At 72.5% G+C, this 56,424-nt stretch carries 51 protein-coding genes and 6 tRNA genes; 12 read left to right on the top strand and 45 right to left on the bottom strand.

What is annotated here, in order from left to right; translation table 11 throughout:
* Positions 1-34 precede the first annotated feature (34 nt).
* Positions 35-616, top strand: coding sequence for a hypothetical protein (locus tag MNZ27_RS10865; protein WP_242394066.1), 582 nt, complete (start codon positions 35-37; stop codon positions 614-616).
* 77 nt (positions 617-693) lie between these two features.
* On the opposite strand, the gene MNZ27_RS10860 is transcribed toward MNZ27_RS10865, so the two are convergent.
* The 3 genes from MNZ27_RS10860 to MNZ27_RS10850 all read right to left on the bottom strand — a co-directional run bounded on the left by MNZ27_RS10860 (position 694) and on the right by MNZ27_RS10850 (position 3,088).
* Positions 694-1,104 carry a thioredoxin family protein gene (locus MNZ27_RS10860; protein WP_242394065.1) on the bottom strand — a complete coding sequence of 137 codons (411 nt, stop codon included), beginning with the start codon at positions 1,102-1,104 and terminating at the stop codon, positions 694-696.
* A 167-nt stretch (positions 1,105-1,271) separates the two neighbouring features.
* Positions 1,272-1,826: a response regulator transcription factor gene (locus MNZ27_RS10855; protein WP_242394064.1), complete on the bottom strand. Its 555-nt coding sequence runs from the start codon at positions 1,824-1,826 to the stop codon at positions 1,272-1,274.
* Positions 1,823-3,088: an ATP-binding protein gene (locus MNZ27_RS10850; protein WP_277957824.1), complete on the bottom strand. Its 1,266-nt coding sequence runs from the start codon at positions 3,086-3,088 to the stop codon at positions 1,823-1,825. Before MNZ27_RS10850 ends, MNZ27_RS10855 begins: the two co-directional genes overlap by 4 nt.
* Before the next feature lie 398 nt (positions 3,089-3,486).
* Here MNZ27_RS10850 and MNZ27_RS10845 point away from each other — a divergent pair, with 398 nt between their 5' ends.
* Together MNZ27_RS10845 and MNZ27_RS10840 are read left to right on the top strand one after the other, a co-directional pair.
* Positions 3,487-3,783: a DciA family protein gene (locus MNZ27_RS10845; protein ID WP_242394063.1), complete on the top strand. Its 297-nt coding sequence runs from the start codon at positions 3,487-3,489 to the stop codon at positions 3,781-3,783.
* Positions 3,780-5,405 (top strand): CAP domain-containing protein, encoded by a 1,626-nt coding sequence (locus tag MNZ27_RS10840; RefSeq protein ID WP_242394062.1) that lies wholly within the window; start codon positions 3,780-3,782, stop codon positions 5,403-5,405. Before MNZ27_RS10845 ends, MNZ27_RS10840 begins: the two co-directional genes overlap by 4 nt.
* Positions 5,406-5,454: 49 nt before the next feature.
* Here the strand turns inward: MNZ27_RS10840 and MNZ27_RS10835 are convergent, their stop codons facing one another.
* The gene (locus tag MNZ27_RS10835; protein ID WP_242394061.1) at positions 5,455-5,679 is read right to left on the bottom strand and encodes a hypothetical protein; all 225 of its coding nucleotides are present in this window, start codon (positions 5,677-5,679) and stop codon (positions 5,455-5,457) included.
* Positions 5,680-5,971: 292 nt separating this feature from the next.
* On the opposite strand from MNZ27_RS10835, the gene MNZ27_RS10830 reads away from it, so the two are divergent.
* A complete protein-coding gene (locus tag MNZ27_RS10830) occupies positions 5,972-8,155 on the top strand; it encodes a transglycosylase SLT domain-containing protein (RefSeq protein ID WP_242394060.1) in 2,184 nt (727 codons plus the stop codon).
* Positions 8,156-8,162: 7 nt separating this feature from the next.
* On the opposite strand, the gene MNZ27_RS10825 is transcribed toward MNZ27_RS10830, so the two are convergent.
* Complete coding sequence (locus MNZ27_RS10825; protein WP_242394059.1) at positions 8,163-9,059, bottom strand: ribonuclease D; 897 nt, start codon at positions 9,057-9,059, stop codon at positions 8,163-8,165.
* Positions 9,056-10,018, bottom strand: a complete 963-nt coding sequence (locus tag MNZ27_RS10820; RefSeq protein ID WP_242394058.1) for a pseudouridine-5'-phosphate glycosidase — start codon at positions 10,016-10,018, stop codon at positions 9,056-9,058. The genes MNZ27_RS10825 and MNZ27_RS10820 overlap by 4 nt, the downstream gene beginning before the upstream one ends.
* An 89-nt stretch (positions 10,019-10,107) precedes the next feature.
* On the opposite strand from MNZ27_RS10820, the gene MNZ27_RS10815 reads away from it, so the two are divergent.
* Together MNZ27_RS10815 and MNZ27_RS10810 are read left to right on the top strand one after the other, a co-directional pair.
* Positions 10,108-10,878 (top strand): lysophospholipid acyltransferase family protein, encoded by a 771-nt coding sequence (locus MNZ27_RS10815; RefSeq protein WP_242394057.1) that lies wholly within the window; start codon positions 10,108-10,110, stop codon positions 10,876-10,878.
* Positions 10,879-10,938: 60 nt separating this feature from the next.
* Positions 10,939-11,409, top strand: a complete 471-nt coding sequence (locus MNZ27_RS10810; protein ID WP_242394056.1) for a hypothetical protein — start codon at positions 10,939-10,941, stop codon at positions 11,407-11,409.
* 293 nt (positions 11,410-11,702) lie between these two features.
* On the opposite strand, the gene MNZ27_RS10805 is transcribed toward MNZ27_RS10810, so the two are convergent.
* The 23 genes from MNZ27_RS10805 to dnaK form a co-directional block, all read right to left on the bottom strand.
* Entirely contained in the window at positions 11,703-12,182 is a 480-nt protein-coding gene (locus tag MNZ27_RS10805; RefSeq protein ID WP_242394055.1) for a YscO family type III secretion system apparatus protein, read from the bottom strand.
* Entirely contained in the window at positions 12,179-13,486 is a 1,308-nt protein-coding gene (locus MNZ27_RS10800; RefSeq protein WP_242394054.1) for a FliI/YscN family ATPase, read from the bottom strand. Before MNZ27_RS10800 ends, MNZ27_RS10805 begins: the two co-directional genes overlap by 4 nt.
* On the bottom strand, positions 13,483-14,088 hold the full coding sequence (locus tag MNZ27_RS10795; protein WP_242394053.1) for a FliH/SctL family protein: 606 nt from the start codon (positions 14,086-14,088) through the stop codon (positions 13,483-13,485). The genes MNZ27_RS10800 and MNZ27_RS10795 overlap by 4 nt, the downstream gene beginning before the upstream one ends.
* 281 nt (positions 14,089-14,369) lie before the next feature.
* Positions 14,370-15,095 carry a sigma-70 family RNA polymerase sigma factor gene (locus tag MNZ27_RS10790; protein WP_242394052.1) on the bottom strand — a complete coding sequence of 242 codons (726 nt, stop codon included), beginning with the start codon at positions 15,093-15,095 and terminating at the stop codon, positions 14,370-14,372.
* A 419-nt stretch (positions 15,096-15,514) separates the two neighbouring features.
* The gene (gene rpoC / locus MNZ27_RS10785; protein WP_242394051.1) at positions 15,515-19,699 is read right to left on the bottom strand and encodes a DNA-directed RNA polymerase subunit beta'; all 4,185 of its coding nucleotides are present in this window, start codon (positions 19,697-19,699) and stop codon (positions 15,515-15,517) included.
* Positions 19,700-19,798: 99 nt separating this feature from the next.
* Complete coding sequence (gene rpoB, locus MNZ27_RS10780; protein ID WP_242394050.1) at positions 19,799-24,061, bottom strand: DNA-directed RNA polymerase subunit beta; 4,263 nt, start codon at positions 24,059-24,061, stop codon at positions 19,799-19,801.
* Between the two features lie 219 nt (positions 24,062-24,280).
* The gene (gene rplL, locus MNZ27_RS10775) at positions 24,281-24,655 is read right to left on the bottom strand and encodes a 50S ribosomal protein L7/L12 (protein ID WP_242394049.1); all 375 of its coding nucleotides are present in this window, start codon (positions 24,653-24,655) and stop codon (positions 24,281-24,283) included.
* A gap of 91 nt (positions 24,656-24,746) precedes the next feature.
* Positions 24,747-25,271: a 50S ribosomal protein L10 gene (rplJ, locus tag MNZ27_RS10770; RefSeq protein ID WP_242394048.1), complete on the bottom strand. Its 525-nt coding sequence runs from the start codon at positions 25,269-25,271 to the stop codon at positions 24,747-24,749.
* Positions 25,272-25,533: 262 nt separating this feature from the next.
* The gene (gene rplA, locus MNZ27_RS10765; RefSeq protein WP_242394047.1) at positions 25,534-26,235 is read right to left on the bottom strand and encodes a 50S ribosomal protein L1; all 702 of its coding nucleotides are present in this window, start codon (positions 26,233-26,235) and stop codon (positions 25,534-25,536) included.
* 22 nt (positions 26,236-26,257) lie between these two features.
* Positions 26,258-26,704, bottom strand: coding sequence for a 50S ribosomal protein L11 (gene rplK, locus MNZ27_RS10760; protein ID WP_242394046.1), 447 nt, complete (start codon positions 26,702-26,704; stop codon positions 26,258-26,260).
* 186 nt (positions 26,705-26,890) lie between these two features.
* Complete coding sequence (nusG, locus tag MNZ27_RS10755) at positions 26,891-27,430, bottom strand: transcription termination/antitermination protein NusG (protein WP_277957822.1); 540 nt, start codon at positions 27,428-27,430, stop codon at positions 26,891-26,893.
* Between the two features lie 109 nt (positions 27,431-27,539).
* Positions 27,540-27,932 (bottom strand): preprotein translocase subunit SecE, encoded by a 393-nt coding sequence (gene secE, locus MNZ27_RS10750; RefSeq protein WP_242394044.1) that lies wholly within the window; start codon positions 27,930-27,932, stop codon positions 27,540-27,542.
* 69 nt (positions 27,933-28,001) lie between these two features.
* Positions 28,002-28,078 (bottom strand) — tRNA-Trp (locus MNZ27_RS10745).
* A gap of 15 nt (positions 28,079-28,093) precedes the next feature.
* Entirely contained in the window at positions 28,094-28,252 is a 159-nt protein-coding gene (gene rpmG / locus MNZ27_RS10740; protein ID WP_242394043.1) for a 50S ribosomal protein L33, read from the bottom strand.
* Positions 28,253-28,267: 15 nt separating this feature from the next.
* The gene (tuf, locus tag MNZ27_RS10735) at positions 28,268-29,458 is read right to left on the bottom strand and encodes an elongation factor Tu (RefSeq protein WP_242394042.1); all 1,191 of its coding nucleotides are present in this window, start codon (positions 29,456-29,458) and stop codon (positions 28,268-28,270) included.
* 61 nt (positions 29,459-29,519) lie between these two features.
* Positions 29,520-29,595: transfer RNA gene (locus MNZ27_RS10730), tRNA-Thr, on the bottom strand.
* 23 nt (positions 29,596-29,618) lie between these two features.
* Positions 29,619-29,694: transfer RNA gene (locus MNZ27_RS10725), tRNA-Gly, on the bottom strand.
* A gap of 56 nt (positions 29,695-29,750) precedes the next feature.
* Positions 29,751-29,833: transfer RNA gene (locus MNZ27_RS10720), tRNA-Tyr, on the bottom strand.
* A 48-nt stretch (positions 29,834-29,881) separates the two neighbouring features.
* Positions 29,882-29,957: transfer RNA gene (locus MNZ27_RS10715), tRNA-Thr, on the bottom strand.
* A 146-nt stretch (positions 29,958-30,103) separates the two neighbouring features.
* Positions 30,104-30,841 carry a 23S rRNA (guanosine(2251)-2'-O)-methyltransferase RlmB gene (gene rlmB, locus MNZ27_RS10710; protein ID WP_242394041.1) on the bottom strand — a complete coding sequence of 246 codons (738 nt, stop codon included), beginning with the start codon at positions 30,839-30,841 and terminating at the stop codon, positions 30,104-30,106.
* A 4-nt stretch (positions 30,842-30,845) separates the two neighbouring features.
* Positions 30,846-31,304 (bottom strand): hypothetical protein, encoded by a 459-nt coding sequence (locus MNZ27_RS10705; RefSeq protein ID WP_242394040.1) that lies wholly within the window; start codon positions 31,302-31,304, stop codon positions 30,846-30,848.
* Positions 31,305-31,446: 142 nt separating this feature from the next.
* A complete protein-coding gene (locus MNZ27_RS10700; protein WP_242394039.1) occupies positions 31,447-32,373 on the bottom strand; it encodes an ATP-grasp domain-containing protein in 927 nt (308 codons plus the stop codon).
* Positions 32,374-32,507: 134 nt separating this feature from the next.
* Positions 32,508-34,400 (bottom strand): molecular chaperone DnaK, encoded by a 1,893-nt coding sequence (dnaK, locus tag MNZ27_RS10695; RefSeq protein ID WP_242394038.1) that lies wholly within the window; start codon positions 34,398-34,400, stop codon positions 32,508-32,510.
* A 264-nt stretch (positions 34,401-34,664) separates the two neighbouring features.
* Here dnaK and MNZ27_RS10690 point away from each other — a divergent pair, with 264 nt between their 5' ends.
* A complete protein-coding gene (locus MNZ27_RS10690) occupies positions 34,665-35,735 on the top strand; it encodes a diacylglycerol/lipid kinase family protein (RefSeq protein ID WP_242394037.1) in 1,071 nt (356 codons plus the stop codon).
* 25 nt (positions 35,736-35,760) lie between these two features.
* Here MNZ27_RS10690 and MNZ27_RS10685 read toward each other — a convergent pair whose 3' ends face one another.
* From MNZ27_RS10685 to MNZ27_RS10655, 7 genes are all read right to left on the bottom strand, one after another.
* A complete protein-coding gene (locus MNZ27_RS10685; protein WP_242394036.1) occupies positions 35,761-36,054 on the bottom strand; it encodes an HP0495 family protein in 294 nt (97 codons plus the stop codon).
* An 85-nt stretch (positions 36,055-36,139) separates the two neighbouring features.
* Entirely contained in the window at positions 36,140-37,462 is a 1,323-nt protein-coding gene (locus tag MNZ27_RS10680) for a PhoH family protein (RefSeq protein WP_242394035.1), read from the bottom strand.
* A gap of 98 nt (positions 37,463-37,560) precedes the next feature.
* Complete coding sequence (locus MNZ27_RS10675; RefSeq protein WP_242394034.1) at positions 37,561-39,852, bottom strand: sensor domain-containing diguanylate cyclase; 2,292 nt, start codon at positions 39,850-39,852, stop codon at positions 37,561-37,563.
* Complete coding sequence (locus MNZ27_RS10670) at positions 39,849-40,151, bottom strand: FtsB family cell division protein (RefSeq protein ID WP_242394033.1); 303 nt, start codon at positions 40,149-40,151, stop codon at positions 39,849-39,851. Before MNZ27_RS10670 ends, MNZ27_RS10675 begins: the two co-directional genes overlap by 4 nt.
* Before the next feature lie 68 nt (positions 40,152-40,219).
* A complete protein-coding gene (locus MNZ27_RS10665) occupies positions 40,220-41,290 on the bottom strand; it encodes an HlyD family secretion protein (RefSeq protein WP_242394032.1) in 1,071 nt (356 codons plus the stop codon).
* 2 nt (positions 41,291-41,292) lie between these two features.
* The gene (locus MNZ27_RS10660) at positions 41,293-42,909 is read right to left on the bottom strand and encodes a DHA2 family efflux MFS transporter permease subunit (RefSeq protein WP_242394031.1); all 1,617 of its coding nucleotides are present in this window, start codon (positions 42,907-42,909) and stop codon (positions 41,293-41,295) included.
* Positions 42,906-43,511, bottom strand: a complete 606-nt coding sequence (locus tag MNZ27_RS10655; RefSeq protein ID WP_242394030.1) for a TetR/AcrR family transcriptional regulator — start codon at positions 43,509-43,511, stop codon at positions 42,906-42,908. The genes MNZ27_RS10660 and MNZ27_RS10655 overlap by 4 nt, the downstream gene beginning before the upstream one ends.
* A gap of 134 nt (positions 43,512-43,645) precedes the next feature.
* Here MNZ27_RS10655 and MNZ27_RS10650 point away from each other — a divergent pair, with 134 nt between their 5' ends.
* Entirely contained in the window at positions 43,646-44,656 is a 1,011-nt protein-coding gene (locus MNZ27_RS10650) for an FAD:protein FMN transferase (RefSeq protein ID WP_242394029.1), read from the top strand.
* On the opposite strand, the gene MNZ27_RS10645 is transcribed toward MNZ27_RS10650, so the two are convergent.
* The 9 genes from MNZ27_RS10645 to MNZ27_RS10605 form a co-directional block, all read right to left on the bottom strand.
* Positions 44,586-45,155, bottom strand: coding sequence for a hypothetical protein (locus MNZ27_RS10645; RefSeq protein WP_242394028.1), 570 nt, complete (start codon positions 45,153-45,155; stop codon positions 44,586-44,588). The two genes, MNZ27_RS10650 and MNZ27_RS10645, sit on opposite strands and share 71 nt — an antisense overlap.
* The gene (locus MNZ27_RS10640; RefSeq protein ID WP_242394027.1) at positions 45,148-45,609 is read right to left on the bottom strand and encodes a hypothetical protein; all 462 of its coding nucleotides are present in this window, start codon (positions 45,607-45,609) and stop codon (positions 45,148-45,150) included. Before MNZ27_RS10640 ends, MNZ27_RS10645 begins: the two co-directional genes overlap by 8 nt.
* A gap of 8 nt (positions 45,610-45,617) precedes the next feature.
* A complete protein-coding gene (locus MNZ27_RS10635) occupies positions 45,618-46,169 on the bottom strand; it encodes an FMN-binding protein (RefSeq protein ID WP_242394026.1) in 552 nt (183 codons plus the stop codon).
* Between the two features lie 10 nt (positions 46,170-46,179).
* On the bottom strand, positions 46,180-47,655 hold the full coding sequence (locus MNZ27_RS10630) for a hypothetical protein (protein WP_242394025.1): 1,476 nt from the start codon (positions 47,653-47,655) through the stop codon (positions 46,180-46,182).
* Positions 47,656-47,745: 90 nt separating this feature from the next.
* The gene (locus MNZ27_RS10625; RefSeq protein ID WP_242394024.1) at positions 47,746-48,420 is read right to left on the bottom strand and encodes a metal-dependent transcriptional regulator; all 675 of its coding nucleotides are present in this window, start codon (positions 48,418-48,420) and stop codon (positions 47,746-47,748) included.
* Complete coding sequence (locus MNZ27_RS10620) at positions 48,417-48,632, bottom strand: hypothetical protein (protein WP_242394023.1); 216 nt, start codon at positions 48,630-48,632, stop codon at positions 48,417-48,419. The genes MNZ27_RS10625 and MNZ27_RS10620 overlap by 4 nt, the downstream gene beginning before the upstream one ends.
* A gap of 8 nt (positions 48,633-48,640) precedes the next feature.
* Positions 48,641-50,710 (bottom strand): ferrous iron transport protein B, encoded by a 2,070-nt coding sequence (feoB, locus tag MNZ27_RS10615; protein WP_242394022.1) that lies wholly within the window; start codon positions 50,708-50,710, stop codon positions 48,641-48,643.
* On the bottom strand, positions 50,707-51,198 hold the full coding sequence (locus tag MNZ27_RS10610; protein WP_242394068.1) for a Fur family transcriptional regulator: 492 nt from the start codon (positions 51,196-51,198) through the stop codon (positions 50,707-50,709). The genes feoB and MNZ27_RS10610 overlap by 4 nt, the downstream gene beginning before the upstream one ends.
* A 97-nt stretch (positions 51,199-51,295) precedes the next feature.
* A complete protein-coding gene (locus tag MNZ27_RS10605) occupies positions 51,296-51,910 on the bottom strand; it encodes a HEAT repeat domain-containing protein (protein WP_242394021.1) in 615 nt (204 codons plus the stop codon).
* A gap of 82 nt (positions 51,911-51,992) precedes the next feature.
* Between MNZ27_RS10605 and MNZ27_RS10600 the strand changes: the two genes are divergently transcribed.
* From MNZ27_RS10600 to MNZ27_RS10585, 4 genes are all read left to right on the top strand, one after another.
* Positions 51,993-53,432 (top strand): Fis family transcriptional regulator, encoded by a 1,440-nt coding sequence (locus MNZ27_RS10600; RefSeq protein WP_242394020.1) that lies wholly within the window; start codon positions 51,993-51,995, stop codon positions 53,430-53,432.
* 146 nt (positions 53,433-53,578) lie between these two features.
* A tRNA-Leu gene (locus MNZ27_RS10595) sits at positions 53,579-53,662 on the top strand.
* 88 nt (positions 53,663-53,750) lie between these two features.
* On the top strand, positions 53,751-54,479 hold the full coding sequence (locus MNZ27_RS10590) for a tetratricopeptide repeat protein (RefSeq protein WP_242394019.1): 729 nt from the start codon (positions 53,751-53,753) through the stop codon (positions 54,477-54,479).
* Between the two features lie 622 nt (positions 54,480-55,101).
* The coding region (locus tag MNZ27_RS10585) for a GGDEF domain-containing protein (RefSeq protein ID WP_242394018.1) at positions 55,102-56,424 on the top strand (1,323 nt) is incomplete at its 3' end.

Genomic DNA, 56,424 nt, shown 5'->3' with positions numbered 1-56,424 from the left:
TCCCGATGAACCGAACCAGGGAAGGGGAGGAGCGATGAGGCATTTCGGATGGGGTACGGTGACGGGGCTCGGGATGGCGGGGCTCCTCGCGGCGGCGCTCCCGGCGCTCGCGCAATACGGAGGCTCTTCGAGCAGCCCGCAGCAGCCGTCGGAGTCGAGCTCCTCGAGCAGCCAGCAGCAGCCGTCGGAGTCGAGCTCCTCGACCGGCCAGCAGCAGCCGTCGAGCACCGGCACGATGGGGGGCACCGGGTCGAGCGCGGCGACGACGCCTGGCGCGCCGAGCGCGGCGAACGAGCTCACCGGCACGGTCCAGAAGTTCGACCGCGACGCGAACCAGCTCACCCTCGCCAACTCGGACAAGAAGCTGAGGGTGAGCAGCGACACGCAAGTGATGAAGGACGGGCAGGTCGGCTCCCTCAGCGACATCCGCGAGGGCGACCAGGTCCGCGCGAGCTACTCGGGGACCGGCGACACCGTCCAGGTGCACCGGATCGAGGTGATGTCGGCGGGCTCCAAGTCGCAGACCGGCTCGTACGGCGCGCCCAGCACGCCCAGCACGCCCAGCACGCCCGCGCCGGAATCCGGGACCGGGACGGCGCCGGGCGGCGGGAAGTAGCGCCGGACGGTGATGCAGGGAGAGGGCGGGCGGCACGAAGCCCCCGCCCTCTCCGCATGTCTCCGGCGACGTACCGGTTACGACTCCTGCGGCGCCGTCTTGTCCTGCTGCGTCTTCTCCTGCGCCGCGATCTCGGCGCGCACCTTGTCCATGTCGAGCGCGCGCGTCTGGCGGATGAGGTCCTCGAGCGCGGCCTCCGGCAGCGCGCCGGGCTGGGCGAAGAGGAGCACGCGATCCCGCAGGATCATGAGCGTCGGGATCGACCGGATCTCGAAGGAGCCCGCGAGCCCCTGCTCCACCTCGGTGTTCACCTTGCCGAAGGTGATGTCCGGATGGTTCTTCGCGACCTTCTCGTACGTCGGTCCGAACGCCCGGCACGGGCCGCACCAGGGCGCCCACCAGTCGATGAGGACGATGCCGTCCTTCTCGGCGACCTGCTTGAAGTTCTGGTCGTTGATCTCGACCGTGGCCGTGGTGGCGTCACCCATTTTCTCTCGCTCCTCGGCGCCGCCGTCCATCGGCCGCCGCGCCCGCCCTTCGCATAGTCCGACCCGCGGCGGACGAAAAGGATTCGCGTCCGCCGCGGGTCGCGGCGACGGAGGCCGCGCCCCCTCGGCAGGGCGCGTGGCGGGCGGGGTGGTCGGCGCGGCGAGCGTCAGCGCGCCGGCGGGTACTTGTGGAGCTTCCGCTGGAGCGAGCGGCGGTGGATGCCGAGGCGGCGCGCCGCCTCGGAGATGTTGCCGCCACAGTCCGTGAGCACGCGCTGGATGTGCTCCCACTCGGCGCGCGCGAGCGAGGGCGTCTCGATGCCCTTCTCCTTCGCGGTGTTCGTCCCGTTGAGGGCCGCGAGGATCTCGTCCGCGTCGGCGGGCTTGGGCAGGTAGCCGACCGCCCCCTCGCGGACCGCCTCGACCGCGGTCGAGATGCTGCCGTAGCCCGTGAGCATCAGGACGCGCGTGGACGGGTCCTGGCGCCGCAGCTCCTTCAGGATCTCGAGGCCCGAGCCGCCCGGCATCCGCAGATCGAGCACCGCCATCTCCGGCGACTCGCGGGCGGCCTCGCGCAGCGCGTCGTCCGCGCTGCCGGCGGTGCGAACCTCGTAGCCCCGCGCCCGGATCGCCGTCGCGAGGCGCTCCCGCAGCACCTCGTCGTCATCCACGAGCAGGATGCTCGGCAAGGTCTCGTGGTTCGCTTCGGCCGTCGTCGTCATGCGCTCCTCCTGTCGCCGGCGCGGCTGGCCGGCAGGTCGATGCGTGCCTCCGTCCCCTCCCCTGGGGTGGAGGTGATGTGAAACGCGCCGCCGAGTTGCTCGGCCAGCGCCCGGGTGAGGAAGAGGCCCAGCCCCATGCCCTCCCCCGGGACCTTCGTGGTGAAGAACGGCTCGCCGACGCGCGAGAGCACGTCGGGGGTCATGCCCCGGCCCCGATCCACCACCGAGAGCCGGATCCTGTCGCCCGCAGGGGCGGCCCGGAACGCCACCTCCGCGCCGGGCGGCGAGGCCTGGATCGCGTTCTTGAGCAGGCCCCGGAGCGCGTCCGCGAGCCCGCGCGGCGGCCCGGAGAGCGCGGCCGCCCGCGCCTCCGGCGCGATCTCCACGAGCACGCGCTCGCGCCCGGAGAGCCCCTCCAGGGCGGCGGCGATCCAGTCGCCGACCGGGAGCACCGCCAGCCGCTCGCCGACGTTCTCCCCCGCGTGCGCCGCCATGCGGTCGAGGATCTCGCGGCAGCGCGCGACCTGCTCGCGCACCAGGGTGAGATCGTCCCGCGCGGCCTGCGACGACTCCACGGGGAGCGAGCGCTGCAGCTCGTTGGCGACGACGGCGATGGTGGAGAGCGGCGTCGAGAGCTCGTGCGCCGCGCCCGCCGCCAGGGTCGCGAGCGAGGCCAGCTTCTCGCGCCGCTCGCCGCGTGCGCGCGCCTCCTGCAGCTCCTTCTCGCGGTCGGCGAGCGCGCGGGTGACGCGCTGGACGAAGAACACCACGAACACCGCCGCGAGCGCGAAGGCGACCCACATCCCGCGCAGGTGGGCGGCCATCATCTGCGCGTAGTCCATCTTCGAGCTGATGTGGTGCCCCGCCCCGAAGAACCGTTCGTGCACGAAGAGCGAGCCGAAGCCCGCGAGGCTCGCGCCCATCAGGAGCCACGACCAGCGCGGCGGCAGGAGCACGGCGGCGAGCGCGATGTTCACGAGGTACAGCGTCGAGAACGGGTTCGAGGCGCCGCCGGTCAGGTCGAGCAGCACCGTGAGGACGACCGCGTCGAGCAGCATCACCACGGCGATCGCGCCGTCCGTCACGCGCGCGCGCTTCGCCCACTCGCCGAGGACCAGGTTCCCGGCCGCCTCCAGGACGAGGAGGACGACGAGCGTGGTGGCGGGCAGGCCGATGTCGGACCAGGCCGAAGCCCCGGAGATGACCACACCCTGTCCGAGGATCGCCCACCAGTGGAGCTGGACGATCCACGACAGGTTCAATCGTCCGCGGGATGCCGACGTGTGGGCGTGAGCGGGCTGTTCACCCGCTGTCTGGATCCTGGACACGAGCGTTTCCCCCGGAGCGGGTAGAAACGTTAGCACACGTGCCGCACCCCCTGTTGAAAGCGCGGCTCGTTGTCGCAGTCCTGTCGGCACCCTGCTCGCATCGAGCGTACCTTGACGGGCCCACGGTGTGCCTCATAGGGTCCCCTTTCCGTGATGGCGACACCCACTCGCATTGAGCTGCTGCGGCGCACGCTGCCTGCCTGCGCGGGGCAGACTCCTCCCTGCGCTGCTCGACGTGCCAACAGGCACGCCTGCGCTGCTCGGTCGTCGTGTGCCCCCGCTCGGCGACGGCATCGTGTGCCTCGCGACGCTCAACGCAAGCGGGTGGCGCCATGAGAGGCCGCCGTGTCACCGCCGCAGCAGCGCTCGCCGGGCTCCTCGCCCCTCGGCCGGAGGCCCGGGCCGCGGCGCTTGCGGCGGCGTTCGCGGAGGCCTGTGGCCCCAGGCTGGCGCGGGAGGCGTCCATGCGGGGTCTCATGCGCGACGGCCGCCTGCTGGTGCTCGTCCGGTCCGAGGCCTGGGCCACCCAGCTCTCCGCCAACGAGGCGATCGTGTGCGATCGGGTGAACGCGCGGCTCGGGCGGAAGATCGCCCAGGGGCTGGACGTCCGGGTGGACCCGGGGCGGTGATCGCGAGCGCCCTGCCGCTGCGACGGCTGGCCGGCGCGGCGCTCGCAGCCGCGCTGGGCGCGGGATGCGCCGCGAACACGCCCGCTCCCGCGCGAGCCTCATCCTCCACCGCTCCCGCCGCCCCGCTCGCGCCCCCCTCGCGCGGAGCGTCGCCGGCGCCGCGTTACGGCGCAGAGCCGGACGTCGCGCTCTCGCCCGTCGAGGCGGCGGCCCTGGCCGCGATCCGGGCCCAGGTGGGGACCGGTCCCCGTCCGCGCGTCTCCGGAGCGCTGATCCTGGCCGCGCGGGCCCTCGCCCGCGGGGCCGCCGACGGCGCGGCCGAGCCCATCGGCCCTTCGGCCCGGCGCGCCGGCCTGGCGGCCGGGCTGGCGTGGGATCCAGCGCCGATCGCGTTCCTGGTGCGGGGCCGGGCGGAGGACCTGCCTGCGGCCGTCGCGGGGGCGATCGTCGGCACGGCGGCGTCCCACGTCGGCGTCGGCGCGGCGCGCGCGGGAGACGCGACGGTGCTCGTGCTGCTCGCCTCGGACCGGAAGCTCCGGCTCGATCCGTTCCCGCGCGAGGTCGCGCCCGGCTCGGCCGCGACCCTCTCCGGGGCACTCGAGCGCGGGCTTCGGCACGCCCGCGTCTTCGCGACCCTCCCCTCCGGGGAGGCGCGGGAGCTCCCGACGAGCGGCGCGCGTGCGTTCCGCGCCGCGGTCGATTTCCCGGCGAGCGGGCGGTACGTCCTCGAGGTGGTCGGGGACGGGCGCGGGGGACCCGAGGTGGCGGCGCTGCTCGCGGTGACGGCGGGCGCTCCGGCGCCGATCGCCGGCGCGGGCGCCTCCCGGCCCGAGGCGACGTCGGCCCGACCGCCGGCAGGCGAGGACGACGAGGCGGCGGTGATCCGCGCCCTCGACGCGCTCCGCGCCGCGCACGGGCTCCGTCCGCTCGAGCCGTCCAGGGAGCTCGCCGCGGTGGCGCGCCGGCACAGCGAGCGGATGCTCGCCGCGGGACGGATCGCCCATGTGCTCCCCGGCTCGGGCGAGCTCACGGATCGCCTCCGGGCCGCGTCGGTCCCGTTCCGGCGCGCGTACGAGAACGTCGCCCGGGGCGGCACCGCGCGGGCGGCCCACGACGCGGCCGAGGAGAGCCCGGCGCACCGCTCGAACATGCTCCAGGCCGGCGCGACCCGCGTCGGCGTGGGGCTCGCGCGCGGCCGCCTCCCGTCGGGCGGCGCGGCGGTCTACCTGACGGAGATCTTCGTCGAGCCGCCCGACGAGGGCGCGCAGAGCCCGCTCCGGCCGGCCGCGCGCGTGCGGGAGGCGCTCTGGCGCGAGCGGGCCCGCCTCGGCCGGCCGCCGCTCACCGCGGACGCCGCCCTGGACGCGCTCGCCGCCGACGCGGCGGAGGAGCTCCGCGAGCGGGACGCGATCGACCCCCGCGAGCTCGACGGGCGCGCGCTCGCGCTTCGCCGGAACCTCGCCGCCGCCGACGTGTTCGTCGCGAGCGCGCCCGACGACGCGATCCGCTCCGCGAACCTGCGGGACGCGCGCTTCCGGCGGGTGGGGGTGGGGGTCGCGACGGGCGACAGCCGCCGCTTCGGCGCGGGCCGGCTGTTCATCGCGGTCGTCTACACGGATTGAAGGCCGTGGCGAGACGGGACGGGCTGGCGCGATGCGCGCCTCATCATCATCACACGAGGCGGCGCTGGGTCGCGTAGCTCTCGAGACCGCCCTCGACCTCGATCTCGTCGGTGTGCAGCGGGCACCGCGTACACGTCCAGCTGTTCCATCCCTTCTTGACGGCCTCGTCCAGGCAGCTGTCGTAGAAGTTGCAGAAGAGGTTCCGGTGCCCTTCGACGCCGCGGTCCGGGTTGATCGGCGCGGTCAGCTCGGTCGGGCAGGGCTTGGCGAGCACGATGGACTCCTCCGGATGGCGCGGCCATCCTACGCGGCGCGACGGTGCGTCGTGGCCCCCTCCCGTCGTGGCCCGGCCCCCACACCGAAGCCCGGCCAGCCGCCCAGCGAAGATGAGAACCCCGTAAGCATGCGTCCGAGCGCATGAACCGCCGGAACACGCGCGCTATATCGCGCCCTGCAATGTGCCGAGTCAAGGCCCCCACCCCCTGCCTGGAGTAGAGTCGAGGCACCCCGTGGAAAGCTCACTTGCCGCCCGGACTTGGGCGCCGTGGCGCCATGCCGCGGCCGTCGTGGCGGTCCTGTCTGCGCTGATGATCGCGCCCGGGACGGCGTCCGCCGCACCTCGGGATGCCCCTCTGTGCGACTGGCTCTCGGGGATCGGCGAGGCCGCGCAGGCGCTCGCGTCCGGACGAGCAGCGGCCTCCGAGGCCGCCGCTCGACGCGCGTTCGCCGCGCGCTCCCGGGGGGCCGCGGGCGCGCGGGCCTCCGCGGCGCTGGGGCTCGCCGCCGCCGCACGCGGCGACCCCTCGGAGGCCGAGGCGGCGCTCGAGGTCGCCCTGGCGCCGCCGACGGCGCCGGCCCGCTCGCACCTCGCCTACGCCCGCGGGGAGGCGCTCCTCTCGGCGGGGGACGCGTCGGCGGCGGCGCGGCTGTTCGACGTGGCGGCGGCGGGCCGCGATCTCGCCATCGGCGGGCGGGCCCGGCTCCGCGAGGGGCAGGCGCTGCTCGCGGCCGGGCTCGCGACGGAGGCGGTGCCCCTCCTCGAGGCGCTGCTCCGCGAATCGCCCGGCCCGGCCATCGCGTCCCCGGCGCGCCTCGCGCTCGCGAAGGCCCGCCGCGCCGTCGAGGACGACGCAGGGGCGGTGGAGGCGTACCGCGCGCTCTGGCTCGAGGCGGACCTCCCGGACGCCGCCCTCGCCGGCGAGGCCCTCGCCGCATGGCGCGCGGCGGGTGGCCCGGTGCCGTCCCCGACCACGACGGACGAGCTGACCCGCGCCGATCGCCTCCTCGCCGCCGGGCGGCCCGAGGCGGCCCTGGACGCGATCGCCGCCGCGAGCGAGGCGGAGGATCCCGCGCCGATCCCCGGTCGCCTGGAGAGCTTCCGCGCGTCCGCCCTCCTCGCGATCGGCCGCGCGGACGAGGCGGAGCGCCTCGCGGCGCCGCTGGCGGACGCGGAGGATCCACGGATCCAGCGGACGGCGCGGTGGGTGCTCGCCCGCGCGGCCGCCCGCGCCGATCGGCTCGACGAGGCGAGCCGCCGGTACGCCGAGGTCGCGGCGCTCTCCGCGCCCGTCGTAGGGCTGCCGGAGTGGCGCCAGCGGGATCTCGCGGACGAGGCCGCGTTCCTCGCGGCGTGGCTCTACTACGACGCCGGCGACTACCGGCGGGCGGCGCCGGCCCTCGACGCGTTCGCGCGGACGCACCCGCGGTCGCACCGCGCGGCGGACGCGCTCTGGTTCGCGGCGTGGTCGCGCTACCGGCTCGGCCACCGCGCCGACGCCGCGAAGGCGTTCGCGCGGCTCGACCGCGGCCCCCTGGGCGACGCGGCGGCGTACTGGCGGGGACGGCTGGAGCGGAATCCCACCCGGCAGGAGGTGCTGTACCGGACGGCGCTCGCGCGGGGCGGGGACGGCTGGTACGGCCTCCTCGCCCGGGCGCGGCTCGCGTCGCTCGGCGCGCCGGCGGAGCGGCCCGTCCGCCCATCCGTCCGCCCTCTCCCCGAGAGCGCCGACCCGGCGGCCTCGGAGCGGCTCTCCGTCGCGGTCGAGCTCCTCGAGCTCGGCCTGGAGGACGAGGCGCTCGCGGAGCTGCGCGAGCTGTCCCGCTCGGCGCCCATCCGCGGGGCCGCGGCGCTCGTCGCCCAGCTCGCGGCGTTCACCGGGGACGCCGAGCTCCCCTTCCGGATGGCGCGCGATCACCTCGCGCCGACCCGGCGCACGTTGCGGTGGGGTCACCCGGAGGCGCTCCCGTCCGTGCTCCCCGAGCGCGCGCGGGCGTTCGGGCTCGAGCCCACCCTGCTCCTCGCCGTGATGCGCCGGGAGTCGAGCTTCCGGCGCGAGGCCCGGAGCGGCGCCGGCGCCGAGGGGCTCCTGCAGCTCCGCCCCGTCACTGCGGAGCGGCTCGCGGCGCTGCTCGGCGTCCCCCCGGGAGTCGGGACGCGGCTCGCGGAGCCCGACGTCAGCGTCGCGGCCGGGGCGCACTACCTGGCCCTCCTCGCGGAGCGGTTCCAGGAGCCGGCGATCGCCCTCGCGGCGTACAACGCGGGGCCGCGCGCGGCGGCCGAGTGGGCCCGGGCCCGCGCCGGCATGCCGCTCGACGCGTGGGTCGAGTCGATCCCTTACAAGGAGACGCGCCAGTACGTGAAGGCGGTGCTGGCCGACTGGGACGTCTACCGCGGGCTCGCGGGCGGCCCCGCCGCCCCGATCGACCCGCTCCGGCCGATCGTCGCGCCGAAGACCGGCGTCGCCTTCTAGTACCGGACTAGGGACGCCCGGAGGGCTCGCGGTGCTCGGCCCCCGCGCCGCCCACCGCGGCGAGGATGGCCTCGCCCATCCGACGCAGCACCGACGGCGTGACGCCGTGGATGCCCGCGAGCGCCTCCGCGGTGCGGGGGCGCCGGGCGGCGATCTCGACCATCGTCGGCTCCGCCAGCACCTTGAACGGCGGGCGGTCGCTCTCTCGCGCGCGCTCCTCGCGGGCGAGGTACAGCGCGCGCAGGATCGCCTTCCCCTCCCCGTCCAGCGCGCGGGCGCCGTGGATCCGCCGCCAGCCCTCGGGATCGAAGACGCGCGCGCGCGGCTCGACGGCGGCGATCCGGTCGAACTCGCGGCGCGCCTCGTCCGCGACGCCGCGCGCCTCGAGCTCGCTCGCGAGCTGATCGCGGAGCGGGAGCAGGTAGCGCGTGTCCAGGGAGGCGTAGGAGAGCTGCTCGCGCGTGAGCGGCCGCCGGCCCCAGTCCGAGCGCTGGAACACCTTGGACAGGCGGACGCCGAACTGCGCCTCGACGAGCGCGGAGAGCCCGAGCCCGACGCGCCCGAGCCGCCGCGCGGCGACCATCGTGTCGAACAGGCGCGGCAGGCGCCAGCCGTACTCGCGCTTGAGGCAGCGGACGTCGTAGTCCGCGCCGTGGAACACCGTCTCGCGGCCGTCGAAGAGGACCGGGCCCAGCGGGCGGACGTCCACGGCGAGGGGATCGACGACGAAGTGGAGCTCGCGCGTGGAGAGCTGGATCAGGCAGACGTGCTCCCGGTAGACGTGGAAGCTGTTCGACTCCGTGTCCACGGCGACGACCGGCTCGTTCCGGACGGCGGCGATCAGCCGGGCGAGGGCCGGCTCGTCGGCGACGAAGATGGGGGGCGCATCGGGCGGCGGCGTCATACGGGGCGCGATTGTAGCGCACCCGCGGCACGCCGCGCCGCCGAGAGCGCGACGGCGACCTCGCCGGCGACCGCGGCGTTCCGCTCGAGGAGCGCCAGGTTCGCCGCGCGCGCCCGGCCGTGCGTGGCCCGGGACACCGCGCCGAGCAGGAAGGGCGTCACCGCCTTCCCGCGGACGCCGCGCTCCCGCGCCTCCGCGAGCGCCGCGAGCACCGCGGCCTCCACGACCTCCTGCGCGACGGGTGCCGGCGGCGCCACGAGCAGCAGCACGCCCTCGCGGCGGCCGAGCGCGTCCCAGTGGAGCTGGAGGATCCGGGCCGCCCCGGCCGCGTCGTCGACGCGGTGCTCGAGGGGGATGCCGCTCGCGTCGGCGTAGAAGGCGGGGAGCTCGCTCGTGCGGTAGCCGATCGTGGCGATCCCGAGCGTCTCGAGGGCCTCGGCGGTGGCGGCGAGATCGAGGATCGCCTTCGGCCCGGCGGAGACGACGCACACCGGCGCCCGGGCGAGCTCGTGCAGGTCGGCGGAGACGTCGGCCGCCCCCGCGGGCTCCTCGTCGCGGAGGAGCCGGTGCACCCCGCCGATGCCGCCCGTCGCGAACACCGGGATCCCGACGCGCGCCGCGATCGCCGCCGTCGCCGAGACGGTCGTCCCGGCGTCACGCCCCGCGGCGAGCAGCGGCGCGAGATCCCGCGCGGCGGCCTTCGCCGGCCGCCGCGCGGGATCGGCGAGGCGCGCCAGCTCGGCGTCGGACGCGCCCACGACGATCTCCCCGCCGATCACCCCGATCGCGGCGGGCACCGCGCCGGCGCGCCGGACCGCGGCCGCGCAGCGCCGCGCCGCCTCGAGGTTGTCCGGCGGCGGGAGCCCCTGGGCGACGACGCTCGTCTCGAGGGCGACGACCGGAGCGCCGGACGCGATCGCGTCCCGGACCTCGTCGGATTGCCGGAGCGGGGCGTTCATGGACTCAGTGTAGATCGGCGGCCGGCCGCGAGCCGCGTGCTATATACCCGTCACCCGGGCGTGCCGGGGACGAGCGAGGGGTCTTCATCTTGCGCGCGCGCATCCGCGGCTATGCCGTCCTCCTCTACGGGGCGGTCACCATGGCGCTGTTCTTCCTGGTGAGCCTCCCGGTCATGCTGCTCACCGGCTCGGGCGCACTGCCGATGTGGTTCGCGCGGCGCGCCTGGTCGCCCTCCTGCCTCCGGGTCGCCGGGACCCGCGTGGAGGAGGCGCCCCGCCCGGCCCTCCCCGACGGGCCGCTCATCTTCGTCTCGAACCACGAGAGCGCCCTCGACATCTGGGTGCTCGTCTCGCTGGTCCCGCGGAGCATCCGGTTCATCGCCAAGGTGGAGCTGTTCCGGATCCCGATCTTCGGCACCTACCTCAAGCTCGGCGGCCACATCCCCGTCGATCGCGGCAACCACGCCCGCGCCGTCGCGTCGCTCCGGCACGCCGCCACGACCGTGCGCGGCGGCACGTCCCTGATCGTGTTCCCGGAGGGCACCCGCTCGCGCGACGGGCGGGTCCACCCGTTCAAGAAGGGGCCCTTCGTCGTCGCGATGGAGGCCGGCGTCCCGGTGGTGCCGGTCGCGATCTCCGGGACGGGCCGGATCACCCCGAAGAAGCTCGTCGCCGTGAGCCCGGGGGTCGCCCGGGTCGCCTTCGGCGCGCCGGTCGATCCCCGCAAGTTCCCCGACAAGGACGCGCTCCTGATCGAGGTGCGGCGGCGCGTCATCGCGCTGCACCGCTCCCTCGGCGGCGCCGGCGGCGACGAGTCACACGCCATCGCCGCGCCGGGGTTGGAGGGCGCGGGGGCGTAGGCGATCGTCGCCGGCCAGCACCTTGTCGCTCCCGCCGGCCGGGCGGTAGGCTGCCGACGCATGAAGGACACCGCCCGCCCCGATCCGATCGCCGCCGCACACAAGGTGAAGGACCTCGCGCGCGACCTCGCCCAGGACGTCGCCGAGGGGTACCGCAAGTCGACGCGCTACGTGCGCCTCCGGGCGGCGATCGTCGGGAGCTGGGCGCTCCTCTCCGTCCTCACGCTCTGGCTCGCGTGTCCCTCGACCGGCAACGCGCTCGGCGCGGAGGTGAGCGTCTCGTTCGAGGATCCGCTCCAGACGCAGGTCCTCGTGTCGAACGGCTCGTCCGCGATCTGGACCGACGTGGTGCTCACGCTCGACGGGACCTGGCGGTACGAGAAGAAGACGGTGCGCGACGGCGAGCAGATCGTCGTCGCGACGCATCAGTTCGCGCGCGATGGCGTGGCCGCGCCCGGCGACCTCAAGCCGAGGACCCTCACGATCGACTGCGACCAGGGCAAGGTGAAGACGCGCCTCGGGGGACGTTGAAACGGGGCGTGCCGCCCCGCCCCGCGCCTGCATGCCTCGGCGCGCGATCGCACGACGTGGCGCGACCTTCCCGTGATCCGTCACCGTCACCGTCACCGGCCTCTCCGTGACCCGTGAACCGGGTCGCGTGGCCCGTGGCCCGCTCTCCCGTGATCCGACGGAGTCACGGGCCACGGGCCACGGGAGGCGGGAAGCGGGCACGGATACGGTCACGGCCACGGTCACGGCCACGGTCAACGGCACGGTGACGGCCCGCGCCGGGCGGCCGGGCTGGCCGCACCGACCCCGCGCGCTCACGCGTCCCCTTCTCGGCCGCACGGTGCCTGCGCGCGGTCGTCCTGCGCCGCCTCCGCGGCCCGCTCCCGCTCGCGCCTGCGCGCGCCGTCCCACGCGGCCCGGTGGCGCTCGAGCACCTCGAGCGCGCGCCGCGCGGTGTACAGCGCCGCTCGCGCACGGGTGACGTCCGCCTTCGCCGCCTCGACCCGTCGCTCCGCCTCGGCGAGCACGGCTCCGGCGTCCAACTCCCGGCGCCGCAGGGCGGCGCAGCGTCGATCGCGCGCGGCCAGCGCGTCCACCCGGAGGGGCGAACCGCCCGGATCCCGCTCCGCTCGCGCCCGCGCCGCCCGCCACCCGGCGACCGCGTCCGCCCGGGCGACGCGCTCGGCCGCGGCGGTCCGCTCGTCCGCGCACGCCGCCGCGAGGGCGGCGCGCGCGCCCTCCTCCTCGCGCTCACGGAGCCCGCGGAGCGCCTCCAGCGGCCACCTCCCGCTCACCGGACCAGCGCCTCCAAGCGCGCCACCGTCTCCTCGAGCGGCGTCGCCTCGTCGGCGCCCTGCCGCAGGAAGCCCTCGATCTCGGGGAGCCGCGCCAGGGCCGCGTCGGCGTCGGCGTCGGCGCCGGCCCGGTAGGCGCCGAGGGCGACGAGGTCCCGCACCCGCTCGTGCGCGGCGAGCAGCGCGCGCAGGCGCGCCGCCGCCGCGAGGTGCCCGGGCGCCACGACGGCCGGCATCACCCGCGAGACGCTCTGGAGCGGATCCACGGCGGGGAAGCGCCCCGCCGCGGCGAGGCGGCGCTCGAGGACGACGTGCCCGTCGAGGATGCCGCGGACCTCGTCGGCGATCGGCTCCTCCATGTCGCCGCCCGCGACGAGCACGGTGTAGAGCGCGGTGATCGCGCCGCGCTCCCGGTTGCCGGTTCGCTCCAGGAGCCTCGGCAGCGCGGCGAACACGGACGCCGGGTACCCCTGCCGCGCGGGCGGCTCCCCCGCCGCGAGCCCCACCTCGCGGAGCGCGCGGGCGTAGCGGGTCACCGAGTCGAGGAGGAACAGCACGCTCCGGCCGCGGTCCGCGAACCACTCCGCGACGGCGGTCGCGACGTGCGCGGCGCGGAGCCGGACCAGGGCGGGCGCGTCGCTCGTCGCCACGACGAGGACCGACCGGGCGAGCCCCTCCGGGCCGAGCACCCGGTCCACGAACTCACGCACCTCGCGCCCGCGCTCGCCGACGAGGCACACCACCGAGACGTCGGCGCGCGCGCCGCGGGCGACCTGCGCGAGCAAGGTGGACTTGCCGACGCCGGAGCCCGCGAAGAGCCCGAGCCGCTGCCCCTCGCCGACCGTGAGGAGCCCGTCGAGCGCGCGGATCCCGAGCGCGAGCGGCCTCGAGACGGGGCGCCGCGACAGCGGCGCCGGCGCCGGCCGCTCGACGGGCCACTCCTCGAGGCCGGGCGGCAGGGGGAGGCCGTCGGCGGGGCGGCCGAGCCCGTCCAGGACCCGGCCCAGGAGCGCCTCTCCGACGTGGACGCCGAGCGGCGCGCCGGTCGGCACCACCTCGCTGTCCGCGCCGACGCCGGTCGGCTCGCCCAGCGGGACGACGACGGCGCGGTCCTCCCGGAGCCCCACGACCTCCGCGAGCAGCGGCGATCGCCCCGGCCGCGCGATCTCGACCACGTCGCCGGTGCGGACGCCGGCGACCGCCGCCTCGATCACCATCCCGGTCAGGCGGGTGACCCGGCCGCGCAGCGGCAGCGGATCCGCGCCGTCGAGCGCCGCGCGCAGCGGCAGGAGATCGAGCGTCACGAGGACGCCCCCGCGAGCGCGCGCTCGAGCTCGGCGAGCTGAGCCTCGACGCGGGCGTCGAGGCGGCCCGCCTCCGTCTCCACGACGACGTCGCCTGGCCGGAGCGCCGGGTCCTCGCGGATGCCGAGGCCGGCGGCGCGCGCGAGGAGCGCCGCGAGGCGGGGCTCCTCCGCTCGGAGCCGCGCGGCGTCGGCCGGGCTGACCCGCAGCGTGACGACGGCCCGCTCGCGCGCCGTGGCGAGCGCCCGCGCCGCCACGTCCACGACCGCCGCCGGGTCGGACGCGAGCTCACGCCCCAGGACGCGCCGCGCCACGTCCATCGCCAGGCCGGCGACCTCGCCGGCGAGCCCACGCAGCACCCTGTCACGCTCGGCCGCCGCCCCGGCCAGGAGCGCCGCCGCGCGCCCCCGTCCCTCCTCGTAGCCTGCCGCCTCGGCGGCGGCGCGGGCGGCGGCGCGCTCCGCCTCGACGCCCGCACGAAGCCGCTCCGCCTCGTCTCGCGCCGCGGCGACGAGCTGGCGCGCGCGCTCGCCCGCCGCCACCACGAGCGCCTCGACGCGCGCCGGCCGCAGCGGTGCGCGCTGCTTCAGGATGGTCTCCACGCGATCCTCCGCTCGTGCGCCGGCCGACGCGCCGGAGGCGGCGCCGCCACGCAGGGCGAAGGCATTGCAAGCCGGGCGCCGACCGCTCGTCCGGCGGGCGTCGCGCAACAGCGCGTCCCGGCTCACGATCCTGGGAGCGCTCGCGGTGTGACGCGGGTCGAGGCGGCCGCCGCGCGGCCCCCGGGGACGTGAAAAGGCCCGCCGCCTGGGGGCGACGGGCCTCGGAGCACCGCGGCTCGTAGACGCCGCGTCAGACGGCGTCGCGCTCGACGGACGCCGCGTCAGGCGGCGTCGCGCTCGACCGGCTGGAGGTACCGGTGCAGGAACTGCTTGGTCTTCAGCTCGACCTGGCGCACGCGCTCGCGCGAGACGCCCCAGCGCTTCCCGATCTCCTCGAGGGTCCGGGGCTGATCCTGCTGGAGCCGGTTGTGCACGATGTCCCAGCCGAGCTCGCCGATGCGCTTGCGGACCTTGCCGAGCGCGTCCCGGACCTCGTGATCGCCCTCGGACGAGAGGAACGTGTCCTCCGGGCCGGGGCCGTCGTCCTCGATGCGCTCGAGGTGCGTCGCATCCCCCTCCTCGTCGATCGCGCTGTCGAGCGAGAGGTCGGGCTGGGCGACGGTGCCGCTCTGCGGGCGGACCGTCGAGCGCGCCTCCTTCAGGTACTTCCCGATGTACGCCCGGATCCACCACACGGCGTACGTCGAGAAGCGCGTTCCGGCGTGGGGGTCGAACTTCTCGACGGCCCGCATCAGCCCGACGTTGCCCTCCTGGATGAGGTCGTCGAGCCGCACGGTCCCACGGCGCTGCTTCCGGGCGATCGCCACCACGAACGCGAGGTTGTGCCGGACCAGCTTCTGCTTCGCCCGGACCTCGCCCTTGCGCGCCCGGAGCGCGAGCGCGTGCTCATCCTCGCGGCTGAGAGGCGGGAAGTCACGAACCGCCTTCAGGTAGGGGGCCAGTTCCTCGAACTCCTTGCTGCTCCTCTGAGTGGTCGCCGTCCTCATTCAATCTCCCGCCTGATCTACGTCATCCCGGCTCGGGTAGGTTACGTAACGTCACATTAGGTTAGTGGACTTGAATAGTCAAGCATTACCTGAAGTGGCCCGACGCGACGAGACTCTCCGGTTCTGCGGACAGTTACACCCACGAAGCACTGAATGACGCCAATATGAACACGACTGCCGGCGTGGCATTCCGCGTCCCGACGGCCCCCTGCCTGCGCCGCCAACCCAGCGTTTTTGCTCCCAATCAAGGCTCGACAACGCCCCGTGGGGGTCTGGCGGGCGCACCGCGACAGAACGTCCGAACGGACACTTACGAGCCGTTCAGGTGCGGGCTCAGCTCCAGAAGCGAAAGGGTCCGGCCCCATTCGGGACCGGACCCTTCGTGAATCCGAGCGAGCGAGAGAGCGCTCTGGAGCGCCCTACTCCTCCGCGCCGACGGCCAGGGCCTCCTCGGCCTCCTCGACGGCGTCCACCGGCGTCTCCACCTCGATGTCGAGGTGCTTGTACTGCGCGAGCCCGGTCCCGGCCGGGACGAGCCGGCCCATGATGACGTTCTCCTTCAGGCCGCGCAGGTAGTCGACCTTGCCGCTGATCGCCGCCTCGGTCAGCACCTTCGTGGTCTCCTGGAACGACGAGGCGGAGATGAACGACTCGGTGGAGAGCGACGCCTTGGTGATGCCGAGCAGCAGCGGCTCGCCCTGCGCCGGGCGACCGCCCGCCTTCAGCACGCGATCGTTCTCCTCCTCGAAGACGAACTTCTCGACCTGCTCGTCGGCGAGGAAGCTCGTGTCGCCCACGTCGGCGATCCGCACGCGCCGCAGCATCTGGCGGACGATCGTCTCGATGTGCTTGTCGTTGATCTTCACGCCCTGCAGCCGGTAGACCTCCTGCACCTCGTCCACCAGCCAGCGCGCGAGCTCCTGCTCACCGAGCACGCGCAGGATGTCGTGCGGGTTGGCGGCGCCATCCATCAGCGCCTCGCCCGCGCGCACCCGGTCGCCCGTGTGCACCGAGATGTGCTTGCCCTTCCCGATCAGGTACTCCTTCGCGAAGTCGGGCCGGAGCTTGCCATCCACCTCGGGCGTGATGACGACCTTGCGCTTGCCCTTGGTGTCCTTGCCGAAGGCCACCACGCCGTCGATCTCGGAGATGACCGCGTGCTCCTTGGGCTTGCGCGCCTCGAAGAGCTCCGCGACGCGCGGGAGACCGCCGGTGATGTCCTTCGTCTTGGTGGTCTCGCGGGGCATCTTCGCGATGACGTCGCCGGCGTCCACGTCGTCGCCGTCGTTCACCACGAGGTTCGCGCCCTCAGGCAGCATGTAGCGGGCGTCCGCCTCGGAGTTGGCGAGCTTCCGCGTCTTGCCCTCGGCGTCCTTGATCGAGATGCGCGGGCGCGCGTCCGGGTCCTTCGACGCGATGACCGCCTTGCGGGCGAGGCCGGTGATCTCGTCCACCTGCTCCGAGATCGTGACGCCCTCGATGAGGTCGCCGTACTTCACGCGGCCGGCCACCTCGGTGATGATCGGCATCGAGTACGGATCCCACTCGGCGAGGAGCGTGGTCGGCTCGATCTTCTGCCCCTCGCGGACGAGGAGCTTCGCGCCGTACACCACGCCGTAGCGCTCGCGCTCGCGCCCCTGCTCGTCGGTGACGACGATCTCGCCGTTCCGGTTCATGACGATGAGCGTGCCGTCCTTCTTCTTCGCCACGTTCACGTTCAGGAACTTCACGAGGCCGGCGTTCCGGTTCTCGATCGTGGACTGCTCCGCGCGCCGGGAGGCCGCGCCGCCGATGTGGAAGGTCCGCATCGTGAGCTGCGTCCCCGGCTCGCCGATCGACTGCGCGGCGATGACGCCCACCGCCTCGCCGATGTTCACCTTGCGGCCGCGGGCCAGATCGCGCCCGTAGCACTCGACGCAGATGCCGCGCCGCGCCTGGCAGGTGAGCACCGACCGGATCTTCACCTTGTCGATGCCGGCGTTCTCGATGAGCTTGACCTTGGCCTCGTCGATCTCCTCGTTCGCCTTGACGAGGGGGGCGCCCGAGAACGGGTCCATGATGTCGTCGAGCGCGACGCGGCCGAGGATGCGTTCGCCCATCGGCTCGATGATCTCGCCGCCCTCGATGAGGGCGCCGAGGGTGATGCCGTCCATCGCGCCGCAGTCGAACTCGGTGACGATCGCGTCCTGCGCCACGTCGACGAGGCGACGCGTCAGGTAGCCGGAGTTCGCGGTCTTGAGCGCGGTGTCGGCGAGCCCCTTGCGGGCGCCGTGGGTCGAGATGAAGTACTGGAGGACGTTCAGACCCTCGCGGAAGTTCGCGACGATCGGCGTCTCGATGATCTCGCCCGACGGCTTCGCCATCAGGCCGCGCATGCCGGCGAGCTGCCGGATCTGCTGCGCGGAGCCGCGGGCCCCCGAGTCGGCCATGATGTAGATCGGGTTGAACGACGGCTGCTTGCGCTCCTCCCGCTTGCCGTCCTTCCCGATCCCGACCGCGGTCTCGGTCCCGATCTCGCCCATCATCTCCTGGGCGACCTCCTCGGTGACCTGCGCCCAGATGTCGATGACCTTGTTGTAGCGCTCGCCGATGGTGATGAGGCCCTCGGTGTACTGGGCCTGGATGTCGTCCACCTCGCGGGTGGCGCGCTCGAGCAGCTCCTGCTTGCGCCGCGGGATCACCATGGCGTCGAGGGCGATGGAGATGCCGGCGCGCGTCGCGTGGAAGTAGCCCATGGACCGGACGCGGTCGGCGAGGAGGACGGTCTCCTTCTCGCCGCACAGCCGGTACGTGAGGTCGATGAGGCCCTGGAGCTGCTTCTTGTCCATCACCTTGTTGATGGCGTCGAAGGTCAGCCGCTTCGGGACGATGTCGAACAGGAGGACGCGGCCGACGGTGGTCTCGACCCGCTTGCCGTCCATGCGGACCCAGACCTTCGCCTGGAGCTCCACCTCGCCCTGGTCGTACGCCGCCCGGACCTCCTCCGGGCTCGCGAAGATCTTCCCCTCGCCGCGGGCGAACGCGCGCTCGCGGGTCATGTAGTAGATGCCGAGCACGATGTCCTGCGACGGCACGATGATCGGCTTGCCGTGCGCCGGGGACAGGATGTTGTTCGTGCTCATCATGAGCACGCGGGCCTCCATCTGCGCCTCGATGGAGAGCGGCACGTGGACCGCCATCTGGTCGCCGTCGAAGTCGGCGTTGAAGGCGGTGCAGACGAGCGGGTGGAGCTGGATCGCCTTGCCCTCGATGAGGATCGGCTCGAACGCCTGGATGCCGAGGCGGTGGAGCGTCGGGGCGCGGTTCAGGAGCACCGGGTGCTCGCGGATCACGTCGTCGAGGATGTCCCAGACCTCGGGGCGCTCCTTCTCCACCATCTTCTTCGCGCTCTTGATGGTGGTGACGTACCCCTTCTCCTCGAGCTTGTTGTAGATGAACGGCTTGAACAGCTCGAGGGCCATGATCTTCGGCAGGCCGCACTGGTGCAGCTTGAGCTCGGGGCCCACCACGATCACGGAGCGGCCCGAGTAGTCGACGCGCTTGCCGAGCAGGTTCTGACGGAACCGGCCCTGCTTGCCCTTCAGCATGTCGCTGAGCGACTTGAGCGGGCGCTTGTTCGGGCCGGTGATGGTCTTCCCGCGGCGGCCGTTGTCGAACAGGGCGTCGACCGCCTCCTGCAGCATCCGCTTCTCGTTGCGGATGATGATGTCCGGGGCGTTCAGCTCCTGGAGCCGCTTCAGCCGGTTGTTGCGGTTGATGACGCGCCGGTAGAGGTCGTTGAGGTCCGAGGTCGCGAACCGGCCGCCGTCGAGCGGGACGAGCGGGCGGAGATCCGGCGGGATCACCGGGATGACCTCGAGCATCATCCAGTCCGGCTTGTTGCCGGACGCGACGAACGCCTCGCACACCTTCAGGCGCTTCGCGATCTTCTTCCGCTTGGCGTCGCTCGTCGCCTCCTTCATCTCGGCGCGGAGCTCCTCCGCGAGCCCGTGCACGCCCTCCCCGTGCTTCTTGTCCACGGGGCCGACGCGCCGCAGGAGCTCGAGGACGGCCTCACCGCCCATGCCGGCGGAGAACGACTCCTCGCCGAACTCGTCGAGCGCCTTCTGGTAGCGATCCTCCGAGAGGAGCTCGCCCCTCTGGAAGGTCGTCTCCTTCGGGTCGATGACGATGTACGACTCGCAGTAAAGAACCTTCTCGAGATCCTTCAGCGTGATGTCGAGCAGGTTCCCGATGCGGCTCGGCAGCGACTTGAGGAACCAGATGTGCGCGACGGGCGTCGCCAGCGTGATGTGGCCGAGCCGCTCGCGCCGGACCTTCGACTGGATCACCTCGACGCCGCACTTCTCGCAGACCACGCCCCGGTGCTTCATGCGCTTGTACTTGCCGCAGTTGCACTCGTAGTCCTTCACGGGGCCGAAGATCTTCGCGCAGAAGAGGCCGTCGCGCTCCGGCTTGAAGGTCCGGTAGTTGATCGTCTCGGGCTTCTTCACCTCACCGTGCGACCACTGCCGGATCTTGTCCGGGCTCGCGAGCGAGATCCGGATGGCCGAGAACGAGAGCGGATCCTTCGGCTTCTCGAAGAAATTGAAGATGTCCTTCACGTCGACTCCCTGGATGCTGAAAAGTAAGTCGTCGAAAACCGGCCGCTCACCCGAGCGGCGGGCCGGCCGCACCGCGCGGCCGGCCCGGACTCGAAGGGCTTACGCCGTGGTCTTCTCTGCGGCCGCGCCGCGGGGCGCGCCGAGCGGACCGCCCATCTCGCCCTCGGTCGCCTCGCGGGCCGCCTTGGCCTCCGGGGACTCGAGGAGCTCCACGTCGAGCGCGAGGCTCTGGAGCTCCTTGATGAGGACGTTGAACGACTCCGGGAGCCCGGACTCGAGGGTGTTCTCCCCCTTGACGATCGCCTCGTACATGCGGGTGCGGCCGACCACGTCGTCGGACTTCACCGTGAGGAACTCCTGGAGCGAGTAGGCCGCGCCGTAGGCCTCCATCGCCCAGACCTCCATCTCGCCGAGCCGCTGGCCGCCGAACTGCGCCTTGCCGCCGAGGGGCTGCTGCGTGACGAGCGAGTACGGCCCGATGGAGCGGGCGTGGATCTTCTCGTCCACGAGGTGGTGCAGCTTGAGCATGTACATGACGCCGACGGTCACGTCCTGGTCGAACGGGTCGCCGGTGCGGCCGTCGAAGAGGATCGACTGCAGCGTCGCGGAGCCCTCGGAGAGGAGCTCCTTCATCTCGCCCTCGCGGGCGCCGTCGAACACCGGCGTGTCGACGTGCATGCCGCGGCGGAACTTCTGCACGAGCTTCGGCAGCTCCTTGTCGGGCACGTCGTCGATCATCGCGGCGAGCCGCTCGTTCGCGGGGGTGACGTCGCTGCCCGTGAACGCGAACTTCAGCTTCTTCCGGAGCTGGTCCGGGCCGAAGTTCTTCTCGATCATGTCCTGCAGCCGCAGGCCGACGTTGCGCGCGGCCCAGCCGAGGTGGGTCTCGAGGATCTGCCCGACGTTCATGCGCGACGGCACGCCGAGCGGGTTCAGCACGATGTCCACCGGGGTGCCGTCCTCGAGGTACGGCAGATCCTCCTCGGGGAGCACGCGGGAGACGACACCCTTGTTGCCGTGACGGCCGGCCATCTTGTCGCCGACGGCGAGCTTGCGCTTGATGGCGACGTACACCTTCACCATCTTGATGACGCCCGGCGGCAGCTCGTCGCCCTTCTTGAGGCGGCCGATCTTCTCGCCGAACAGGAGCTTCACGAGCTCCTTCTGCTCCTCGAAGTTGTCGACGATCTTGCGGACGAGGTCCTGGACGTCGCCCGTGACGGTGATCTCGCCCCAGTAGCGCTGCGGGACCGTGTCGAGGAGCGCGTCGTCGACGACGTCGCCCTTCTTCAGGAGCTGGGTGCCCTTGTCGTCGACGAGGCGGCCCGTGACCTCCTTGCCGACGAGCAGGCGGCGGATCTTCTGGAACGCCGAGTCCTGGATGATCTTGATCTCGTCGTTCTGATCCTTGAGGAGCTTGGCCTCCTCGGCCTCCTCGATCGCCTTGGCGCGCTCGTCCTTGTCCACGCCCTTGCGGCTGAAGACCTTGGCGTTGATGACCGTGCCCGACACGCCCGGCGGCACCCGGAGCGAGCTGTCGCGGACGTCGCCCGCCTTCTCGCCGAAGATCGCGCGGAGGAGCTTCTCCTCCGGCGAGAGCTGGGTCTCGCCCTTCGGCGTGATCTTGCCGACGAGGATGTCGCCCGGCTTCACCTCCGCGCCGATGCGGATGATGCCCGACTCGTCGAGGTCCTTGAGGGCCTCCTCGCCGACGTTCGGGATGTCGCGGGTGATCTCCTCCTTGCCGAGCTTCGTGTCACGGGCGACGCACTCGAACTCCTCGATGTGGATCGAGGTGAACACGTCCTCCTTGATGAGCCGCTCGGAGAGGAGGATCGAGTCCTCGAAGTTGTAGCCCTGCCACGGCATGAACGCGACGACCACGTTCTGGCCGAGGGCGAGCTCGCCCATCTCGGTCGCCGGCCCGTCGCCGATGACGTCGCCCTTCTTCACCCGCTCGCCCGGCCGGACGATCGGCTTCTGGTTGATGCAGGTGTTCTGGTTCGACCGCTGGTACTTGATGAGGTTGTAGATGTCGACCTCGTTGGCGACGTCCGTCGTCGAGGTCGCCACGTCGGCCTTCACCACGATGCGGGACGCGTCCACCGACTGGACGATGCCGTCGCGCTTCGCCACCACGGTCACGCCGGAGTCGCGGGCCACGATGCCCTCGATGCCGGTGCCGACCAGCGGCGCCTGGGTGCGGAGCAGCGGCACCGCCTGGCGCTGCATGTTCGCGCCCATCAGGGCGCGGTTCGCGTCGTCGTTCTCGAGGAACGGCACCAGCGAGGCGGCGACGGACACGAGCTGGTTCGGGCTCACGTCCATCAGATCGACCTCGTCCGGCTTCGCGTAGATGTACTCGCCGCCCTCCTTGCGGCACCACACCTTGGTCTCGGTGAAGTTGCCGCGCTTGTCGACCGGCGCGTTCGCCTGCGCGATGGTGTGCTTCTCCTCCTCGAGCGCCGAGTAGAAGCTCACCTCGTCGGTCACCCGCCCCTTCTCGACCTTGCGGTACGGGGTCTCGACGAAGCCGTACTCGTTCACCCGGGCGTACGTGGAGAGCGACGCGATGAGGCCGATGTTCGGGCCTTCAGGCGTCTCGATCGGGCAGATGCGGCCGTAGTGCGTGGAGTGGACGTCGCGCACCTCGAAGCCGGCGCGCTCGCGGGTCAGGCCGCCCGGGCCGAGGGCCGAGAGGCGCCGCTTGTGCGTCACCTCCGAGAGCGGGTTCGTCTGGTCCATGAACTGCGAGAGCTGACTGGACCCGAAGAACTCCTTGATGACCGCCGTGACCGGCTTCGCGTTGATGAGATCGTGCGGCATGAGCGTCTCGATCTCCTGGAGGCTCATGCGCTCCTTGATCGCGCGCTCCATGCGGACCAGGCCGATGCGGTACTGGTTCTCGAGCAGCTCGCCCACCGCGCGGACGCGGCGGTTGCCGAGGTGGTCGATGTCGTCGACGTCCTTGTTCGGCGAGCCGTTCTTGAGGTCGATGAGGAAGCGGACCACCTCGAGCACGTCCCGCTTGGTCAGGACGGTGTTCTCGAGGGGCTCGTCGATGCCGAACTTGTAGTTGAGCTTGAGCCGGCCGACCTTCGAGAGGTCGTACCGCTCGGCGTTGAAGAACAGGTTGACGAAGAGGTTCGTCGCCGTCTCCGGCGTCGGCGGATCGCCCGGGCGCAGGCGGCGGTAGATCTCCATGATCGCCTCTTCGGGCGACGAGATCTTGTCCTGCATGAGCGTGTCACGGAGCGCCGGGAGGACGTTCAGGTTGTCGATGAAGAGGACCTTGAACTCGTTGATGTTGCGCTTCCGGAGCTCCTCGATCTTCGCCTCGCCGACCTCCTCGTTCACCTCGAGGAGGACCTCGCCGGTCGCCTCGTCCACGACGTCCTCGGCGGAGATCTTCGTGTAGACCTCCTCCGGCTCGACGGGGAGCGACTTCATCTTGGCCGCGACGAGCTTCTTGATCGCGCCCTCGGTGTACTTCCGGTTCTTCTTGACGATGATCTCGTTCGTCTTGGGATCGCGGATGTCGCGCGTCGCGCGCTGGCCCTTGAGCAGGTCGGGGTTCAGGTCCTTCTCGAACTTGCCCTTGCCCTCGATCCGGATCGTCTCGGTGTCGTAGTAGTACTTGAGGATCTCCTCGGCCGAGCCCTTGAAGTCCACCGGGTCCTTCTTCGCGGTGTCGGGCGTCGCGCCGAGCGCGCGCAGGAGCACCGTGGCCGGCAGCTTCCGGCGGCGGTCGATGCGCACGTAGAGGATGTCCTTGTGATCGAACTCGAAGTCGATCCAGGACCCGCGGTACGGGATGATCCGCGCGTTGTAGAGCAGCTTGCCGGACGAGTGGCTCTTCCCCTTGTCGTGGTCGAAGAACGCGCCCGGGGAGCGGTGGAGCTGGGAGACGACCACCCGCTCCGTCCCGTTGATGATGAAGGTCCCGTTCTCCGTCATGAGCGGGATCTCGCCGAAGTAGACCTCCTGCTCCTTGACGTCGCGGATCGACTGGGCGCCGGTCTCCTCGTCCTTGTCCCACACGACGAGGCGGACGACGACCTTGATCGGCGCGGAGTACGTCATGCCTCGCTGGTGGCACTCGTCCACGTCGTACTTCGGCTTCTCGAGGTGGTAGCTGACGAACTCGAGGCTGGACGTCTCGTTGAAGTCCTTGATCGGGAAGACGGACTTGAAGACGCCCTGCAGGCCGGTGCCCTCCCGCTTCTCCGGGGGCACGTCGGCCTGGAGGAACTTGTCGTACGAGCTTTTCTGGATGGCGATGAGGTTGGGGATCTCGGCGATCTTGTTGATCTTCCCGAAGTTGCGCCGGACTCGGAAGTTGCTCTGGATCGTCGTCGCCATCTTGGTTCGGTCCTCTTTCCCTTCGAGACCCGCACAAAAGGGTCTAGCCAGCGTCGAAGGCTGGCTATCCAACATCGCTCCGGCGAAGAGCCGGAATGCCCGGAATCAGTGAATGGGATGAGGGTTCTTAACCGCTCCACCCTCACCCGTCAAAGATTCCAACCTGGGTACGGCGGGGCGGCTTGCAACCCCGCCCCGCCGTGTCCAGAGAGCGCCTCGTTACTTGACCTGGACCTTGGCGCCGGCGGCCTCGAGCTTCTTCTTGAGCTCCTCGGCCTCCGCCTTCGGGATCCCCGCCTTGACCTCCTTCGGGGCACCCTCGACCAGGTCCTTGGCCTCCTTCAGGCCGAGGCCGGTGATCGCGCGGACCTCCTTGATCACGTTGATCTTGTTCGCGCCCGCCTCGGCGAGGACGACCGTGAACTCGGTCTTCTCCTCGACCGGGGCCGCGGCGGCGCCGCCACCGGCGGCGACCATCACGGGCGCGGCGGCGGCGGAGACGCCCCACTTCTCCTCGAGCTTCTTCACGAGCTCGGCGGCCTCCATGACGGTGAGGCCGGACAGCTGATCGACGATCGTGTTGAGATCGGCCATTTGCTTCTTCCTTCTCTTTCCTCGGGGCGCCTCTCCGGCGCCCCCTGGCGTTCGGGCCCGCGCTCAGGCGCAGGCCGGGTTCACGTACCGATTACTTCTGCGCCTCGAGCTGCTCGCGCCGCGCGCCGAAGACCCGGGCCAGCTGCTGGCCGGGGGTCCCGAGCATGCGGACGAGCTTCGTCGCGGGCTGGGCGATCATCGCGGCGATCTGGCCGCGGAGCTCCTGGATGCCCGGCATCTTCGCGAGGGCCTGCACGCCCTTCGCGTCGACGACCTTGCCCTCGACCACCGCGGTGCGGATCGTGAAGTTCTCGCGATCCTTCATGAAGTCGGCGAGGAGCTTCGCGGGCGCCACGACGTCGTCGTACGACATGACGATCGCCGTCGGTCCCACGAACTTCTCCGCGACCGGCTCCAGCGTCGTGCCCTTGGCGGCACGCGCGGCCAGGGTGTTCTTGACGACGCGGTACTCCACCTTCGCGTCGCGGAGCTTCTTGCGGAGCTCCGTGACGGTCGCGACGTCGATGCCCTTGGGCTCCGCGACGATGGCCGCCTTCGCCTTCGCCATCTTCTCGTGGAGCTCGCCGATGACCTGCTCTTTCTCCGTCCGGTTCAAGTCGACTCACCACCTTTCCGACCGCCGGCGCCGTGTTTCGCCGGCGGCGTGTTCGGGTCTCGGACCGGACGTCCGGTACGAAAACCCCCTGGCCAAGCAGGGGACGCTGCGTGAAACGCAGTTCCCGTCTCGGCGGGTCGGAGCCTCCCGGCTCCGCTTAACCACCACCGCCCCGGAGTCTCACCGGCGCGGCGGCGGGCCCGCTGTCTTGGACCAGAAACCCCGGCGGCGACGTGCCGCCGGGAACTCCTGAAGCCGTGTCCTACGCGTACTGCGACGCGAGCTCGGCGAGGTCGAGCTTGATGCCCGGTCCCATCGTCGTGCTCACCGTGACGTTCTTGACGTAGACGCCCTTCGCGGTCTGGGGCTTCGCCTTGTAGATGAGCTCCATGATCGCGTTGAAGTTCGCCTTGAGCTTCTCCGCGTCGAAGGAGGCCTTCCCGAACGGCACGTGGACGATCCCCGCCTTCTCGACGCGGAACTCGACCTTGCCGGCCTTCTGCTCCTTCACCGCCTTGGTGAGGTCCATCGTGACGGTGCCGACCTTCGGGTTCGGCATGAGGCCGCGGGGCCCGAGGACCTTGCCGAGGCGGCCGACGACGCCCATCATGTCCGGCGTCGCGATCACCTTGTCGAAGTCCATGAAGCCGCCCTGGATCTTCTCGGCGAGATCCTCCGCGCCGATGATGTCGGCGCCGGCGGCCTCCGCCTCCTTGGCCTTGTCGCCCTTCGCGAAGACCGCGAGCTTCACGGCCTTGCCCATGCCGTGGGGCAGCACGACGGCGCCGCGGACCACCTGATCGGCGTGCTTGGGGTCCACGCCGAGGTTGATCGCCGCGTCCACCGACTCGTCGAACTTCTTGGTCGCGGTCTGCTTCACGAGGCCCATCGCCTCGTCGAGCTTGTACCGCTTGTTGCGATCGACCTTCTCCGCAGCCGCCTTGTACTTCTTCCCGTTAGCCATGTTCGATCTCCTCCGGTCGCGGCTAGCCGACGACGTCGATGCCCATGGACAGCGCGGTGCCCTCGATGGTCCGCATCGCGGCCTCGACGCTGCCCGCCGTCATGTCCTGAATCTTGAGCTTCGCGATCTGCTCCACCTGCTTCCGCGTCACCTTCCCGACCTTCTCCTTGCCGGGCTTGTGCGCGCCGGAGCCCTTCTTCTTCTCCGTGTGGAGACCGGCCGCCTTCTTCAGGAGGATGGCCGCGGGCGGCGTCTTGAGCTGGAAGGTGAAGGAGCGGTCCTGGTACACCGTGATGATGACCGGGATGATGAGCGCTTCCTTCGCCTGGGGCTGCGTCGCCGCGTTGAACTGCTTGCAGAACTCCATGATGTTCACGCCGTGCTGGCCGAGCGCCGGGCCCACGGGGGGCGCCGGGTTCGCCTTGCCGGCGGGGAGCTGCAGCTTGATCTGACCGGTGACCTTCTTCATCGCCTTTCCTTCCGGGCCCCGTCGAGGCGGCCCTGCGTGGTCCGTCGAGCGCGAGGCTCTTCCACGCTGGTTCGTTGCGCTGCCTGCTTCACTTCGGGATGCGACGTTGCTGCTCGTTGCGGCGCTGCTGCGTGATGCGGGCTGCGCCTCCGGCGCGGCGAGCCCCGCCGGCCGAGGCCGGCGGCGCTACGTCTTCTCGACCTGCATGAAGTCGAGCTCGACCGGCGTCGCGCGGCCGAAGATCGACACGAGGACGCGGACCTTGCCCTTGTCCGGCTTGACCTCCTCCACCGTGCCGTTGAAGTTCGAGAACGGGCCGTCGATGACCCGCACCGCGTCGCCCTCCTCGAACTGGACCTTCGGCTTCGGCTTGAGCGAGCCCTCGGAGATCTGGGTGGTGAGGCGCTGCACCTCGATGTCGGAGACGGCCGGCACCTGGTCCGGCGTCTTCGCGTTGCCCACGAAGCCCGTCACCTTCGGCGTCCCCTTCACGAGGTGCCAGGTCTCGAGGTTCATCTCCATGTTGACCAGGACGTAACCGGGGAAGTACTTCCGCTTCGAGGTCTTCTTCTCCCCCTTCACCATCTCCTGGACGACTTCCATCGGGATGAGGACCTCGCCGAAGCGGTCCTCCAGCCCTTGCTGGCGCACCCGCTCCTCGAGCGTCTTCTTCACCTTGTTCTCGAAGCCCGAGTAGGTGTGGACGACGTACCACTTCTTCGCCATGGACATCTCCGTTTGGTCGCCGCCGAGCACCCGCCCGTAAAACGCCGACGGAGCCGATCGGGCGGCCCCTCGCCGCCGCGGCTCCGTTCGCCGCCGACGCCCGGACGGCTCAGTAAATCTGCGCGCTCAGCCAGCCCCAGACGAGATCGAAGAAGCCCAGGATCACCGCGGACACGACCGTGGCGACGATCACCGCGGCGGTCGCCGTCCGGGTCTCGATCACGGTCGGCCACTTCACGCGGCGGAGCTCGAGCGCGATCTCGAGGGAGACCTGCTGCGTCTTCGGGATCCGCCAGACCACGATGGCGGCGACCGCCGCGATCGCGAAGCCGACCACGGTCGAGACGTTCCAGTCGCTGAACAAGGCGCGGTCGTTCAGCCCCGCGGCGTTGAACGCGAGCTGCAGGACGCGCTCGAGGAAGATCCCGAGCGCGAACGCGGCGAGCACGTAGAAGATCGCTACGATGCGCTTGGGCTGTTCGACCCCGCCGACGTTGTCCATGGTCCGGTGCCTTCGGCTTCGTGGTGTGGCGGGGTCGCCCTCGCGGACGACCCCGCCACCCGGTGGTTCTGGCAGGCCAGGAGGGATTCGAACCCCCAACCCGCGGTTTTGGAGACCGCTGCTCTAGCCGTTGGAGCTACTGGCCTATCCCGGTGCTCTGTCTACTTCGTCTCCTTGTGTTCCACGTGCTTGCGGCAGCGCGGACAGTACTTGGAGAGCGTGAGCTTGTCCTGCGTCTTCTTCTTGTTCTTCGTGGTCGTGTAGTTCCGCTCGCGGCAAGTCTTGCACTCGAGCGTCACGATGCTGCGATTGCCGGCCATGACTTCTTCTCTCCCTTACTGGATGACCTCGGCGACGACGCCCGCGCCGACCGTCCGGCCACCCTCACGGATCGCGAACCGCAGCTCCTTCTCCATCGCGATCGGGGTGATCAGCTCGACCTCCATCGTGATGTTGTCGCCCGGCATCACCATCTCGACGCCCTGCGGCAACTGCACCGACCCCGTCACGTCCGTCGTCCGGAAGTAGAACTGCGGCCGGTACCCGTTGAAGAACGGAGTGTGGCGACCACCCTCCTCCTTCGTCAGCACGTACACCTCGGCCTTGAACTTCGTGTGCGGCGTGATCGACCCCGGCTTCGCCAGCACCTGCCCGCGCTCGACCTCCTCGCGCTTCAGGCCCCGGAGCAGCGCCCCGATGTTGTCGCCCGCCTGCCCCTCGTCGAGCAGCTTGCGGAACATCTCGACGCCCGTCACCACCGTCTTCACCGTCGGGCGCAGGCCGACAACCTCGATCTCCTCGCCCACCTTCACGATGCCGCGCTCCACGCGCCCCGTCGCCACCGTGCCGCGACCCGAGATCGAGAACACGTCCTCGACCGGCATCAGGAACGGCTTGTCCGTCGCGCGCTTCGGCGTCGGGATGTAGCTGTCCACCGCGTCCAGCAGCTTCTGGATCGCCGGCTCGCCCAGCTCACCCTTGTCGCCCTCGAGCGCCTTCAGCGCGGACCCCTTCACGATCGGGATCTCGTTGCCGGGGAAGTCGTACTCCGTCAGCAGCTCCCGGACCTCGAGCTCCACCAGGTCCAGCAGCTCCTTGTCGTCCACCATGTCGACCTTGTTCAGGAAGACCACGATGTACGGCACGCCCACCTGACGGGCCAGCAGGATGTGCTCGCGCGTCTGCGGCATCGGGCCGTCCGCCGCCGACACCACCAGGATCGCGCCGTCCATCTGCGCCGCCCCGGTGATCATGTTCTTCACGTAGTCCGCGTGGCCCGGGCAGTCCACGTGCGCGTAGTGACGCTTCTCCGTCGAGTACTCGACGTGCGCCGTCGCGATCGTGATCCCGCGCTCCCGCTCCTCCGGGGCCTTGTCGATCTGATCGTACGCCATGAACTGCGCACGACCCTGCGTCGCGCAGTACTTCGTGATCGCCGCGGTGAGCGTCGTCTTCCCGTGGTCGACGTGACCGATCGTCCCGACGTTCACGTGCGGCTTGGTACGCTCGAACTTCTCCTTGCCCATGGGTACGCTCCCTGCTGTTTGCGCGAGCCGCTCGTCCCTGCCTGACCCGCGTTGGAGTGACTGGAGCCCTCGTCCAGGATTGAACTGGAGACCTCGTCCTTACCAAGGACGCGCTCTACCGACTGAGCTACGAGGGCTTAATTCTCTGTTCCGACCTCACTGGAGCGGGAAACGGGATTCGAACCCGCGACATTCAGCTTGGAAGGCTGACGCTCTACCAACTGAGCTATTCCCGCAAGTTTTCCCGCCAAACCTTCCTTGGATCAACCCAGCTAGCCGAAACCACACTGTGTGGAGGGGGGTGGATTCGAACCACCGAAGGCGTAAGCCGGCAGATTTACAGTCTGCTCCCTTTGGCCGCTCGGGAACCCCTCCGATATCCGTCGTCCGTTCCGATACTCTTACCTCGAAGTGCCAGCACTCTGGAGCTGGCGGTGGGATTCGAACCCGCGACCTGCTGCTTACAAGGCAGCTGCTCTACCGACTGAGCTACGCCAGCAAAATCGCTCCGGAAAACGCCACCGGTGCTGCCTGTCCGACCCGGGGACGAACCACCGCCGTCCACTGCCGTCCAAAGTGGAGCGCGGTCTTTAGAATGCCCTGACGATCTTGTCAAGGACCGAAATTCGGCGCCGCGCAGCGCCACTACTGGCCCCGCTGACGGGAGGCCTCGTACAGCGCGATGGCAGCCGAGGCAGAGACCGAGAGGCTGTCGAGCTCTCCCCCCATGGGGATGGCCGCCGAAAGGTCGCAGGTGCGGCGAACGAGCGGGCGGATCCCCTCCCCCTCGCTGCCCAGGACGAGCGCCGTGGGGCCCGTCAGATCGACCTCGCCGAGCGGCCGCTCGCCGTCCATCGCGAGGGCGACCGACCAGACGCCCGCCTCCCCGAGCGCCTCGAGGGCCTTGGAGACGTTGGTCACCCGGGCGATGCGGCAGCGCTCGACCGCGCCGGCGGACGCCTTCGCGACGGCCGGCGTCACCCCGACCGCCCTGTCCTTGGGGATGACCACCCCGTGCGCCCCGAGCGCGTGGGCCGAGCGGATGATCGCGCCGAGGTTGTGAGGATCCTCCACGCCGTCCAGCACGACCAGGAGCGCCGGGCGCCCGCTCGCGCGGGCGGCCTCGAGGATCTCGTCCAGCTCCGAGTAGACGAACTCGGCGACCACCGCGACGACGCCCTGGTGCCGGTCGGTGCCGGCGAGGCGGTCCAGCTTCTGCCGCGGGGCGGCCCGCACCTTCGCGCGCGCGCCGCGGCCGAGCCGCTCCAGCTCGGCGAACGCCGCGCCCCGGCTGCCGCCCGCGGCGAGCCAGAGCTCGGAGACGCCCTCCCCGCCGGCGCGGAGCAGCTCGCGCACCGGGTTCATGCCGTAGACGATCCGCACGGGCCTACCTCGCGCTCACGCGGAGCGCGACCTCCCGATCCTGCGGGAGGCAGACGCGCGTCTCGCTCGTCGCCGGGTCCTCGACGCACACCGCGAACTTCACCCGGGCCCGGAGCTCGTGCTGCCCGGCCGCCTCGGCCCGGAGCGGCACCTCGAAGCGGAGCCCCTTCTTCCGATCGACCAGGCTGGCGTCGGCCTTCGTGAGCACGCCCTTCGCGACGGAGAGCCCCGGCGGCGCGGTCAGCGTCACGCGGACCGGGAACGCGGTCTCGAGGTGCGTGGGGGCGTCCTTCGTCCCGGTGGGGACGACGTTCAGGACGAGCTTCCCCGGCTTTCCGCGCCCGACCGCCGTCGTCGATCCCGCCGTGTCCACGCGCGCGAGCCGCGCCGCGTCGGGGATGGCGGGGCCGCCCGCCTGGGTTAGCAGCGCCAGCAGCGCGCCGATCACGAATCCTGGGCTCATCCGACCTCCGGGAACGACCGGTCTCGTATCACGGACGGCCGGGACGGGCACGCATTCATCATGGCGCCACGCACCTGCGTCGAGCGTCGGGAGGCGCACGGCGGCGTACGCCGCAGCAGCTCGATGCGAGCGGGTGTCGTCGTCACAGCGCGGCCGCGCCGCTCCGCGCCCGGCGCCGGGACGGCACGGCCCGGGCCTCCGCGAGCGAGATCGCGCGATCCACGATGCGGCCGGCCACGTCGACCCGGCACGCCACCTCCGCCTCCTTGATCGACGGAGAGCTGTTCACCTCGAAGACCCGCGGCACGCCCTTCACGTCGAGCATGTCCACGGCGCACACCTCGAGCTGGAGCACCCGGGCCGCGTCCACCGCCGCGCGCGCGTACGGCGCGGGCAGCTCGGCCTTCTCGAACCGGGCGCCGCGGCGGAGGCTGCGCGAGAACCGGCCGACCGGCGGGCTGCGCCGCATGGCCGCCACCACGTCGCCGCCGACGACGATCACCCTGAGATCCCGCCCCTTCGCGCCCTTCAGGTACTGCTGGACGACGATGTTCTGGCCGAGCCCGAGGATCGCCTCGAAGGCGGCCTCCAGCGACTGGAGGCTCTCGCAGATCATGACGCCGCTCTTCTCGCTCGTGGACAGGAGCTTCACGAGCACCGGCACGCCGCCGACGACCCGGACCATCTCCCGCAGGCCCGAGGGATCGCTCGCCATGACCGTGCGCGGGACCCGGACGCCCGCGGCGGAGAGCATCTGCAGGCTGCGCATCTTGTTCCGGCTCGCCGCGATGCCGTACGCACCGTTCAGGACCGGGATGCCGACGAGCTCGAGCTGGTTCACCACCGCGAGCCCGTACTGGTGGACGGAGAGGCCGATCCGCGGGACGAGCACGTCCGTCCGCGGCAGGCGCCGGCGCCGCCAGTAGACCTGCGGCGCGTCCTCGCCGAGCCCCATCTCGACCTCGAGGGGGTCGATGACCCGCGCGACCACGCCGCGCGCCTGGGCGGCCTCGACGATGCGCCGGGTCGTGTAGATCTCGGGGGAGCGCGACAGGACGGTGAGGTACACGGCGCCGGGATGGTAAGGCGCGCCCGCCGGAAAAGCGAGGCGGTTCGCGGCCGAGGCGGACGCGGGGGTGCCTCGCACGAGCGAGGGCCGCCCGGATGTCCGGGCGGCCCTCGGGTACCACCTCGTCGCGGGCGCTAGACCTGCTTGAACTCCGCGTCCACCACGTTGTCCTTCGGCTTCTCCTCCGCGCCCGGAGGCGGCTGGCCACCGCCCGCCTGGCCCTCCGGCGCCGCGGTCCGGTAGAGCTCCTCGGCCGCCTTGTGGCTCGCCTTCTCGAGGCGCTCCATCGCCGCCTTCACCTCGTCGAGGCTGCCCTTCTCGCGGACCTTGTGGACCTCCGCCACGGCGTCCTCGATCTCCTTGGCCGTCGCGGCCTGGAGCTTCTCCTTGTTCTCCTTGAGGAGCTTCTCCATCTGGTACGCGAGGTTCTCGGCCCGGTTCCGCTGCTCGACCTCGTCGCGCCGCTGCTTGTCCTCGGTCTCGTGCGCGCGGGCGTCGGAGACCATCTTCTCCACCTCGTCCTTCGCGAGGCCGGAGGAGTGGCTGATCGTGATCTTCTGCTCCTTGCTCGTGCCCTTGTCCTTCGCCGAGACGTTCAGGATCCCGTTCGCGTCGATGTCGAACGTCACCTCGATCTGCGGCATGCCGCGAGGCGCCGGCGGGATGCCCTCGAGGTGGAAGCGCCCGAGGGTGCGGTTGTCCCGCGCCATCTCGCGCTCGCCCTGGAGCACGTGGATCTCGACCGACGTCTGCGCGTCCGACGCGGTGGAGAACGTCTCCGACCGCTTCGCGGGGATGGTCGTGTTCCGCTCGATGAGCCGGGTCATGACGCCGCCCAGCGTCTCGACGCCGAGGGACAGCGGGGTCACGTCGAGGAGGAGGATGTCCTTCACCTCGCCCGAGAGGACGCCGGCCTGCACCGCGGCCCCGACGGCGACCACCTCGTCCGGGTTCACCGTCCGGTTCGGATCCTTGCCGAAGAACTTCTTCACCGTGTCGATGATCTTCGGCATGCGCGTCTGGCCGCCGACGAGGACCACCTCGTCGATCTGCGACGGCTGCAGCTTCGCGTCCGCCAGGCACTTGCGGGTCGGCTCGATCGAGCGCTCGACGAGGTCGTCCACGAGCTGCTCGAGCTTCGCGCGCGAGAGCTTGATGGAGAGGTGCTTCGGGCCCGTCTGATCGGCGGTCAGGAACGGGAGGTTGATCTCCGTCTCGTTCATCGACGACAGCTCGATCTTCGCCTTCTCCGCCGCCTCCTTCAGGCGCTGGAGCACCATCTTGTCCTTCGAGACGTCGACGCCCGTGTCCTTCTTGAACTCGGCGATGAGCCAGTCGATGACGCGCTGGTCGATGTTGTCGCCGCCGAGGTGCGTGTCGCCGTTGGTCGCGAGCACCTCGACCACGTTCTCGCCGACCTCGAGGATCGAGATGTCGAACGTGCCGCCGCCGAAGTCGTAGACGGCGATCTTCTCGTTCTTCTTCTTGTCGAGGCCGTAGGCGAGGGCGGCCGCCGTCGGCTCGTTCACGATGCGCCGGACGTTGAGGCCGGCGATCTCGCCCGCGTCCTTGGTCGCCTGGCGCTGCGAGTCGTTGAAGTAGGCGGGCACGGTGATGACCGCGTCCGTCACCTTCTCGCCGAGGTAGTTCTCGGCGGCGCGCTTCAGCTTGAGCAGGATCTGCGCGCTGATCTCGGGCGCCGAGTACTGCTTCCCGTCGATCTCGATCCGGGCGTCGCTGTTCGGCCCCTCCGCCACCTTGTAGGGGACGCGCTTCATCTCGTCCTGGACCTCCGCGAAGCGGCGGCCCATGAAGCGCTTGATCGAGTAGATGGTCTTCTCGGGGTTGGTGATCGCCTGGCGCTTGGCGACGTGCCCGACGAGGCGCTCCCCCTCCTTGGTGTACGCGACGACGCTCGGGGTGATGCGCGACCCCTCCTCGTTGGTGATGACGACGGGGTCCTTCCCCTCCATCACCGCCACGACGGAGTTCGTCGTGCCGAGGTCGATGCCGATGATCTTGGCCATGGTGTAAAGGTCCTCCTGGACGCCCCCGAACCTAAGTCCGCGTCGTGGCCTGTCAAACGACGACGTCCGACCGCTTGCTGCACCGCGGCGCTGCGTAGGCCGCTACGCGGCGCCACCCGTTCGACGCATGTCCTGCGTTCCCTGGACACTCGGCCGGGGCGTGCAAGCCCGCGATTTCACACGTGTGCGACACCGTGACGCGTCGTGGCACCGCCCTTGCTCCCCGATCGAGACATTCACGTCACGGTTCGCAGAGGGGCTCCGATGCTTCGAACGGTCGTCAGCGAAGAGCGGCAGAGCGAGCAGGCGCTGCTCGGCACCCCGGCCGACGTGGCGGTCCTCTTGAACGCCAACGCGAAGCAGGTCAACCCCGGCGTCCGGCAGGCGCTCTCGTGCGTCGTGCCGCACGAGCACCTCTTCCTCTCCCGGAGCGCGGACGAGGCGACCGCGATCGCCGAGGAGGTCGTCGCGCGCCGGTACCGGACCGTGTTCACGGGGGGCGGCGACGGGACGTTCGTCTCCTGGGTGAACCGGATCCTCGAGAGCGCGGAGCGCCGCGCCACCCGCCCCCCGCGCTTCGGCGTCCTCGCCCTCGGGACCGGGAACGCGGTCGCGGAGATGGTCGGCGCGACGCCGCGCCGCCACGTGGAGGACCTCACCCGCTACGTCCGCGGCGAGGTCGATCGCGTCCGTCGCCTCGATCTCCTCACCTGCGACGGGCGCCGCACCCCGTTCGCCGGCGTGGGCGTCGACGCCGCCGTCCTGAACGACTACAACTGGGTGAAGGGGCGGCTCGCGGACACGCCGCTCCGGTGCCTCGGGGTGGGCGGCTGCGGCTACGGGCTGGCCGTCGCCCTCCGCTCGGTGCCGCGGGCGCTGATGGAGCACGGGCCGAGCTACTGCGAGATCGTGAACGTCGGCCGGCCGGCGTGGCGGCTCGACGCCCGCGGCAACCGCATCGGGCGCCCGATCGGGCCGGGCGAGCTGCTGCACGCGGGGCCGACGATGCTCGCCGCCGCGAGCACGGTCCCGTACTACGGCCTCGGCCTCAAGGCGTTCCCGTTCGCGGAGAAGGCGCCCGGCATGATGCAGCTCCGGGTCGTCACCGAGATCGGCGTCCCGACGCTGCTCCTGAACCTGGGCCGGATCTGGTCGGGCGAGTTCTCCCACGACGGCCTCCTCGACTTCCACGCCGAGCGGGTCGCGCTCCACTTCGAGCGCCCCGTGCCGCTCCAGATCGGCGGCGACGCCGAGGGCTGGCGCGAGGACCTGGCCTTCGGGGTGGCCGAGCGGCCGGTGGAGATCGTGGACTTCGGCGCGTGCGCCGCCGCGTGAGGCGGGCCGAGGCCGGACCGCTGCTTCACAAATAGTAGACCACCCGCTCGTCGTCGTAGAGCACCTGGTACACCGCCCGGCGCTGCTCCTCCGACGTGAGCCGCACCGCGACCGAGACCGAGTGGTACTTGCCTGCGGCGCTCTGGCGGGTGCTCACGTGCTCGGCGGGCGCGTCCTCGACCACCCGCGCGACGAGGCGCCGGGCGTGCTCGGCGAAGTCGTCCGAGGCGAGCCCCATGATCTTGAACGTGTAGCGGAGCGGGTACTCGAGGGTCGGGCGCGCCGGCTGCCCGCCCGCGGGGAAGGTCGGTGTGGTCATCGCGAAAACCTAGCGCAGGGGACGCGCATGTCCAGCCCGCCCGGGCCCCGGCGCGCGGCGGCGGACGGCCGTTCGTCGAGGGCGCCTACAGCAGGTTGGCCGCCAGCTCGGCCAGCGGGCTCCGCTCTCCCTTGGACATCGTGATGTGGCCGGCCAGCCGCTCGCTCCTGAAGCGGTTCACGACGTGGATGAGCCCGTTGTTGGTCTGATCCACGTAGGGGTTGTCGATCTGGTACGGGTCGCCGGTGAGGATGATCTTCGTCCCGTCGCCGACGCGCGTGATGATCGTCTTCACCTCGTGCGGGGTGAGGTTCTGCGCCTCGTCCACGACGATGAACTGGTTCGGGATGGAGCGGCCGCGGATGTAGGTGAGCGGCTCGATCTCGAGGATGCCGAGGTCGAGCAGCTCGTGGTAGCCGCGCCCGGCCTTCTTCTCCGACCGCGACAGGTTCATGAGGTACTCGACGTTGTCGAAGATCGGCTGCATCCAGGGGTTGAGCTTCTCCTCCACCGAGCCCGGCAGGTAGCCGATGTCGCGGCCGAGGGGGAAGATCGGCCGGGACACGAGGAGCTTCTGGTAGATGCCCTCCTCCATCGTCTTCTGGAGGCCCGCCGCGATGGCGAGGAGCGTCTTGCCGGTGCCCGCCTTGCCCACGATCGTGACGAGCCGGACCTCGTCGTTGAGGAGCAGGTCCAGCGCGAAGCCCTGCTCCTTGTTGCGCGGCCGGATCCCCCAGACGCCGTCCTTCGGCGTCTGGATGAGCTTCACGAACGCCTGCCGGGCGGCGCTGTACTTCCCCACCGCGGAGTGCTGCGGGTTCGTCCCGTCGCGCAGGACGACGAACGCGTTCGGCGGCGGCGCGTCGATCCCCTCGGGGCACGGGATCGCGCCGGTCGCGTAGAAGTCGTTGACCTGCTCGGACGAGACCTCGAGCTCGGAGACGCCGCTCCAGAGCTCGTCCAGCACCACGCCCTCGACGTCGTAGTCCTCGGCGTGCAGCCCGAGCGCGTCGGCGCGGATCCGGAGGTTCGTGTCCTTGGTCACGAAGACCGACGGCTTCCCCTGCTCCTTGCGCGCCAGCTCGAGGGCGACGGCGAGGATCTTGTCGTCGGTCGTGTGGTGGCCCTCGCCGATCCCGTGGGGCAGCGGGTGCTCCGCCACGAGCACGCGGATCCGGCCGTGGCCGTCCCCGATGTCCACGCCCTCGGCGAGCTTGCCCCGGACGCGGAACTCGTCGAGGTAGCGCGAGACCTGGCGCGCGTTGCGGCCGAGCGTCGAGAGGTCGCGCTTGAAGTTGTCGATCTCCTCGATGACGTAGATCGGGATGACGACGTCGTTGTCGCCGAAGCCGAAGATGCTGCGCGGGTCGTGGAGGAGGACGTTGGTGTCGAGGACGAAGTTCTTCAAGCCGGGGCCACCCCTCGCTGATCGCCGCGCGCGCGGCGACGCCCTCACTCTACCAGGGGGCGAGCCCGAGCGACCATCCGCAGCCGCCGGGGCGGCGGCTAACCCGCGATCCGGCGCGGCGCCCGCAGGCTCGCCGCGGAGACGCTCTGGTTCCGGCCGTGACGCTTCGCGTGATACAGGCAGCCGTCCGCGCGCTCCACGAGCTCCGACTTCTTCTTGCCGTCGTCCGGGAACGTCGCGACCCCGAGCGACAGGGTGACCCGCAGGGGGCCCTGGTCGCTCTCGAACTGGAGCTGCCCCACCCGCTCGCGGATGCGCTCGGCGATGACCATCGCGCCGCCGGTGTCGGTCTCGGGCATCACGATCGCGAACTCCTCGCCGCCGTAGCGCGCGACGACGTCCGTCGTCCGGGCGTCCTTCCCGAGCGTCCTCGCGACCCCGCGGAGCACCTGGTCGCCGACCGGGTGGCCGTACGTGTCGTTCACGGACTTGAAGTGATCGATGTCGCAGATGATGAGCGACAGCTTCTTCCCGTACCGCAGCGCCTGCGCGAGGTGCGCGTCGAGCCGCTCCTGGAAGGTCCGGTGGTTCACGAGCCCCGTGAGGCCGTCCGTCGTCGCGAGCCGCTCCGTCTCGTCGAAGAGGTACGCCCGCTCGAGCGACTGCGCCGCGTGCATCGCCACGACCTCGAGCTGACGCACGGGGTCGGAGCGGTACGCGTGCCGCCCGATCGCCCCGAGCACGAGCGCGCCGAGGCTCCGCTCGCCGACCTTGAGCGGGACGATCTTGAGCGACGCGAGCCCCTTCAGGCCCACCGCGCCGAACACCGGCGTCCTCGCGAGGTCGAGCTCCGCCGCCGGCAGGGTCGCGCCCATCCGGACCGCGGACCCGACGAGCCCCTCCTCGACCGTGAACGCGTGCCCGTCGAGGGCGAGCTTCGCGTGCTCGTCCTTCACGTGCTCGCCCGCGACGACGCGCACCACCCGGAGCCGCCGATCGTCCCCCTCCTCGCGGAGGACGATCGCGGCGAGATCCACGGGGACCATGCCGCGCGCCACGTCCACCAGCGCGTCGAAGACCTCCGCCTGCTTGTGCGTCCGGTTGAGCCGCTCGATCGCGCCGTAGAAGCGCCGCGTCTCGGCGTCGCTCTGCTTCACGTCCTTCATCACGCGCTCGGCCTCGACCGCGCGGAGGATCTCCGCGGCGAGCGTACCGAGGAGGTGCTCGTCGGCGTCGCCGAAGGGCTCGGGCTCGAGCCGGTCCACCACCACCACGCCGCGGACGAAGTCGCCGCGCCCCGCCACGAGCGGCACCGCGAGGAGCGCCCCCGGGCGCGTGCCGTCCTGGTAATAGGACGCCCCCTTCACGTCGCCGTGCAGCCGGAGCGGCTTCTTCTGCTTCACGACCGCGCCGAGGTTCCCCTCGCCGGCCGGGAACGGCTCCGCGGCGATCGCCTCGCTGGGCGAGCGGCAGTCGTAGAGCTCGAGCTCCTTCCCGTCGTCCGAGAGCCAGAAGAGCGCGCAGGTGTGGCACCGGAGCGCCGCCGCGGCGATCTCGAGCGCCCCCCCGACCGCGGCCTCGATCTCGATGACCGCGGCCTCGTTCCAGCGCCGGTCCCGCTCGTCGCGCGCCGCGGCGTCGTCGGGCGCCGCCACCGTGAGCCGGAAGGATCGGGCGAGCTGGTCGATCTCCTTCATCCGCCGCTCGATCGCGAGCCGCTCGTCGCGGCGGCTCGCGGCGACCTGCGCCGCCAGCACCGCGTGGTAGAGCACCGCGAAGACGAGGACGAACCCGGAGCGGACCACGGCGTCGGGCAGCTCCGCGCCGCGCGCGCCGTGGGCGGCCCAGCCGAGCAGCTCGAGCGCGACGGCGAGGCCGACGAGCGCCGCGCCCACCCAGCGCGCCAGGAAGGCGACCAGGAACGCCATCACGAGGTAGACGACGGCCTGGAACGGCGACTCGCCGTGCCCCGCGGCCGCGCTCTGCGCGAGCACGTACGCCGCGACCACGAACATCGCCCCGAGCTCGAGCTGCTCCCGGTAGCCGGCCGCCTCGCCCGCCGCCGCGCGCGCGACGCGGCGCCAGACCAGGGCGCCCAGGGCGACCGCCAGCACGGCCATCGCGGCGATCTGCGGCCACCCGAAGAGCGGCACCTCGAAGACGCGGAGCGGCACGAGGGCGCCGAGCGCGACGACGGCCGCCGCCGGCAGGCTCCGTCCGAGGAAGCGCGCGCCGCGGCGGCGCGCCGGGGCGCCGAGGATCCCCATGTCGGACAGGAGGGCGGCGTAGAGCCGGACGAGGAGCGGGCGCGGGCGCCGGAGCACGAGGCGGCGGCCCGCGGGCGGGGGCGTCCCCATCCGCGGGCGCTCGGGGAGCGCGGTGGTCGTCACCGGCCTCCCCCTCCGCCGTCGCCACCGAGGACGTACACCCGCTCGCCGGGGCGGACGTACCGCAGCTCCTCCCGCACGGCGCGCTCGACCGCGACGGGATCGGTCCGGAGCGCGCGGACCTCCCGCGCGAGCCCCCCGTTCTCCGCGGCGAGCCGGGCGTTCTCCTGGCGCATCGACTCGATCTCGTCCGCGAGCCGCGCGTGGCGCCGGAGCCCGGACGGATCGGTGGCCGACAGGGTCGCGAGCACCGCGACGCCGCCCACGTACACCCACCACCGCAGCCCGACGAACCCGGCCATCCCGAAGCCTCGCCGGAGGACCGTAGCAGCCCGGCCGGCGCCGTCCAGAAATCGACCGGCAGCGGCCGCTATCGCGTGTGGACCGTCACGAACGCCGAGAGCCCGGCGCGGAGCGGCAGGTCGCCCGGCGGGTGCACCCAGGCGATCCGGACCGGCACGCGCTCGACGACCTTCACGAAGTTGCCGGAGGCGTTGTCGGGCGGCAGGAGCGCGAAGCGGGCGCCCGTCCCGCCGGAGACGCTCTCGACGATCCCCTGGAGCGTGCGGCCGTCGTACGCGTCGATCCGCACCTCGGCCTTCTGGCCGGGCCGGAGGTCCCCGGTCTGCGTCTCCTTGAAGTTCGCCACGACGTAGCTCCGCTCCGGGACGAGCTGCCCGAGGACCTGGCCGGCCTGGACGGTCTGACCGGCGCGCGCCCCCCACCGGGACAGGACCCCGGCCGCCGGCGCCTTCACCACCGTGTAGGACAGCTGGAGCCGCGCCGCCTCCAGCGCCGCCTCCGCCGCCTCGACCCGAGCGCGCGCGAGCTCGGCGTTCGCGAGGGCCGCCGCGTACTGGGCGCGGTTCGCCCCGGCGCCGGCGCGGGCGGTCTCGCTGCCGATCCGGGTCGCGTCGTAGCGCTCCGCGGCGATGGCGTCGCCGGCGCGGAGCTCCTCCGCGCGGCGGAGATCGAGCGCCGCCTTCTCGGCCTCTGCCTCGGACCGCGTCACGGTGGCGCGGGCGGCGCCGATCTGGGCCGCCGCCGCGGCGGCCTGCGCCCGCGCCGTCTCGAGCTCCGCCTGCGCCTGGCGCACCCGGACCCGGTAATCGGCGTCGTCCAGCCTGAGGACGGGCTGGCCCTCCCGCACCGGCGCGTCCTCGGGGACGAGGACCGCCGCGATGGTGCCGGGCACGCGGGGGGCGACGGCCACCACGTCCGCCTCGACCTGGGCGTCGTCGGTGCCCACGTCGCCGCGGGTGCGGTACGCATGGACGCCGAACGCGGCCCCGGCGAGGACGGCCAGGACGACGGCGGCGAGCAGCGCGCGCCGCCGCCCGCCGCGCGGCGCGGCGGTCGGGGGCGGCGTCGGGGTCGGGGCCGGCTCGAGGGCGGGCGCGGGGCGGACCTCGTGCAGCTGGGGATCGGTCTGGGGGGTCATGTTCACGACTCCGGCTCGACGTGGATCCGCTCTCCCGATCCACGGTTCACTCTCAGGAAGAGCAGCAGCGGGAGGACGCAGAGGAAGCAGACGCCGGTGAGCAGGAGCACCTGCTCGAAGGCGAGGACCGTGGACTGGCGGGTCACGATCCCGTCCAGCGCGCGCAGGGCGGCCGCGCGGGCCGACACCGGGTCGAGCCCGCGCTGCGCGAAGCCCCCGGCCAGGGCGGCGAGCCGCTCCTGGACCGCGGGCCGATCGAGCGACACGTGCGCCACGACGGCGGCGCGCGCGTGGGCGCCGTACCGCGAGAGCAGCGTCGCGAACACCGCGAGGCCGATCGACGCGCCGACCTGGCGGAGCAGCGAGTTGAGCCCCGTCGCGTCGGCGAGGTGCGCGCGCGGCACGTTCGCGAGCGCGGCGGTCGTGAGCGGCACGAAGAGGAAGCTGAAGCCGACCCCCTGGAGCACGATCGCGTGGACGATGCCGGAGGAGGAGGACGCGAGCGTCACGTGGGAGACGTCGAAGGCGCCGTAGGCCACGAGGACGACGCCGACGGCGACGAGGAGCCGCGCCGAGACCCTCCCGTAGAGCCGGCCGACCAGCGGGGTGACGAGCATCATCACCAGCACGCGCGGCATCAGGGCGAGCCCCGACTGCGTCGCGGTGAAGCCGAGCAGCTCCTGCATGAAGAGCGGGAGCAGGAACATGCTCGCGAGCAGGATGGCGAACATGATCGCGCCGATCAGGGTGCCGGAGGTGAAGACGGGATCCCGGAAGAGCCGCAGGTTCACGGCCGGCACCCTCGCCGTCAGCTCGCGCCACACGAACAGGCCGAGCGCCGCGGCCGAGAGGAGGGCGCAGGCGGTGATGAGCCTCGAGTCGAACCAGTCGTCCTGCTGCCCCTCCTCGAGGAAGAACTGGAGCGCCGCGAGGCCGACGGCGAGCAGGGCGATGCCGAGCCAGTCCAGGTTGCCGCGCAGCGCCTTCGCGGCGGCCTGGTTCGCGGCGCGGATGTCCTCCGGCTCGTGCACGAAGCGCCAGACCATGAAGAGCCCGAGGACGCCCACCGGCAGGTTGATGAAGAAGATCCACGACCAGTGATAGTTGTCGACGATGTAGCCGCCGAGCGTCGGGCCGATGGCGGGGCCGACCATCACCGCCATCCCGAACAGGGCCATCGCCATCCCCTGCTCCTTCGGCGGGAAGGTCTGGCGCAGGATCGCCTGCTCCGTCGGCTGGAGCGCCCCCGCGCCGAAGCCCTGGAGCGCCCGGAACGCGACGAGCTGCGGGAGGGTCGACGCGACCCCGCAGAGCGCCGAGCCGCCGATGAAGATCGCGAGGCTGAGCAGGTAGACGCGCTTCTGGCCGAAGAGCCTCCCCAGGAACGCGGTGAGGGGCATCACGATCACGGTGGCGATGGCGAAGCCGGTGCTGATCCAGGTGATCTCCTGGACCGTCGCGCCGACCGCGCCCCGGATCTGCGGGAGCGCCACGTTGACGATGGACGAGTCGATCGCCCCCATCAGCGTCCCGAACGTCACGGACACGGTGACGAGCCACTTGTTCGGCGCGACGCGCGCGGGCGCCGCGGCGAGGACGCCGGTCGCGGCGGCGCTCACGCGTGCACCCCGCGCAGGAACAGGTCGGACACGGACGCGGCGATGCCGTCGAACGGGCAGCGCCCCTCGAGCGCGAGCACCACGGCCGTCCGCACCATGCCGACGAGCGCGCCCGCGAAGGCGAGCGAATCGCCGCCGCGCAGCGCGCCGGCCGCGACGCCCCGCTCGACCAGGCGCTCGGCGCGCCCGACCATCTCGTCGAGCAGCGTCGCCGGCGCGCGGGCGCGAGCGGGACCCTCCCCCACCTGCACCAGCGCCGACAGGAACCGGCCGTGGATCCGGGCGTGCTCCACGAACGCGTCGAGGAACGCTCGGAGCTGCTCGCCGAACGGGCGCCCGTCGGCGGCCCGGAGGGCGGCGTCGAGCCGCTCGAGGAGCGCCTGGCGGCGCGACGCCGAGAGCGCCGCGAGGAGCGACTCCCGGTCCCGGAAGTGGTTGTAGAGCGTGCCGACCGCCACGCCCGCGGTGGAGGCGATCCGCTCCATCCGAGCGTGGAGGCCGTCCTCCGCGAACACCTGCTCGGCCGCGGCGAGGATCGCCTGCGCGGTCTCCTCCCGGAAGCGATCCCTGAGCCGGGTCACGGGCGTTGAGGCGGCCTTCATGTTGGTGAATCTCCGTTCATCGCTTGCAGACGGGATGTAATGTCTCGACCGAGCCGCGTCAACCTGCCGCAGCGGCGTGCCGGCGGGTCGGCGGATGGCGTGAAATCGGCAACTTGCACGTTAAGCCTGCGAGCGTGATTCCCCTCGTCGCCGCCCTCGCCATTTCCGCCACCCCCGTCGCGCTCGTGTCCGAGACCCGCCCCGCGATGGGATCGCTCGCGACGGTCACCATCGCGACGAACGATCCCTCGCGCGCCCGGGCGGGGATCGAGGCCGCGTTCGCGGTCTTCGACCGGGTGGACTTCTCCATGAACGAGTGGCGCCCGGACTCGCCCCTGTCGGACCTCAACGCGCGCGCCGGGCGCGGCTGGGTGCCGCTGCCCGCCGATCTCTGCGAGGTGCTCACCTTCGCCAAGGCCGCCGCGGAGCGGACCGGGGGCCTCTTCGACCCGACCTGGGCGGCGCTCTCCGAGCTCTGGCGCTTCGACGGCACCGCGCCGACGCCGCCGGCCGAAGACGTGCTCCGGGCGCGCTGCCCCCTCGTCGGCCATCGCGGTCTCGCGCTGCGCCCGCGCGCCGGCGGCGGCTGCGACGGCCGTCTGGCCCGCGCCGGGATGCGCGTCGGCCTGGGCGGGCTCGCGAAGGGATGGGCAGTGGACGCCGCCGCGCGCGTCCTCCGGTCGCTCGGGCTCCAGGACTTCCTGATCCAGGCGGGCGGCGATCTCTACGCGGCCGGCCGGCGCGGCGCCGAGCCATGGCACGTCGCGCTCCGCGATCCTCGCGGCGGAGCGCTCGAGGCCATGGCCGCGCTCGACGTGTCGGATCGTGCCTTCTCGACGACGGGCGACTACGAGCACGCGTTCGAGTCGGGCGGTCGCCGCTATCACCACGTGATCGACCCGCGCACCTGCCGGCCGGCGGGCGCGAGCCGGGCGGCGACGATCCTCGCCCGCACCGCCGCGGACGCCGAGGTCCTCGGCAAGGCGGTGTTCATCGAGGGCGGCGCGGCCGGGATCGCGCGGGCCGAGGCCTGGGGCGCGCTCGCGATCGTGGTGACGGACGCCGGCGCGGTGCTCACGTCCGAGGAGCTTCGCCCCCGGCTGCGGACCGCTCCCGAGGAGCTCGACGCGGGCTCGCCCCCGTAGTGGCCACGCGTCGGACCGCCGCTCCCCGCGTCCGGAGCGCACGCCGGGGCCAGCACACCACGACGAGCAGCGCCGCCCACCCCACGAGCGCCAGCTCGAGCCCCACGAACGCGCCGAGCTTCGCCCAGGCGAGCCGCGGCGACAGGAAGCGGATCCCGAAGCCGGCGGCGATGCCGGCGAGGGCGCTGCCGAACGACAGCGCGACGAGCGCCTCGTACGCGCGGCGTCCCACCGCGCGCGCGAACCCCACCACGTGGCTCGCCGCGAAGAGGACGAGGGGGAGCGCGATCAGGTGCGGCAGGGCGACCTCGAGGATCCCGGCGAGCGTCTTCGGAGCCGCGAACCGCGCCTCGGAGCCCACGTAGAACTCGGCGACCGCCCGGGCCCGGACGCCGAGCTTCAGGAAGAACAGGATGGCGCCGCTCGCCGCCGAGACGGCGAGGAACACCGCGAAGGCGAGCGTGGCCCCCCGGTACGGCGCGAGGCGCGGGTCAGCCACGGCCCCTCCGCGGGCGCCCGTGGCTCGCCCACGCCGTCCCGATCAGCGTCGCGACCGTGCCGAGCGCCACGGCGGTGGTCGCGACGCGCAGCGCGCCCGCCCCCCTCAGCGCGACGACGGCGAAGGGCGCGAACAGGTCCGCGAGCGTCGCCAGGACGGCCGCCGCGAAGAGCGGTCCCCGTGCCCACCGCGGCGCCGGACCGGCCGCGAGCAGCGCGCCCACCATGAAGAGCACGAAGCCGTAGAGGAACGCCCCGGTGTGGACCTCCTCCCAGAGGGCCGCCGCGGGGAGCGGCTCGCCGCCCGCGAGGTAGAACCCGACGACGCCGGATGGCGTGAGGCCGCCGTTGGCCGCCCGCTGCACCGCGAGCCCGGCGAGCGCGAGCGCCGCGAAGGCGAGGAACACCCGCACCGGCGGGCGCGCCCGGGCGAGGGCGCCGGGCGTCGGCTGCACGAAGACCCTCATCGCGCGCCCCCCACCGCCGTCCGGAGGGCCTGGAGGAGCCAGCGCGACTCCTCGGCGATCCCTCGCGCGGTCAGCGTCGCGCCGCTGATGGGAGCGAGATCGTCGCCCACGGCGAGCCGGTCCCGCGCCCCCTTGCCGTCGAACTGCCGGAGCCAGCGCTCGCTCGGCTTGTACTCCTCCGGCTCGAGGAACGAGAGCACCGTGATCTTCCGGATCCGCCCGTCCGGCTCGAACGCGATCGCGAACGTCTCGCGCTTCGTCCGGACCACGTGGCTGTGGATCACGGCGTAGCCGAGGACCGCCGCGTCCTTCCTCGCCGTGTAGAAGGTCACGAGCCGCTCCTTCACGCGGGCGCGGGCGAGCTGCTCGATGTGGGCGACCATGGCGTCGGTGAGGATGACGTCCTTCGCCTCGACGCGCCCCGTCCCCGGGAAGAGGGAGCGCACCACCGCCTCGTCCTTCGCCGGCGCCTGGCCGGCGGCGACCGCCGCCGCGGCGGCGAGCGCCACCGCGACGGCGGTCCTGGTGATGAGCACCGCCTGGGACATCCGCGCCTCCCTAGAACACGAACCCGGCGCCGAGGTTCAGCTGGTCGGTCGCGTCGCCGGTGCGCGGATCGCGCCGCTGCCAGTCCGCCTTCACGACCACGGTCGGGATCGGCTTGTAGGTGAGCCCCGCCGTCACGACGGTCCGATCGACCGCGCCGTTCCGCACGAAGCCGGCGGGCACGCGCGCGTTCAAGTCGTAGCGCTCCACCCGCGCGAACGGCGCGAGGGACGACGCGCCGCCGGGCGCGACGAGCGACAGCACGTCGTACGCGACCTCCGCGTAGCCGCCCTGGACCCGCGACCCGAGGCCCTCGTCCGGGGCGAGACCGACGCCGCCGGTCCCGTTGACCAGGTGCGCGTTCACCGCCGCGGCGTCGCCGAGCGTCCCGACGACGCCGAGCACGCGCGCGGTGACGCCGCGCCAGGCGACCTGGCCGTGCACCTCGCCGAGGAACACGTCCGCCCGGACCCCGGGGATCCGCCGCTGATCCGCCCGCCCGTAGTAGACGGCGCCGCCGACCGTCGCCGGCCCGGTGGCGTACTCGAGGTTCACGATCCCCGCCGGCGTGGCGGCCAGCGCCTCGGCGCCGCCGGTGCGGCTCTCGCGCAGCCACGACGCCGCCTCGACCGGCTCGCTGCCGGCGTCCCGGAACACGTCGAGGCCGTTCAGCAGGAACGCCTTGTAGCGCAGCCCCGCGACCTCCCCGTGGATCCCGACCCCGTTCTCGCTCCAGGTCGTGGGGATGAGGAAGCGCTCGACGTCGGGCCGGAACACCCCGTTGAAGAACGCCGGCTCGTGCATCTGGTTGATGAAGCCGATGGGGACGAGGACGTTCCCGACGCGCAGCCGGACGGCGTCGGTGAAGAGGAAGTCGAGGTACGCGAACTCGACCGACACCTCGCGCCCGGCGTGCTCGAACTCGATCTCGGAGTTGAACACGATGTGCGGGTCGAAGCGGTAGCCGGCGTACAGGACGGCGCGGAGCAGGTCGCTCTGGTCCAGCGAGGCGTGGTCCGCGACGTTGCGGTACGTGAACTCGCCGTACCCGCCGATGGAGAGCCCCTTCGGGGCGAAGTAGACCTTCGACGCGGCCGGGCCCATCCCGGCGAACGACTGGTACTCCACGTCGCGCAGGCCGATCTCCAGCTTGAGGCGGCGGATCTCCTCGGCGAGCGTCCGGACCTCCTCCTTCGAGGCGGCCTCGTCCTTCCCCGCCGTCGCGTCCTTCCCCGCCGTCGCGTCCTTCCCTGCCGCCGCGTCCTTCCCTGCCGCCGCGTCCTTCCCCGCCGCCGCGTCCTTCCCTGCCGCCGCGTCCTTCCCCGCCGCCGCGTCCTTCCCTGCCGCCGCGTCCTTCCCTGCCGCCGCGTCCTTTCCAGCGGTCGCGTCCTTCGTCTCCATCTGCTGCTCTTCAGAGCCGCCGGAACCGCCGCCGGGTACGGCGGCGAGCGCCGGAGCGGCGATGACGACGGCGAGCGACGCAATCAAGACACTAACATTAGTTCTCATTCTCATCTTGGGGCCGAGCGGCCCCGTCTCCTGGAGCGAGCTCCCTGGTGCACTGCGAACGCCGGGGCGCTACCGCGCCTCGACGGGCTTCACGAAGATCTCGCCCGCGATCTCGGGATCGAGGGCGATGGTGGTCTCGCCCACCTCGATGACGAACGAGGGCGAGCGCTGGTGCAGCCGGATCGTGCTGCCCGGGATCACCCCGAGCGCGGCGAGCCGGTCCATGCGGTCGTGGAACTTGGGCGCGATGAAGACGATCCGTCCGGTGGTGCCGAGCGGGAACGCGGGCAGCCCGGTCACGAGCGGACGGAGGACCTTCTGGAAGGCCCCGCAGCACGGGCCGGGCGGGATGGGCTTGCCGTGCGGGCAGGTCGGCGGGTGCCCGAGGAGCGTGCAGACGGAGTCGGTCGCCTCGACCGAGAGGATGTGCTCGAGGGCGCAGGCCTGGTGCTCCATCACGTGCTCGCCGACGTCGAGCACGTCGCGGAAGAGCCGCTCCGCGAGCCGGTGCCGGCGCAGGATGTCGCGCGCCCGCGTCTCCCCTTCCGCGGTGAGGAAGACGCGCCCGTCCTCGAGGGTCGCGAGGCCGTCACGCGCCAGCGCCTCGAGATCCGCCGGGCTCGCGGCGGGAGTGAGCGCGCGGCTCGCCGCCACCAGGACGTCCCCCAGCGCGTCGCGGCCCGCCTCCCGCTCCGTGTAGACCGCCTCGAGGAGCTCCTCCTGCCGATGATCGAGCTCGCTCACGGCGTCGCCCCCCGCGGCCGCTTGCGGTCGAGGAGCCGGCGCAGGCGCCCGGCGAGGCCGGTCTCCTGCGGGAAGCTGTAGCCACACCCAGGACAGCAGATCACCTTGCACCCCTTGGCCATCGGGCAGCTCGGGCGGCAGCCCTGGCTCCCGGCGGAGAACTCGAGCCCGCAGAGCGGGCACGTCTCGTTGCGATCCACGACGGCGGGCACGGCGGCTCCTAGTGGAGGTGGCGCATGAGCTGGTTCACGACGGCCCCGACGCCGAACGAGAAGGGCAGGATGAACGCGGCGATCGCCACCCCCGTCCTCCAGCCGCGCTCCTTCAGGATCATGAAGAAGTTGGCGATGCACGGGATGAACAGGGTGATCGTCACGAGCGCCACCACCACCTGGATCTCCATGTTCCAGGTCATGGTCCCGGCCCGCATGTACGGCTCGAAGTATCGGAACAGGCCGGCGGCGGCGTAGTCGCGCCGCAGGAACCCGAGGATGAAGGCGCTCGCCGCCTGCGGCGGGAGGTCCAGCAGGCCGACCACGACCGGCGACATCGCGCGCTCGAGCACCCCGAGGAAGTGGAACCGATCGAGGACGTAGAGGATCAGGGTGCCGAGCAGGAACAGCGGCAGCGCCTCGCGCAGGTACCACTCGATGCGCGCGGAGGTCTTCACCGCGATGTTGCCCGCCTGCGGCACGCGGAGCGGCGGCAGCTCGAGGATGAAGTCGGAGCCGCGGCCGGGGAGCACCTTCGCCGACAGCCACCCGACGAGGAAGATGACGAGGAGCAGCGTCCCGAGGAACCAGAGGTTCGCCGCGCGCGACAGGCCGGCGGTCATCGCGAGGATGACCGCCATCTGCGCCGAGCACGGCACCGCGAGGGCGAGGAGGAGCGTCACGATCACCCGCTCCTTGCGCGTCTCCATGATCCGCGCGGTCATCGTCGCCATGGTGTCGCAGCCGAGGCCGAGCACCATCGGGAGGACCGCCTTCCCGTTCAGCCCCATCCGCTTGAAGATCTTGTTCACCATCACCGCGAGGCGCGGGAGGTACCCGGAGTCCTCGAGGATCGAGAAGGCGATGAAGAAGGTGGTCACGATCGGCAGGACGATCGCGATGCCGTAGGAGAGCCCCATCGAGACCAGGCCGTACCGCCCGATCACGAACCCGCCGTGCTCCGTGTACGGCACGCCCGGCGGCCCGACGAGGAAGTCCTGGATCGCGCCCGCCGGCGTCACGTGGCGGACGAGCCAGTCGGCCCCCGGGATGAGGTAGTGCGCGAAGACGGTGTGCTCGAGGAAGTCCACCGCCTTGCCCGCGCCGAGCACGCCCACGAACTCGTAGGCGAGCCAGAGGACGACGGCGAGGATCGGGATCCCCCAGGCCGGGTGGGTGGACCACGCGCCGATCTTGCGCGCGAAGCCGCTCGTCACGGATGCGGCGCCGCGGGTGACCACCTCGTCGTGGAGGCGGTCCACCGCGGCGAGCCGCTGCCGCGCGATGACGAACCGGAGCGACTCCGGGTAACGCTCCGCGACCGACCGGCGCACGGCGTCGATCCGCGCGAGCTCGGCCTCGGCGAGGTGTGGCGCGAGCTGCCGCCGCAGGGACTCGTCCCCGACGAGCGCCATGATCGCGAGCGCCCGCCGCCCGATCCCCTCCGCGGGCATGAGCGGGGCGATCTCGGCCAGCGCCGCCTCGATCGCGTCGTCGTAGCGTGGGCGCCACGGCGACGGCCGGGCGGCGCCCAGCCGCGCCTGGAGCGTCGCGAGCCCCTTCCGCTGCACCGCGACGGTCCGGACCACGTCGACGCCGAGCGCCTTCGAGAGGCGCGCCTCGTCGATCGCGAACCCGCGGCTCTCGGCCTCGTCGGCCATGTTGAGGGCGAGCGTGAACGGGACCTCCGCCTCGGCGAGCTGCGCGGTGAGGAGGAGGCCGCGGCGCAGGTTCTTCGCGTCGCAGACCTGGAGGCAGACGTAGCCGCGCTCGGCCACGAGGATGTCGCGGGTGACCTGCTCGTCCTCGGACATCGGGAGCAGGTTGTTGGTGCCCGGCGTGTCCATCACGTGCCAGGGCCGGCCCTCGATCGTCGCGGAGCCGCGCGTCACCTCGACGGTGGTGCCCGGGTAGTTCGAGACGGTGACGTACTTGCCGGTGAGCGCGCCGAAGAGGACGCTCTTCCCGACGTTCGGGTTGCCGACGAGGATGACCGACCGCTCCGCCGCGACGACCTGCTTGTGGTCCAGGTTCGCGGCGCGCTCGGCGGTGACGGTCGCGCCCGGGGGAGGCGTCACGGCCGCGCCTCCTCGGCGCGCGCGGTCCTGCACCGCGCGCAGCGGCCGTAGAGCTCGAGGCGGTGGCTCTCCACCTCGAACCCGTGCCGGCGCGCGATCGACTCCTGCAGGGCCTCGATGCGGTCGTTCGCGAACTCGACGATGTCCCCGCAGACCGTGCAGATGAGGTGGTCGTGGTGCGCGCGGCCCGCCGCGGGCTCGTACCGGGTCTGGCCGTCCCCGAACTGCCGGGCGCTCGCGAGCCCGCACTCGGCGAGGAGCTTCATCGTCCGGTAGACGGTCGCGACCGACACCCGCGGGTCCGCGCGGCGGCATCGCTCCACGAGCTGCTCCACCGTCACGTGCCCCCCGGACTCGAAGAAGGCCTGCGCGATGAGCTCGCGCTGGCGGGAGTGCTTGAGCCCGCGCTCCTCGATGTAGGCGCCCAGCGCGGCGACCGGCGTCGCGCCGACCGCTGCCCCGCCCCGACCCTTCGACCCGATCCTCATTCCGTCCTGGTCCGCGTTCATGTTGATAACGATTATCAGTATCAGACCCGGCGCGCGCTGGCAAGGGCGAGCGCCGGGCGCCCGTCACGGCAGCCGTTCAGGGGAGCTCGCCGTGCGAGCGCCAGTAGGCCCGCCAGCGGTCGGACGCCCCGGGCCCCTCGCCGCCGGTGTCCTGCCCGGCGAGCGCGACCAGCGTCTCGTGCGCCTGATGCCGAACCTCCGGGGAGGGATCCTCGAGGAGGTCCACGAGCCCGCCGACGCGCGGCAGGGCGGCGGCCCGAGGGCGATACCGGAGCAGCTCCGCCGCCATCGCCCGCACGTCCTCGTCCGGCGACGCCAGCGCGTGCCCGAGATCCACCGGCTGCGCGGCGGCGGGCTTGCCGCGCTCCAGCGCGATGCCCGCGACCACCCCGAGCCCGAGGATCATGAGCCCGAGCTGCACGAGCGCCTTGCCCGCGGGGTAGCGTCCGGCGCGCACGAGGACGGACCGATAGGCGCCGTACCCGATGATGAAGATCGCGAGGAAGGCCGGCGGGAGCGCGAGCGCGGCCGACGGCCAGCGGCCGCTGGCGACCGCGCGCCGCAGCTCGGGCAGGCCGACGAGGGTGAGCGCGGCGGAGGCGAGGAGGAGCGCGAACAGGACCCAGCGCAGGACGCGCACCGACGGCGGCGTTCGCCCCGCGCCGTCGCGCATCGCGGGTGTCGGGGTCATGGCGCGAGTGAACCACGCGCGGCCACGACCGGCAACGTGAACCTTGACTCCGGACGCCTCGTCGGCAAGGTTCCGGCTCGCGATGGTCGAGCTCGACGCGGAGATCCTGGAGCGGGTGGCGCGCTGGTGCGCGGAGGCGGGGCGTCCGACCGGCCCAGCGGAGATCCGCGCGGCGCTGGCTCCGCTCGGGTGGGACGAGCTCCTCGCGGTCCGCGCCCTGCTCGCCGACCCACCGCCGGCCCGGCCGCTCGGCCCCTTCGCGCTGGCCGATCTCGCCCGCGGGGCGCCCGCCGACGTCGTGGCGGAGCGCGATCGCGCGGGCCGCTATCGACTCGAGCCCGAGCCGGAGGCCGCCGGCTCGACCGCGGCCAAGCCTCGCGGCGGAGAGCGCGTCCGCGGCGCGCGCGCGAAGGCCGCGCCCCGCCCCGCGGAGATCGTCGTGCGCCGGGCCCGGGACCGGGTGCCGGCGCCCGTCGGGTCCGCCCCCCCCCTGCCCTCCGTGAGCGCGCTCATGGAGCCCGGCGGCCGCGCGATCCTGGAGCAGCTCGTGCGCCGGCACGGCGCGCGGCGCGGTCACATCCTCGCGGAGCTCGCGACCGGGTGGCGCGCCGACGACGGCGGCCCGCCCCGGGAGGAGCACCTGACCGCGCTCCTCGAGGAGCACGGGCTCTCCCGCGCGTTCGAGCGCCGCGAGCGCGACGAGCTCCTGCACGCGTTGCGCGCGGCGGGCGGCGAGCGCGCCCGAGCCGCGGCGGCCGTCGGGATCGCGCCGGAGAACCTCGACGCCACGCTCGAGCGCCTCGGCGCGCGCGACGAGGCGGAGCGGATCCGCGAGGAACGCCGCGGCGAGCTCCGCGGGCGCGCGACGCTGACGGATCGCGTCCACCTCTTCCTGGAGGACGCCACCCGGCTCGCGGATCTCGGGCTCGTCCCGGAGCTGGAGGCGGATCTGGCCGCGCGCCTCCCCGAGCACGTCCGGGCCCTCCGAGCCGGCACGGAGCCGATCCGCTCCGCGTTCGGCAGGAGCCTCTCGCTCGACGCGGAGGCGATCGCGTCGCTCGAGGCGCGCTTCGGCCTCGACCTCGGCCCCGGCTCCTCCGGCTCGAGCAGGTCCGGCCCGGGCGAGGCCGGCCCCGCGAGGACCCCCGATCGGCCTCGGGGAGAGCGCAGCCGCCAACAACCCCGTGACCGCGCAGGCGCACCGCGGACGAACGCCCAGCGTCGCGAGCGCCCCGGCTCGGCGACGGCGGAGCGACGTCACCCTGGCCGGCCGCGCGTCTCCGGCGCGTCCCGGTCCGACCGCCCGCGCGGCGAGCGGCCGCCTCGCCAGCCCGCGGAGCGCCGCGGGAGCGCTGCGCCGCGGAGCGGCGACGCGCGCTCCCGCTCCGATCGCCCGTCCGGCAGCCGCCGGCCGGCGGGATCGTCGCCTCGCGGCCCGCGGACGAACGGCACCCGGCCGTCCCCCGCCGGCGCCCCGCGCCGCCCGCGCCGCGGGCCGGGACGGGACCGGCGTCCCCGCTGACGGACGGTGCGGCGAGTCCGGGAGGACCCCGGCCAGGTGACGCCGAGAGGTCGCCCTCGCGCCTGGCGATCGGCGCGCGAGCGGATCGCCGGCCCGCGGCCTCCCCCGCATGCGACGGGCCGGATTTTCTGGTAGTGTGCGCGCGCGGCCCTCTGGCGGAATGGTAGACGCGCTCGACTCAAAATCGAGCGGGGCGACCCCCCGTCCCGGTTCGAGTCCGGGGAGGGCCACTGTCCCGCGCCCGCTGGGCTTTTCCCTTGCGGCAGGGCGCGGGGCGCGTGTATCCGTACGCCCCACCCGTCCCGAGGATCCCATCCGATGTGGAACCTGCTCATCAGCCTTGCGCTCGGCCTCGCGGTCGCCCTCGCCGTCCGATTCGGGACCGAGTTCGGCTGGGCCGCGGCCGTGTTCCCGGGGCTCATCGTCGCCCTCGCCGCCTACCTCGTCCTGGCGCGGCGCACGTGGAAGCGGCTCGAGGCGATCTTCGAGGGCATGCAGCGCGAGGTGCAGGCGCAGAAGTTCGACAAGGCGATCCTGACGCTCGAGTCCGGCTTCGCCCTCGCGCCGTGGCAGTTCCTGGTCGCGGCCCAGCTCCACTCGAACATCGGGATCCTTCAGTACATCCGGAAGAACTTCGACGCCGCCCTCCCCCACCTCGAGAAGAGCTTCTCGCGGAACTGGATCGCGCGCGGGATGCTCGCCGTGACGCGCTACAAGCGGCGCGACCTCGCCGGCGCGAAGAAGGTGTTCGAGGACGCGGTGAAGGTGAACAAGAAGGAAGGCGTCCTCTGGGCGACGTACGCCTGGGTGCTCGAGAACGAGGGCGAGCACGAGGCAGCCATCGCGGTCCTCGGGCGCGCGGTGAAGGCGAACGAGTCCGACGAGAAGCTCAAGGCCTCGCTGCAGGCGCTCCAGAACGGCAAGAAGCTGAAGCTCGGCAAGACCTACGCCGAGCAGTGGTTCCAGTTCCACCTCGAGGCGCCGCCGCCGCAGTTCGTCGGCGGCCCGGGGTTCCGCGGGAACCGCCGCGCCATCTATCGCGGCTGACCGGGCGCGCTCGCCCCCCTCGCTCGACGGGGGTGGCAACCCTCGCTCGCGTCCCCTCCCGGGCGCACGCGCTCGCCGTCCGAGCCCTGCCGGCTCGCCGAGGCCTCCCGCACCGCCGGGCGCCCGTGCCGGCGCCTTTCCCGGCCGATCTCGCGCCCGCCGTGTCGGGGCATGTAGGGAGATCTCGACTCCGCGGGCGTGACGCGGGCAGGTCCCTGCCCAGACGTCGGCCAGATCGTCCAGGTCTGCGCTCATCGGCCGAGCTCTCTCCCGCCGCAGGAACCGCGGGAGATCGGTGACCCTCGCGCGATTGCCGTTCGGTTCGTCACGGCATCGGCCTTGCTATCGGCGGCTCGAGATGCTCACCCTCGGGGAGCCCGATGACGCCTCGCCGCCGCCGCCTGCTGAAGCTCGCCCTCGTGGCCCTGCTCGGGGTTCCCTGGATTCCGCTCGCGCTCGCCCTCTACGCGTTCGTCAGGTGACGCGCCCGGGCGAAGCCGGGGCGGCCGCCGGGGACGCTCGCGCGCCCGCGCGGGGAGGCGAGCGCGGCGCGCCCTGCTCCGGTGCCCCCGCTGGCGCAAGCGCCCCCTCCACCTAGATTTGGAGGACCCGGAACGAGCACATGCCCGGCGCGAATGAACACGAACCGACGCCGGCTCGCCCGGCCGCCGGCGAAGACCCGGCGGCGACGCTCGCGCTGGCGCTCGCCGAGCTGGCCGGCGCGCCGCGCGCGGAGATCCTGCGCAGGGTCGAGCAGTTGCTGCCGCCGGTGCTCGGCGAGCTGGCCGAGTCGAACCGGGCGCTCCGGGAGTCGGCCCACCGGCAGGACGCGCTCGTGCAGGCGGCGGCCGAGGAGCTGCGCGCCGCGGCGGCCGACCTCGAGGCGACCGCGGACGACGGAGGGCAGGCGGAGGAGTCCGCGCGGCTCCGGCTCCTCGCCGACGATCTCGACCGCGCGGTGCGCCGGCCGCCCGCCGAGGACCGCGCCGGCGAGGCGCCGGAGCGCCGCGGTGACCACCGCCTGCTCGTCGCCGACGACGAGCCCGACGCGCGGGAGGCGCTCTCGCTCGCCCTCGAGCCGGACTACGAGGTGCTCACCGCCGCGGACGGGCTCGAGGCCGTCGAGCTGGCGCGCGCCGAGCGGCCGGACGTCGTGCTCCTCGATCTCACCATGCCCCGGCTCGACGGGCTCCAGGCGCTCGAGCGGCTCAGGGCGGATCCCGCGACCGCGGAGATCCCGGTCATCTTCGTCTCCGCGCACGGCGAGGACGCCGTGAAGGTCCGCAGCCTGGATCTCGGCGCGGCGGACTACCTCCAGAAGCCCTTCTCCGAGCGCGAGCTGCGGGCCCGCGTGGAGCGGACGCTGCGGCTCGTGCGCAGCCATCGGGCGCTCCGCGAGCTGGCCCAGACCGACGCGCTCACCGGGCTCGCCAACCTGCGCGCGTTCCGGGCGCGCATCGACGAGGAGGTGAAGCGCGCCCGCCGCTACCGGACGCCGCTCACCTGCGTGATGGCGGACATGGACCAGCTGAAGCCGATCAACGACCAGCTCGGGCACGCGGCGGGCGATCGCGCCATCGCAGCGGTCGCGGCGGTGCTGCGCCACGAGCTGCGCGAGACCGACTTCGGGGCGCGGTACGGCGGGGACGAGTTCGTGGTGCTGCTGCCGCACACGACCGCCGAGGAGGGGCGCGTGTTCGCCGAGCGCGCCTGCACGCGGCTGCGCGAGACGGTCCTCGAGATCGGCGGGCGGCGGGTGCCGCTCGGCGCGTCGTTCGGCGTGGCGTGCCTCGCGCCCGACGCCCGGGAGGACGCGCCGGAGGCGCTGCTGCACGCAGCCGACGCGGCGCTGTACGCGGCGAAGCGCGCGGGCCGGGGGCGCGTGGCGCTGGCGCCCCCGGCGGCGGAGGCGCCGGCGGGCCCGCCCGCGGCGGAGAGCGCCGCG

Source organism: Anaeromyxobacter oryzisoli (assembly GCF_022690765.1).
Taxonomy (GTDB): domain Bacteria; phylum Myxococcota; class Myxococcia; order Myxococcales; family Anaeromyxobacteraceae; genus Anaeromyxobacter; species Anaeromyxobacter oryzisoli.
Note: the sequence above shows the minus strand (reverse complement) of the source record. Positions and strands in the feature narration are given on the sequence as shown.

Bases quoted from the DNA above. Each gene is read 5' to 3' on its own strand.
- rplL (WP_242394049.1), bottom strand. From the start codon at position 24,655: ATGGCCGATCTCAACACGATCGTCGATCAGCTGTCCGGCCTCACCGTC.
- MNZ27_RS10825 (WP_242394059.1), bottom strand. From the start codon at position 9,059: ATGACGCCGCCGCCCGATGCGCCCCCCATCTTCGTCGCCGACGAGCCG.
- MNZ27_RS10685 (WP_242394036.1), bottom strand. From the start codon at position 36,054: ATGACCACACCGACCTTCCCCGCGGGCGGGCAGCCGGCGCGCCCGACC.
- secE (WP_242394044.1), bottom strand. From the start codon at position 27,932: ATGGACAACGTCGGCGGGGTCGAACAGCCCAAGCGCATCGTAGCGATC.
- rplA (WP_242394047.1), bottom strand. From the start codon at position 26,235: ATGGCTAACGGGAAGAAGTACAAGGCGGCTGCGGAGAAGGTCGATCGC.
- dnaK (WP_242394038.1), bottom strand. From the start codon at position 34,400: ATGGCCAAGATCATCGGCATCGACCTCGGCACGACGAACTCCGTCGTG.
- rpmG (WP_242394043.1), bottom strand. From the start codon at position 28,252: ATGGCCGGCAATCGCAGCATCGTGACGCTCGAGTGCAAGACTTGCCGC.
- MNZ27_RS10790 (WP_242394052.1), bottom strand. From the start codon at position 15,095: ATGAGGACGGCGACCACTCAGAGGAGCAGCAAGGAGTTCGAGGAACTG.
- MNZ27_RS10610 (WP_242394068.1), bottom strand. From the start codon at position 51,198: ATGAGGATCGGGTCGAAGGGTCGGGGCGGGGCAGCGGTCGGCGCGACG.
- MNZ27_RS10670 (WP_242394033.1), bottom strand. From the start codon at position 40,151: ATGGCCGGGTTCGTCGGGCTGCGGTGGTGGGTGTACGTGGGCGGCGTC.
- rplK (WP_242394046.1), bottom strand. From the start codon at position 26,704: ATGAAGAAGGTCACCGGTCAGATCAAGCTGCAGCTCCCCGCCGGCAAG.
- MNZ27_RS10665 (WP_242394032.1), bottom strand. From the start codon at position 41,290: ATGACCCCCCAGACCGATCCCCAGCTGCACGAGGTCCGCCCCGCGCCC.
- tuf (WP_242394042.1), bottom strand. From the start codon at position 29,458: ATGGGCAAGGAGAAGTTCGAGCGTACCAAGCCGCACGTGAACGTCGGG.
- MNZ27_RS10865 (WP_242394066.1), top strand. From the start codon at position 35: ATGAGGCATTTCGGATGGGGTACGGTGACGGGGCTCGGGATGGCGGGG.
- MNZ27_RS10605 (WP_242394021.1), bottom strand. From the start codon at position 51,910: ATGACCCCGACACCCGCGATGCGCGACGGCGCGGGGCGAACGCCGCCG.
- MNZ27_RS10600 (WP_242394020.1), top strand. From the start codon at position 51,993: ATGGTCGAGCTCGACGCGGAGATCCTGGAGCGGGTGGCGCGCTGGTGC.
- nusG (WP_277957822.1), bottom strand. From the start codon at position 27,430: ATGGCGAAGAAGTGGTACGTCGTCCACACCTACTCGGGCTTCGAGAAC.
- MNZ27_RS10810 (WP_242394056.1), top strand. From the start codon at position 10,939: ATGAAGGACACCGCCCGCCCCGATCCGATCGCCGCCGCACACAAGGTG.
- MNZ27_RS10845 (WP_242394063.1), top strand. From the start codon at position 3,487: ATGAGAGGCCGCCGTGTCACCGCCGCAGCAGCGCTCGCCGGGCTCCTC.
- MNZ27_RS10690 (WP_242394037.1), top strand. From the start codon at position 34,665: ATGCTTCGAACGGTCGTCAGCGAAGAGCGGCAGAGCGAGCAGGCGCTG.
- MNZ27_RS10705 (WP_242394040.1), bottom strand. From the start codon at position 31,304: ATGAGCCCAGGATTCGTGATCGGCGCGCTGCTGGCGCTGCTAACCCAG.
- MNZ27_RS10655 (WP_242394030.1), bottom strand. From the start codon at position 43,511: ATGAAGGCCGCCTCAACGCCCGTGACCCGGCTCAGGGATCGCTTCCGG.
- MNZ27_RS10855 (WP_242394064.1), bottom strand. From the start codon at position 1,826: ATGACGACGACGGCCGAAGCGAACCACGAGACCTTGCCGAGCATCCTG.
- MNZ27_RS10820 (WP_242394058.1), bottom strand. From the start codon at position 10,018: ATGAACGCCCCGCTCCGGCAATCCGACGAGGTCCGGGACGCGATCGCG.
- rpoB (WP_242394050.1), bottom strand. From the start codon at position 24,061: ATGGCGACGACGATCCAGAGCAACTTCCGAGTCCGGCGCAACTTCGGG.
- MNZ27_RS10590 (WP_242394019.1), top strand. From the start codon at position 53,751: ATGTGGAACCTGCTCATCAGCCTTGCGCTCGGCCTCGCGGTCGCCCTC.
- MNZ27_RS10635 (WP_242394026.1), bottom strand. From the start codon at position 46,169: ATGTCCCAGGCGGTGCTCATCACCAGGACCGCCGTCGCGGTGGCGCTC.
- MNZ27_RS10860 (WP_242394065.1), bottom strand. From the start codon at position 1,104: ATGGGTGACGCCACCACGGCCACGGTCGAGATCAACGACCAGAACTTC.